This is a genomic window from Mycoplasma sp. 13536 (assembly GCF_055523495.1).
The window spans coordinates 230,687-288,357 of record NZ_JBVFVC010000001.1 but is presented as its reverse complement, the minus strand read 5'-3'; the positions used below and the strand labels follow the sequence as shown (position 1 = coordinate 288,357).

Genomic DNA, 57,671 nt, shown 5'->3' with positions numbered 1-57,671 from the left:
ACTAAAAAAATAGCGAGAAACTATATATAGATTGTTGCTATTTTTCTTCTTTAAAATTCAATAACCTATCTCTATAATATTCATATTGTTTATGTCTAAGATTTATTTCAGCTGGTAAGCCTTTAGTTAAATCATTTGTTAAGTCGGAGAAATTATCTAGGATTTCAACTATTTTGTTTTGGAGTTGAAGGGGAGGGATAGGAATAATAAGATTATTGACAACTTCCATCGATAAGGATGGAATAGTTGTTCCATATTTTGCTTCCATTAACTTATCTTGATTATTCTTAATTACATAATATAAATATTTATAATTAAGAATATCACTACATTCTTGGATTACATATAAATGTGCACCTGCTCAAAACTTTGAGTTTTGTCATTGGACAAAGCCAGCTGATCCACCTTGAGCTATAGTGATTTTATTTTCATTAAAATTATATTCATGTCAATAACCAGTAGGATTTACACCGCCATTTATAACTGGATATCCACTTGTAACTAATTTGTCCTTGTTAAGTTGCTTACCTTTAACACACTTAGCCACATCACTAAGTTTTTGATACTTAACCCCATACCCAAAACTAACTAGTTCAAACCCAAAGACATATTCAAAGAGTTTGGTTAATCCCTGATTATCTTCTCTCTCTCTCTCTCTCAATATCATTAATATTAAATGATAATAAGAGATCTCTGTAATATTCATATTGTTTTTGTCTTAAAGATATTTCAGAAGGTAAGCCAATTTTGAGATCATGACAAATTTGCTCAAAGTTGTCTAATACTTCTGCAATGCGGTTTTGGACTGGAAGAGGTGGAAGGGGAATTTGAATGCTGGCCATGACATTTGTCATGAGCTTTGCATTTGCGTTCACTCCTTTTCTAACGTATTTCTTTGTAATTATTTGAAGTACATAAGCTATAAACTTTAGGTTATTGTTATGAGATAGTGGAGTTAGTAATCCACAAATATTTGTGATACTAAATTTACCAGTGCGATAAAATACAGTTCCAGCATACCCGTCAGTAGTCCAGGTAATATACTCTCCATCGTATTGGTACGTATTAATTTTACCAAGTTCACCGTTATTTTCGGTTTGCGATGAATACACTGGATACTCTCCTGGGTTATCTCTAATATAAGCTTTAGAGATAACGATTCCTCTACTTAGTTTAAATAATTGATCAATTCTTTTATACTCAATATTAACTTTTGAATCATCAAAAGTTAATAATTTATCCCTGTAATATTCATATTGTTGCTTACGGTATCTAAGTTCTGTGGTAAGTTCTGTGGTAAGTTCTGTGAAATTATCAAGAATTTTCACAATTTCATCCTGGAGCGCGCGGGGAGGGATTGGTATTTCAAAGTTTTGTAATATAGGTAATGTTATATTAGGTATTACTGAATTAATTGTAAATTTATAAACATAATCTCTTAAATATGTTTTTAAATAATGCATTAAGAATAAAGGATTAATATCTTTAAATCCTTGTAAAACATATGTTCGTTGATTAGCATTAAACTTACCTTTATAGTAATGCACATGAGCAAGCTGGCTGCCACTACCAGCAATTATTATTGCTTCGTCATCAAAGGCAAATTTGTCTATTTTATATGGAGTAATATTACATGTATAAAATGGATATAATCCATCTTCAACTTTTTCTTTTGTGTCTAATTTACCTGTTGTTATTGAACACAACTCTTTTAGAAGTCTATTTTCAACACCACCTGGACATAATTCTTTAATTAACTTTTCAATTTTATTCATAATGATTCCTTTAATATATAATAAATTAATTTTAACATAAATTAAATCGCGATATATGGTTAACTATAATATTTAATACCAAAAATAAGATTTATATAATTTTTGGTATTAAATATACGATATGTTTTATAATAATTTATATATAAAATTTTGGAGGAATAACAAAATGTCAAAAAAGAAAAAAAACTCATGATTTAAAAATAATAAAAAATCAATGTGGATTATAAATGGTTCAACAGCGATAGTCGGAGCAATCGGGGCAGCTGGATATTTTTTATACAACGAATTTATCAATAAAGATAATAAAAAACCTGAACAACCACAAAAACCACCAAGTGGTTCACAGGAAAACCCAGGCTCAGGATCAAGCAATTCAAACTCTACTACAAATGTAAATACACTAAATGATGAATTAAAATTAACTTCTTGAAATATAGCTAATTTTGGGAAATCATCAAATAAATTAGGATTTAGAGTTCAAGCAGTTGCAGAGTTAATTGCAAAAGAAAAAGTGGATTTTCTATCAGTACAAGAAGTTGGTTATGAAGATTGAGTTGCAGTTGAAAGAGTTATTGAAGTTCTAAAGGAAAAATATAATAAAACCTTATCTTTAGCTAAAAGTCCATTAGGCCTTTATTCAACAGAAAGGCCTAATTCAAAAGAATCTTATGCTATTTTATATAATCCAGATTTATATGAACCTTTAGACACTAAAGGTCATAATGCATTTTATGGTAAGGATGTTAAATATACTAGGCCATTATGATATTCGTATTGGAAGATAAAAAATATAGATACAAGGTTTTGAATTATTAATGGTCATTTAGATGCTCCTGGTAAATCTACTGCTAAAGGAGTTGAAGAAGAACTATCGCCGACAATTAAAGGAGTTAAATGATCAGGACAAGGTTCGCAAGAAGTAAATGAATTTTTAGACATTCATAATGCCTTTGAAAGTCTAAAAAACTTTTATTCAAGCAAACAATTAGAAGATCTAGTTATCTTTAATGGTGATACTAATATTAAAAAAGAAAATACTGTAAATAGTAATAATTATTACGTTAATTTAGGCTATAAAACTGGTTATAGTGATAATTCTCGCCCATTTGAATGACAAAATAGTTCAATGAGTGAAAAAGCGTATGCTAACCCATATGATAAGTTTATCGCATATGATCCTAAGAATGAATTTAAACAAGCTAGTGAACAAGATTTTAAATTTGACTTACTTAAAGCTTTCCAGAATCATTTAGATCGCCAAAAGTATCTTGAACTTTATAAAACAGATAAGAATTTAAGCACCACTCAAGGTATAACAGACGGTCAAATGTCATTCCGGATTTCAGATCATACATTTGTACATAGTTATATTAAGTTGAAAAAATCCGAACAGAGTTAATAATTTATAAAAAAAGCTCGAAAGGTTAAAACCGGACAGAAATCTTAACTTTTCTGTCGGGTTTTAATTCAACATAAACTGGGAAATTTTTTTTGGACGGTTTTAATTCAACAAAATGTTGTTTTAAATAATTTGCTTCATTAATAAACATGGACAGCAAAATTTAACATTTTAGTTATTTATAATTCCATAGCAAATTGCTGTGGAGTTTTTCAGTTTAAGTTTGATTGAATTCGGTCATTGTTGTACCAAATTACATATTCTCGTATCATATCATTAAGTTCATTAAATGTTATTTTTGAATAATCTAAATCATTTAATAATTCAGTTTTAATGATTCCAAACCAATATTCAATTTCTCGATTATCAAGAGAATTTCCCACTCTTGATAACGAAATAATCCCACCAAGATTTTTAACTTCTTTAATATATTGATGATGTGTATATTGAAAGCCATGATCTGAGTGAATGATAAAGTTTTTGTATTTGTATTGCTTTAATGAATTTAAATTGTCTAAAACTAGTTCTAGATTATTACTTTTTGATAATTTAAAACCAACAATTTGTTTAGTTTTATGAGACAAAATTGCAGACAAATAAACGTGTGATTCTAACACATCTTTTGGCGCTTTTATATATGAAACATCAGTTGCATAAATATTTCGATTGTTTTGATCATTATAATCACGATTTACGAAGTTATCAATCTGAGTAGATAGATTTTTAATTTCTTTTCGTTTTGATTTTTGTCTAAGCTTACATTTTAGGCCTAAAAGGTTCATATATCTCCCTAATGAACGTTCGTTTATATCTATTTTGTATTTTTTAGATATGTAAACACTTAGTTTTAACCTTCCATATCTTGACTTTGTTTCTGCGAACGATTTTTCGATTACATCACTATATTTAGGGAGTTTTTGTGCAATTTTAATATTTTGAGTTTTAGAAATTGTTTGTCTAGAAATGCCAAAAACTTCTGCAAGCTTAACATAACTTATACTAAAACTTTTAGATTCAATAACTTTCTTACTTTTAGGTAATTCGTTGGTAATTTCATAATATCTTTTAGCTATTTGTAACAAATCATCACGATCAAAAATATCTCAATTTGGTTCTCTTTTCGTCTTAGGTTTGCCGCTTCCTTTTTTACGGCTTTCACCTTTCTTTGTCTGCAATAAGTCTTCCATACCTAAATTATAATACTTAATTATTTTATTAATTCTAACTTTTACACTATTTCTTTGTAAGTTTTTTGTTTCTGGTGATATTTGGTAAATAGCTTGGAAAGCACCTGGGAAACCTGATTTTTGATATTCTTCATATATTTTTGCAAATTCTTCTTTCTTTAAATGTCTTGACATAATTTATCCTTTCAAAAAAATTCTTCGTTGGTACCAACGAATGGTAACAGAAAAGCTAACATTTACATGTTAACTTTTCTGTCCGGCTTTATAATTTGAAAATCTTTTTAATTGCTCATTTAAATCTCTCAGTGTTGCAGTATTTTTACTTCTATTTTCTTAATTATGTTTATAACATTTTATACTACTCTATCCATTGCTATTATCTAGCAATCTTAAACTATATTATAAATATATAAATAGCGGTATTTTATATATTAAAGTATATAATTTAATAAGTAAAATATGGAGGAAGTTTGGACACACCAATTTTAAAAATTAAAGGACCATACGAACGAGATAGCAGTGATAAAAGTAATAGCTTCTTTAAATTAGTATTTAATGAATATTCAGATACAATCATTATCAGTGTAACAACTGTAATAATTATATTAGTAATTAGTCTTATTTTAATTAAATATTATTCTATTAAAAAAAGTAAATTACCATTTGCACATATTTTTAATATTTTGAACAAAAACACTATGCAATTTTTTGTTCAAAAAAGAATTAAACTTAATGAAAACTATTTTGATAATCTTGAGTTAGTACTAATTAAGTATAATAAATTTATTAATGAAGTTTATTTAGAAAAAAAAGAAAAAGTTGCTTTTGTAAGTGTTTTAATTATATTATGCATAGTAATTTTAACTGCTTTTAGTGCACTTTTTTTCACAGAAATATCTACTCAGTTTTATATAGTAAGGTTAATTTCATATTTACCATTGTTGGCATTTTGATAATAAATGCTTTTATTCAACTTAAAATGAGTGATAATAAGTTTTTTATTGAATCTAATTATTATAAGGAACTGATAACCTTGTGGAAAGAAGTTAATGATAGATTGCCTGGAGATAGAGAATTTGGCTTAATTTATAACCATTGCACAAATGACTTTAAAGATAAAAGTATAAAGCTAGTAATGAACCAAGGCAACAAGAAATTAAAACTAAGGTTTAATACTAATTATCAAGCCTGTGATAAAAGCATCTTCAAAACAAAGGAAGATTGAAATTACTTTTTAAATATTCTTCCTTGGAATTTAATTAATGATAGAAAGGAATGAAATTATGAAATTTAAAAATGCTTTTATTTCTAATTTAGATGTAGTTCAATTAGCTAATGTAGCATCTATTTCTCATTCTAATATTATGCCAAATAAAGAGCATTTTAATGATTTAGATCTAAATAAAGACCCAAAACAAATAAAGATATTCAAAGATATCATGAGAATAATTTTTGAAACTACACAAAGCCAAAATAATGTAAAAAATCTATTATCGACAAAAATTGATGAAAAAACAAATAATTTAAAATTAAACTTTATAACTAAGTTATTGATAATATTGCTGCAAAAAACCCTGATTTAAATTTGAAATCTTTTTTTAGCGATACTGATTTACTTAATAAATATAATTCAAAACTTTTAAAATATACTAAAAGTAGTATTATAAAGAATACTATCAAGAAACCTAAAGAAAATAAAACTCCAAAACAACTTTTAACTTCTTATAATACATATATAAATGAAGACCCAGGCACTTCAAAAGTTCTTAATCAATTATTTGAACAATTTCAAAAAACAAATCAAGAATCAAGTAAATTATATGGCGAACTTTTAGAAGCTGAAGAAATTGCAAGCAAATACCAAATTGCAATAGTATCTTTAAATGCAGCATCTGTGTTTTTTGACATTATTGGATTTGTCCATAAAGGAATAGGTTTATTATCCATTCCAACAGGAATAGTATCTAATATACTTAGCCATATAAAAGATGGGTTTAATACAAAAATTGAATTACTCAGAAAGTCTTTAAATTTAGCTGTGCATTTATATCAAACCAACCCAAATGGAAGTAATATTGACAAAATTAAAATAATTATAGATTTGATAAATACTTTTATACCGGAAATTAAGACAAACTCAATGTTTTGAAATAAAGCACTTGCCTCAGTAAGCGAAAAATGAAGTATATTTGGTTTTTTCTATGATTTACATAGTCTAATTGAATCAGGGGTTCAATTAGATAAAGAACTAAAATCCTTAGTACGAACTAGAGAATTAGTTACAAATCTTAAAAATATTTATGAACAAAACAAAAATAGATGAACTGAGTTTCAAAAACTAAATAAGATAGTTGTTATTTCTGAAACTAGGCAGACTGGTCCATATAGTAATGGTGGTACTGGTGCACCAACATATTCTTTAAACGTTTAATTGATGGTAAAATCTTTAGCAGGAAAGAAATGTTAGAAATGAGCAAGTTTGAACTTGCTAGTTATAATCTCATTAAAGTTAAAAGAACAGTAACAAAAAATAATAAAACATATACATACGAATATCTAAGATCTAAAAATAGTAATAAAACACTCGAGGATAATTTAGGGTAAAATAATGATTTTTAATTTAATTTATATTACATCTGGTTTATTACTTAGTATTTGAATTATACTAATGGTATTTACTTATCTTTATGAGAAAATAAAAACTAAAAACTTTATTTTTAGTGCATATTTATACTATGTTCAAAAATCGAAAATTAATTTCTTTTTAGAATGGCATTCACTAAAAGTTCACGACTGATACTTTGATGCCTTGGAAAGAATTTTCAAATCTTATAATTTTGAATATAAGAAAATTATAAGATCAACATTATATTTAAAAATATGTTGCCTTATTTTAGGTGCTATGCTCTTAATTATAGCTAGAACCTTTATTAAAGCGTCAGTTTTAGATCAAAGACCACACAAAACTATTTTTCTTATATTATCCATTTCAGCAGTAGTATTTGTTAAATTTTTTTATGTTCTTAAAACTATTATACAAAAGAGTAAATATGATACTATTGCTGGTTTAAACATTGATAAAATTAATCAATGAAGAGAATTAAATAGCAAACTTGATGACCAATATTTAATTACTATCAACCAAACTAAACAACTTTATCGTAATTTAAATATTAAAAGAAATAAAATATTTATAACTGAAATAAAAAAACCTTGATACTTTTTTAAAGTTAATTTTAATTATTCAAATGTAGCACAAGATTTTTTTTCAACTAAAGAAGAATTTATATATTTTATGATGCTCTTGCCTTATGATTTTATAAAAGTCAATTTCAAAAATATTAATTTTAAAGAGTTAATAAATATTTAATAATTTAGTTCTGCACTTAAGAAAAAGTTAACATAAAAATGTTAACTTTTTCTTTTGACTTTATTTTCAGACTTATTGCTTAAATTTATTTAAAATTATAAATAATTTTTTGCAAATTTTGTCGTATACCACTGTGATACTTTATCCTTAAAGTTAGCAGCAGACTCTTCAATACGTCTTTCGATGACATTATATTCTGCTGTATGGTTTTTCTTAATTAAGAATACTTCTCAAATATGAGATGGCTCGGGATCATAAGTTAAGGGCACAAATCACACTGGTTCAGGTTTTTTATATGAATATATTGTATTAATTGTTACTTGACCATTTTCATAAATTGGAATTATAAATCCACCGTCGGGAGTCTTAACATTATCTGATCGCCTTTTTATAAAAATGTCATTAGTTTTCGAAACTTTATATGCATCTTGGTTATTTAAATATAATTCTTCAAATAGTTTTTTAATCTTATTACTATCACTATATTCTTCAGATTTATTAAGTTCTTTAAACCTTTCTATAATATAAGTATCAAAATCATCTTTAGTAGTTATTCGAATAAAATCTGATGCATGTCATTTTTCTTGCTCAATATCATCTAAATAAGGTTGATAAACACTGAAAAAGGTTATATTAAATGTGTCGATACCTTTTTGTTTGTATTGCTCTTTAATTGTTTCTTGGTCTTCTTCTAACCATTCCTTAGGTGCAAAAACTCCTGATTTTGTAAATGGTTCATATATTTGATAAATAACTTCGTACATTTCTTTAACTTGATTTTCGTAATATTCGTCTGGCTTATCTAGAACAATTTGTGGCGGAATAGGTTCGTTTCTAACAGGTTGGCTATCATTGCATGAAAATATAGTTATAGGCAATACTAAAGAAATAAGACTAATTAGCAATTTTCTAATTGTTTTAATCATTTTTAATCACGTGAGTAATTGCTATTAAATCATATACAGAATTACTAAAGTCATATTTCTCATACTTTTTAATGCGATATCTATATGTCCCTGAAGAAGTTGCTTTATATTCTAATAACTCATCATTGCTTACTGCAGACTGAATAATCTTTACAACAACTCATTTTCCACTTGATTCCTTTTTTTCTAAATATAAGTCATAATCAGAAAATCAATTATTGTTTTGGCGTTTTATTGCCTCAGATTGAGTCAAACGAATCTCAGATTTATGAGTTAAGTCTCACATTTTACCCTCGGCAATAGTTTTTTGTTTTTCTAGTTCTTGGCTTCTTTTACGTGATGGAGAAAAGAAATTTAAAAATGAATTTCACCAACTTGTATTTTCTTTATACTTTGGCCTAACTTCATATTGATTTAAAAGACCAGCATTAAACATTCAAGAACTAGATATTTTTATCGTTTGATTCTTTTTTAAATTTATTTCTTTACTTGAAAATACAAAAACACTATCATTAGTAGGATGAATTTTTAATGTTGAATAATTATTTGCAGCTTCTAACATTGTATTAAAGTCCGGCGTTCCAGCTCCAAATTTTTGTTCATAACCACTTGACTTGTAGGTTAAATTATCGTGCTTTGGACTAACTGCAGAAGCTGATAGAATAGACTTAACAACTGGAATCCTAAATTCACTGTTTTTAATATCTGATTTATATTTGAATAAATTTGAAATTAAACCAGTTACAACTGGTGCAGCATAACTAGTTCCATGTGAATAATTATTATTGTTATAAACTGGATCATAAAAATAAGCAGGTGCTACAACTAAAGGCTTTGAAATATTTTTAAATTCAGGCAATAATCTATAATTAGAGTAATCAGCAACTATATTTTTTCTTAGGTCTCTTTCAGAAGCAGAATCGTCCAGTGCCCCTACAACAACTGAATTAAATGATAATTTATTCTCACTAATTAAGTGGCCATCATGAGTCCCATCATTCCCAGCTGCAATTACATTTATTACTCCATATTTTCTAGATATATAGTCTAAGAAATATGTATTTTCATTATATCCATTAAAGTAATCTTCCACTTTCACTTGCTTGCCTTTTTCGTCTTCGTAGAACATTGCAAGTCCATAACTATGATTTATTAGTCTAATTCCATCTTCTTTCACCATTTTTTCAATGGTAGACATTCAATAGCTATCATTGCCGGTGACTGTATATAAATATACTTTAGAAGACCTGTCAATTCCGTATTGTCCGGCTGCAATCATAGATACCATGGTTGAATGAGTTTTCCACCTAGGCCTTGGTTCTCTATCTAATTCATTTATTTCAATTCCACTTTTAAAATATTGTTGATATTTAGTATGGAAAGGATAGGCTCAAGATTCCACTATACCTATTTTATTAATATTGGAATTATTTAAATGATTAGTAGCATTAACAATATTTGCGTTTTTGTTAACAATTTGTTTATATTTTTCAAAATTATAATCATACTGTGAACTAGAGGGATTGTAGCTATAGCCCATTTTCTCAAAATCTTGCATGACACGCACTTTGCTATTTAGATCTTTATTCTCAAAAACAATTAATTTATAAATTTCAGTTCAGTCTTTTATGTTATTAACAAAATTTTCTCTATCATTTTCATTTTTAAAATAAAACCATACAATAGGCATTGTTGTAAGTTTTTTAAAAGATTGATATTTTAAATCCTTTAAACTGGGAAATTTTTTTCGGACGGTTTTACCTTCCCCAACCATACCATTTGGCTAAGCCAAACGGAATGCTTTGGGAAGGTTTTTTTTATCTTATTCTTTTATAATTATATCAGTTTATAAATTCTTTGATTTTTTGTGATAATTCAATAAAAGTAAGTCTTTTACAGGTTTGATCAAAATTTGGGAAAATTTCACTTTTAAGAATTGAAAAGAAATACTCAATTTCACGATTGTCAAGACTATTACCAATTCTTGACATTGATATTTTACCTTTTAGTGATTTTATTTTTTTAGTATATTCAAGCGAAGAATAAGCAGATCCATGGTCAGAATGTAAAATAAAATTATTTTTGAATTTTGTATTGGTGATATTATTCAAAATTAGTTCAGTATCATTTCTAAGTGATAATTCATAGGTCACAAACTTAGTTTTATGATCAATAATTGCAGATAAATAAATATGATTCTGTTCAATATCTTTTGGTGCTGGTATATAGGTCACGTCTGTTGCATATATATTATTGTTGCTTGAATTATAATCTCTTTTTACTAAATCAGGTACTTTAACACTAGTATTTTTAGATTCTTTAGTTTTATGTTTTTGTCTAACAAATGTTTTCAAATTCAGTTTTTTCATATAATTTCCTAGGGTTCTAGGATTTATTTGAATATTATATTCTTGGAAAATATATTTAGCAAGTCTCCTTCGTCCATACCTTTCTTTATTTTCGACAAAACTTTGAAAAATTATTTCTTTGTGTTTAACCTTTAGTTCTTTAGTCTTGTTGTTATCTTTCAATTTCTCGTAATATGTAGATCTTGAAACACATATCATTTTAGATTTTTTAGTATGTGAAAGATTCTTGATTTTCTTTATCTTTGAGATATCTGCATCAATATTATTTTCATTAAAAATTCGATAGTAGTATTTTATAACTGCATCTTTTTCATCATCTTTAAGAGTATCAATTCATGTATAATCGAGAACATTCTTTTTCTTTCTCCCAACACCTTTATCTTTCTTAGGTGATTTACAACTTTGTGATTCTATGTTCATATTTAAATTATACAGTTTTCTTTTCTTTAACATATTTCTCATTGATTCTTTATTTCAGTATACTTTTCTGATATCAAAACATAAATTTTCAAATTCTGCCTTGGTTATTCCCAGGTTCAAATATTTATCGTATAAGTCAAAAATTTTGACCCATTCCTTAGTCTTTAAATGTCTCATAACTACCTCTCTTTCTTTATATTAAAAATATTCGGATTTTGTCCGAATATTTTTTCCCTGTCTACCTTTGCATTAACTTTTTTTATAAAATCGTTATTAAAGTTGTTTAAAAATTCTTCGTTTTCAGTTTCAAAACCTGGGTTTAATAATAATTTAAGTTCAAAATTATTATTAATTGGAATGTTTTCAAATTGACCACTATTGTGTAGTACAGTTGTCATAAATTGATTTCTAATTTCAAATTTATTATTATTTATATTTTCATATCATATTAAATTTTGTTTTGCGTGTTTAAAGTGAGATGGTACAGCAAAATAGGTTGCTAGAGTACCAGTACTCAATAAAGTTAAAAAGAGTGTTTTGGGTTTATTTTTCATATGGATTTCTTTAATTAAAATAGCTTTGATTTATTTGATGTATTTATTATAACAAATTATAAGAAAGTTTATTGTAATTTTTTATTAAGATTTACTCATGTAGTATAGTATATTTAAATGATTCGTAACGAGTTGAATAAATAAATTTAAAATATTAATATATATTAGCAATAATAACATTATTCGTAAAAAGTTATTATATTTGAAACTACAAGATTTTCTAGTTTTTGCTTCAGATATATATATATATATATATATAATTTGAATTATGAAGAAAAAATGATATTTAATGCTTACTGGTGTGTCCATTACATTACCAATTGCATTAGTAAGTTGTGGCAAAACTGAGGAACCAACACAACCAAGTAAACCGTTGCCAATTATTAGTCCAAATCCTAGGGATGCTGAGATAACAAATCCTGATAAATTAACAGAAGTGGGCCATGATGAGGAAATTTCACCCCAAGATACTAAAACGCAGCAAACACAGCCTCAAAAATCTGCAAATTCTAATGAGTTAGAAAAAGAAATAAATATTTATAAACATAATAATCGTGAGGTTTTAAGCACACAGTTTCAAAATATTTCATCACTGGATGAAATTAAAGTAAAAATAGCTATTAATGAGTATTATATGTTAAGCATTGAAGCCCAAACTCAGTTAGCGCAGGTAAAAACTTTGTTGGATGAATTACAAAAACAAATATATAAATTAGCAGGAGATGCAATTGAAAAAGAAATTACTAAATATAAAAATGATAATCAGAGTATTTTCGCAGGTTTAATTAATAATGGGTGAAATAATGATTTTATTAATATATGGAACCTAACTGCTGTAAAATATGCTCTAAATTCATATAATAATTTGAGCATTAATGCAAAAACCAAATTAACTCAAGAAAAAATCCTGCTTAATCAACTTCTATTAAAAATAGAAAACTTAATACAAGACGAAATAAACAAGTATAAAAATAGATATGTTAATATTTTAAATAAAACCATAGAAAATATTACCTTAAACGATTCGCGGGAAGTAGCCGAAGCAATAAGTAAGCATAGAGGTCTTCATAGTGTTGTAAAAGAGAAATTGCAAACAGAATTTGAACATTTAGAGAAATTACAAGAAGAAATATGGAATTTAGAAAGTGTAGAATACTACAAAGAACAACACAAAGTTATTTTATCCAAAGATGTAAACAATATTACTTTAGATGACGAAACAAAATGAAAAGAAGCTTATGATGATTATGATCGTTCAAATGACAGTGTAAAAGCTAAATTGGAAACTGAAAATAATCATTTGCAAGACTTAAAAAGGAAAATGAACATTTTATTAGAAGAGTTTGTTGAAACTGCATCAACTAGATATAAAAATGATTATAGTGCTATCTTAGTTAAAGATGTAAATACCATCACCATTCATGATGAATCTGATCTTGTCAATACAATTAATTCATATTATAAATTACGTGAAGAAGTACAATTAAAATTAGAAACTGAGTTTAACCATTTAGATAATTTATGAATTAAGTTTTGAAGAATAAAAGATGAAAATAATTCTAATCCAGATACTGAATATAAAAAAGGTGAGCACAAGAATATAGATGCTTTAAATGCTTATATTAATGGAGGATATTCATGAGAACTACTAAGCGCTACTTATGCTAAATACTCTAGATTGCTGGATAAACCAGAATTATTAAAAAAATATGTTGATTTAACAGCTTATAATAATTGAGATAAATTGTGGTATGATTCAAGATTGATTGCATTAAAAATCCCAAGGTCTACTTCAGAATTAAAGATTCCTTTTGGTAAAATGATTCTTTTAATGCATATAGATGTTAATAGAATGATAAGGATTAGTGCTAATATAAAAAAATATTGATCCGAAGGTTACAAACCTAGCAATATTCACTCAGCTCTATGAGTAAATGAAAAAGGTGAATTAGAATCATATGTTTTTACTCCCCCAATTAATAATAGTGACAAAGCAGAAGACAAAACATTATTTGATTTTATTCGAGAAATAAATGCTAATGAGGCAAAAGCAAATTTTTATCAATTAAAAGAGCTAAAAGAGATTTTTTGAGATTTTCAATAACTTATTAGAAAATATTGAAGTTATTTAACTAAAACTAAAATATTTGGAAATCCAAATATTTTTTATTCTGTACAATGTTTAAAACTAATCATTATAAAAACTATTTACATTTTTGTGTATATAATGATTGCAAAAAACCACCTAGGAAAAATATTCCTAGGTGGTTTAATTATCTATAATCATTAATTCCTGGTGTAAAAACTTCAATTTCGTATCCATCTCATGAGGTTATTTTATCAATCACTACAATATGAGTAGTTGCATGGTGGTCAAAAGCATGTGCAACTGTTTTGTCAAGTGATTCATATTTATATTTAAAATGAAAACTTAACTTCTTATCATTGCCTTTAATAGCTTCAAGCCACATGCCAGATTCTTTTGCTACTCTAAAGGTATCAGTGGTAGTATGATCTAGACCATTAATAATTAAAATGGATTTTTGATTGAAATCTATGTCTTTGAATTTATCTTTTACTTCGTTATGTTCTTGTGGAAATTCATGGATATTATTTATTAATTGGAAGATTCTATCTCTATTTTTAACTATATTATATTCTCTCCAATTTTCAACTATTTTATCTAATGATCAACGTCTTTCTGTTGATCATAAAAGAGCTTCAAGCTCAGATATTTTTTCATGATTAGGGGATTGCAACACTTCTATACGTGCAAGGAGTTCTTTATTTTTTTCTTTAAATGTGTCATCCATTAAGTTGTAATGTATTAGATCAAAATATTCAATAGATTTTTTATCTCAAAGTCTCTCTTTAAAGCCTAGGAATGTATGGGGTTGATGTTTTCTAATAACTTTAGTTGAACCATCACCAAGTAAAGTTTCAGAATAATATGATTCATATGCAGCATTGTCATCAGTCTCTTTGGGTTTATTATAATATGGATCATTATTGTCTCTGATACACGAAGTTGTTATTAAGGGTAAAAGGGTTATTATAGAACAAGATAAAGTATAAAATACCTTTTTAAATTTACTTTTCATGTGGATCATCTCCTTAAAATATTATATAAAAATTAGTTGTAATACTTTTTGAATTTATTATTGTATCAATCGATATACTCTTGTGCATTTTGTTCAAAGGATTTTTCTATTGTTGGATAAAAGGTCTTTTCTATTATTTCTTTATTTTTGGGAAGGCTAAACACGGCCCACTTCACAGATGTATCAGAAACCCCTGGCTTTGCAGGTGGACCGTGTGGATCCATTACATAATTAATTGTAATGGTATTATCATCAATAAAAAATATTATTCCCACTTCCCACCAACCATCAAGCGAAGTATCAATATAAATATTTTTTGTATCTAAAACTTTGTATACATCTTGATTTTTTAGATAAAAACTTTCAAAGGATTCTTTTATATCTTCGTCTGTTATGTTGATTCCAGGATAATTATGTATTTCCTTAAATCTTTTGATTATAAGATTTTCAAAATCTTGTCTTGTAGAAATTTCTATAAGATCTAAACCTTTTTTATTTTTATAATCTTTGAAAAAACTTTCATTAAAAACTTTTTGGACTTGGGTGGTTTCCCTTACTTCTTTAAATGTTTTAGTATCTCATTTTTCCGGAATAAAGGACTTAAATGTTATGTGCTCCGTTGTAACTCTTTTAAGATGAAAACCTATTTCTCTAATTTTATCATCCAAGGCTTCCCTTTTTTCCTGTGGTGTTAATGGTCTTTCTGGCTCTTGTGGTTTTGTATTTTCAGAACATGAATATAGTGCTAGCGGAATTAAAGAACACGCAACCAAAGTTAAAAATCTTTTAATTTTCATTATCTCTCACAACGTGCGTAACAGCAATTAAATCATGAACTGAATTAGAGAATGAATTTTTGGTATATTTATAAATTCTATATCTAAATGTTCCGGACTCAGGAGCTATATATTCTAACAATTCATCATTGCTGAATGAAGAGGTCACTTGTTGGACTTGCACTCACTTACCATTTTCATCCTTCCTTTCAAGATATAAATCATAATCTGTAAATCAACTGTTGTCTTGAATCCTTAACATCTCAGTTTTAGTTATATGTCTTTCATTCCTATGAGTTAAATCTCAAAGTGCTGCCTGGGCTAATATGTTTTTCTTTTCTTCTTCTTGTGCTTGTCTTCTAGCTGGAGAGAAGAAATTTGCTATTGAATTTCACCAACTTGTATCGGGTGTGTATACTGGTCTTTTTTCATTTGAATCTAAAACGCCAGCATTAAAAGTTCACGAACTAGATACTTTTATTATTTGATTTTTTTCTAGGTTTATTTCTTTACTTGAAAATACATAACCAGTATCTTGTGTTGGTTTAATTCTTACAATTCTATGGTTGTTTGCGGCTTCTAACATTTTTTGGAAATCTGCTGTACCAGCACCATATTTGACAGCATAACCACTTTTTTTGTATTCTAAATCCTTGACCTTTGGAGTTACTGCAGAAGCTGATAAAACGGATTTAACAATAGGTACAATTACATCGCTATACCTTATATTTTCTTTATATTTTAATAAATTAGATATAAGTCCAGTTATCAGTGGTGCGGCAAAACTTGTACCTGCTGTATATTTATTTATATTATATACTGGATCATATAACAACCCTGGTGCAACAACTAAAGGTTTAGCTAAATTTTTGTATTCTTCTCTTAATTTATAATTAGATGTAGCTCTAATAGTATTACTTGGTATGTCGTATTTAGATGATCATGTATTTAGTTCTCCCACAACTACTGAGTTAAATGATAGTTTTTCATTTGAAATTAAGTGCCTATTGTCTTCCCCTTCATTTCCAGCTGAAATAACATTAATTATGCCATATCTTCGTGATATATAATCAAGGAAGTAAGAGTCTTCATTATAACTGTAAAAATAATGAGGATTTATGTATTCTTTTTTTGTTTTCTTGTCTATTTTTTTTAGCCAAGGACCATAACTATGGTTTATAATTTTAACACCTCATATTGCTAATTTTTCGATAGTTTTAGTCCAATAACTATCATAGCTTTTAAATGTTTCCAGAAATATTTTAGAATGTTTGTCGACACCGTACATTCCACCTATTACCATAGAAACTAATGTTGAATGTGAACTATTTTCCTTTTCGTCTTTTGGTTTTGAGCTAAAATCATTAACTCTTATATTGTTATTGAAATATTCAAGATACCTTTTATCAATTGGATTTTCTCATGATTCTATAACACCAATATTAATATTTATTACTGGGTGGTTATAGTATTCAAAATTAAATAAAGGCATGTTAACGATCTGTCTGTTATTATCTAAGGTTTTTCTAAATTCATCAAGTCCTCGAACATAATCAGATATTCCATACGGATTTGAATAAGGATTTTTACCATTTGTTGATTCAAGATCTGAAATATTATCATTTTTAAAAAGAATAAATTTATGAATTTCTTGCCAATTCCTTATAAAACCAACAAATTTTTCTCTATCATTTTCATTATCAAAATAAAATCATACAATAGGTATCATTTCACTTATTACAAATGATTTATATTTTAATTGATTACTTTCAACTTTTTTTACAAAATTATTATTATATACTTTAATTTCTTTTTCGTCCGTAACACCATTTCCTGGGTTTAACAATAATTTAAGTTCAAAATCGTTGTTAAGAAATACTTCCTCATTTTCCGCATTGGCGCTTTGGATATGAAAGGCTTTTTGCTCCCTAATTTCGAATTTTTTCCCTGAAAATTTATCATATCATGCATTAACTTTTTGGATAAAACCAAAATTATTCAAAGAAACTCAGGTTCCAAGACCTATAGCGACCCATCCTAATGTAAATATAATATTTTTAAATTTTTTCTTGCTCATATATGACTCCTTTTTCTTTTGTATATTTGTATAAATATATAAAAAGTGCAAAAATAACCACCATAATATTTGAATGTTTTGAATATCTATTTTCAAAGAACTATGGTTTGTTAATTTTGCACATAATAATTATATCATATTTGAAAAATTGTTCCTGATTATTGTATTTAAAACTTAATTTTGGTTTACTTGTTTTAAAAATCAAGCTAGATCATAATTACCAGGATCATATAAATGAGCTTTGAGAATTTGTGATGATAAAGATCTATAGTTTTGCAAAGAAAGAGGATTCTTATTTTCATAATTAACACCAAAAAGATTATATTCACGAGTGTCATAACTATAAAATACTGCAAATTGACCGTCTCCCATATATCCGCCAGTACCAGCTGTATGAATACCAAAATAGTTAAGTTTTCCATTATTTATAATTCATACAGGACTTCCTGATGCACCACCACCTGTAAAGATATGTGAATAGTAGTTACGCCAGCCTGTAGCATAGCGGTTATCATCAATTCATAATGGTCTTCGAATAATAGATCCAGCAGTTTTCTTAGTAGGAAAACCTAGTGTTGTAGCCTCCCAAATCATTGGAACTGAAGGAATTCTAAATTTAGAAGGAACATCTAGACCAATATTAGATTGGCTCATAAGTTTATTTGTTCTTAAAACTAGGTCCATATGCCCATTACTTAGTGCTTCACTCATTTTTTCATTTAAATCCATTACTGAGATAAGCATATCATTATTTCCTTCTTTACTACCATCTTTAGATACTTGATTCGAGGAAAGTCATAAAGGTTTAACACTAACATTTGGATATTTATGAGTTATAGAATAATGTTTTTGTCTTTCTAAGTCACTTCCAATTAATTGAAAAGGAAGGTAATATGTGTTTCCTGCATGTTTATGCAGGAATGAGTCATCAATAACATCATTTCAATTACTTGCTTCTTGTTTTGCAATATGCATGTTTGTCAAATAGTAAAATGTAGCATTATTTGGATCATTATTTGTTTTGGATAAAAAGCCGCCAGTACCTAAATTACCCCCCCCTGTATCTACTATTGTTCTTAAATATGCATTTTCCACAACATCTCAGTTCCTTCACTCTTCAAGGCGCATGTATTCAGCATCCATTTTGTATCCTTCATGTAATTTGAAGGATACATTTTGGTTTGGTTGATAGACATCACGGTTAGCTAAATATTCTCAATCTGAGAAAATGGTAATAGGTTGGTTGAATTGATTATATTCCATGTTATTATAATCAAAGCGGTTTTGGTTAACTTTAAAATCTTCTAATTCTTCATCATTTGTATATTGTATTGTTGCGCTTACAGCAGCAGGTAATATTAAAAATGCCCGATGTTTTTCAAAAGTGTCCTGAAAACCAATTTGAGATTCAGGTTCATCAATAATGATTTTATGTGAATTATCTTCGATATAGATTTTGAATTCAATACCAGTTGTTTCATTTCAGGTTAGACTTACTATATATTTAAAGGTATCTTCTGTATTAGTTTTAGCTTCTTTAATATATTTAATAGTTTTAGAAGCAATTAATTCATCTAAATTAATGTTAATGGCAATGGCATTTTCTGTATTACGAATCCGCTGATTTCTTTGATCATCATTAATTAAAGAATTAGCATGTATATTAAATTTAATATTTCTATTTCTAGCATTTGGTTTTAATAATGTTTGTTCAAGATATTTTCGTTTAAAAGTTCATGATGCAATATTAGTACGAGTATTGATATCTCATAATAAATCATCTCACATTGGTTCAATTACACGATCACGAGTAATTGAATTTAGAGAATCTTGAATTGTTCTTAAATTTGAATTTCTTCATGTAAAACTTTCGTATAAATTATTTGTTTGACTTAATGCAAATCCTTTTATTTTGTATCACGTATTACCTTGAATTCATTTATTGCTTTTATCTTGGACCTTAAAGCTGATGTATGCTTGGTCACCAGAAATACGTTTTATAGAATTTATTTTAAATATTGAAGCTGGTAAAGAGAAGTTTTTGTATTGAATTTCATTATTTTCATTAACTTTCAATTTGATTACTTGTTCAAGGCCATTTAAATCTCTTGCTCATTCATCTGCTGTTTTAGTTTTTAAGGTTTCATAATTAATATTTAAATCACTTAGTTTTATATTATTAACCATGATCTCTGGGTAGTGGTGTTGTTGGTAATCGTTAACTAAATTAATTAAGGTATATTCTTTTTCATTAGTATATCTAATTGATTGATCAGTTTTCTTAATTCATCCAAGTTTAAATGACATACCACGCTTACCAACACGCTTTACATCATATCAAACTGGGAAATAATCTCCTCGTAATGTGCTTATATTTGTTGCATTAACCTCTATATCTTTATCATAATATTTGTTATCTAATGGAACATATGCTTTATCATCGTGATTTACACCTTTATTATTAGAACCTGTGTTATTTATTAACATTAAATATTCCATGTTAATAAATGCTTTTTGGTCAATTAAATCTTGAACATTGATAAGTCTAAAATCAGGTTCTACTTTAGTTGATGAAGTAAGCCTTGGAGTAAAGTTTGATTCATTAACAGAGTTAATTAAATTAATAATATTTTGATCTGGGGCTGTTGCATCTTTAAAGTCTTCTGCAGTAAAGATTTCGCCTTTAGGCTTTAAGTCAAAGAAGTTAAGTAATTTGAAATTGTTAATTTTAATAGAATTTTTATAAATATCTTGATTATTTTCGCTTGGCACTTCAACTCCATCTTTTTTGTATCATAGAATTAATTGTGCTGTTCCATTTCAATCATCAATATTAATAACATCTTTAATAAATAATTCATATTTACCAAATTTAGGCAAAATATATGAATCATTGAATGCTCTAATTGCATCAGAAGCAAGGTATATTTCATGAGTTGTTTTGGTATTTGGTTTAAATTTTAAAGAATTGAAAAATGTTGCTGAAGTTCCTTCAAGGATTTTAAAGATCTTTGCTTTATGTATTTCATCAAGATAATTTTGGTATGATCCTTGATTATTTCAAAAGTCTACTTTATGCAGTGTTGGCCGTTTTATTTCTCTTATTATTTGGTTATTAAATAAAATTCTTAACGTTACATATAATTGTCCATTTCTATATTCAAAATCATTAAGAAATTGATAAGTAAAGAATTTGGAAATTTTTCTTGATTTAGGTTTAAAGTATGAAAGTTTATCTTCAAAACTTAAATTCAAAAAATCACTTTCTTTTAATTCATTTAAACTCTCATAATTTACATTAAAATTCTCATCAATGTGTCAAAGGTTAATTTTGTCAATGTATTGAGTAACATCTCTAGCGAATGTTTTGGAGAAATTATAAGTGTAGTTTATGCCTGGATTAGGTTTTAATATTACTTTAACTTGCATATTTAAAGTATTTCAATTTCTTGGGTCTAATTCTAGGTTTGTAATTTGATAATCAATATATTCATTATCATGCACATCAAAGAATAACTTTGTATTTTCAAAAGTATATGATGCTGAATATGAATATTTTTCGAGGTCATATTTTTTACCTAATTCATCATATTCAAATTTTAGTCTCTCACCTGCATCATCTTTGAAGTAGTCTAGTAGTGTTTTGGAATCTTGCTCCTTGTTTTGTTTTAGATTAGTATTAAGAGTTTGATAAGTTTGTAATAAAGTTTCAAAAGATTCGATATTTGATTGCATTGAAACTAGCGAGATTTTATCTAATAAGCCACCTGTAAATAATTTATTATATTTGGATTTTTCTTTGTAATAATCTAAAACTAGTTTTTGTGAACCTTGGCATTCATTTTTAATATATGTTTCAATGCTCGTTAGTTTATTATTAACTTGTTCAAAGATTTGCAGGAATTTAGTAAATTCTTCGTTAAAGGTATTTAATGATTTAAAACTATAAGTATTAAGTAAATCTTTTAAATTATCTTTGTTATTTTGTGTTAACTGTGCTTCTTCTATTGTTTGAATTAAAGAATTTCTTAGTTTAACAACTTGGCTTGTTTCAAGGTGATTTAGTTTTGTTTTTAATTGATAAATACCCTCTAAGTTATAAATATTTTGGATCTCAGATATTAATGACTGTTTATCCAGTGGTGAAATATTTGAAGATTCAACAGTTTTAAATAACCCATTTTTAGCATTCCTTACATCATGCGCTATTAGATTATTTTCAATAATGTAATTAGTTAATGAAGTAAAGTTATTTTCGAATTCATTATTATAGGAAGATATGTTATTTATTGACAGGTTTTCCTCAAGAAATATTTTAACTTTATTTAATTGTGCAATTAAAGGTTTGTTATTTAAACTAAATGCAAATGTAAACAACTTATTTAGTTTTGTAATATTATTATCAATTTGTTTAATCAACTCCAAAGGATTCTTAACTTCTTTATTTAAATTAAATAATTTATAAATTGCAGAATTTAAAAAGTCTTTAACAACTTTATTATTAAGATTAAGTTTCTTTGCTTCGTTTACGAACATATCTAATTCTTTGTTTTTCTCAATCACTAATTCATTGTATGCTTGAATATCAGAATGAGTTTGTTTAATTTCTTCTAGTAATTGAGGAGTTAAATTATTTAAGTTTAATGAGGTTGTATTAATAATCTTGTCATATTTTTGAAGTTTTGTTTTAATTGAATTAAAGTTTTCATTGTTAATACCAATATCTGAATAAAGACTTTCAATATTAGCATCTAAGATATTTAGATACTCAGTTGCAAAATTTATTAGAATATCAGATTTATTAGCTGAAATAGGTTCTTTTGTTTGTGTAATATTATTTTGTAATATATTTAACTGTTTTCTATTTTGATTATTGAAAAAACTAATTATCTTTTGATAATTAGGATCTTTTTCTTTATCTTCTTTTTCAAGTCTTTGAGCACTATTACAACTCATTATTATAACTGGTAGCAACGTTACTAAAGGGATCATTAAAACTAACTGTTTCTTTTTATGCATAAAACCTCACATTTATTTATTGTAATTATTTTACAATAAATAAAGAAAAACCTGTATTTTATACAGGTAAGTAAAATATTATATGTAGTTTATTTTAAATAGTTTTCCTCTAAATACTTCGCTAACCCAGATTCAGCACAAGTTAGCGGTAATACTTCATCTGCTATTTCTTTTAATTCATCTGTTGAATTAGCCATAGCAATCAATTTACCAACTTTGTTTTTAGTTGAAGCATCATTTCCGCTATCACCAAAGTGGATGGCATTTTGAGGATCTATTCCCTTTAGTTTGCAATAGGCTACTTCTGCATCACCTTTAGAAACATTGATTTTGGTAATTTCTAAAATATTATTTGAACCACTAAGAGTAACTTCTAATTTGCCTTTATATTTTTGGCCTCATTCAAGAGCAAGTTTTCTGATTTTTGATTTTGAAATTGACCAAACTAGTGCCTTGAAGATCTCAAAATCATTTTTATATTCTGAATATTGTTTAGCTTGTTCCTTACCAAAGCCCATTCAAAATTTATAAAAATTATTTTTAACAAATGCATGTTCTTTTGAAGAATTAAAAACAACAAAACATTTGTTCTTTTTAATATCATCAAAGAGTTCTTGGGCTACTTCTTGTTCGACCGGAAAACTAGCAATAACTTTACCATCTTCAACAATTTTTGCCCCATTTCAAGCTATATAACTATTATTACCAAGCAGTGATACAATGCTTTGTGTCTTTTGATTTACACCTCTTCCAGTTGAAACAACAACTGGGAGTTGTTTTTGCAACTTATTTATTACATTAATTGTATATTCAGTAGGCATTCGTTCTCAGAATTTAACACCTGGTCCGTCTAATGTTGTTCCGTCTAAATCAATAAAAATTATTTCAGGTTTGTTCATGTTAATATTATATATTAAAAAAGATCTTTAAAAGTTATTTAAAGATCTTTTTGTAAATATTTTTTGATAAATTGTCCTATGGCACCGGTATTATGATCACCAATTACTTCTTTAGCGACTGCTTTAGCATCTAAAGTAGCATTACCCATTGCAAGACCATAACCTACGTTTTGGATCATTGTCACATCATTTCCGCTATCTCCAAATGCTACAATATTTTGAATATCCACATTTAATGAATTTGCTAAATATTTTAAGGTATTTCATTTTGACACATTAATTCCGTTGATATCTGAATAAATTGAATTTGTTAAATATACTTCGCAACCACTTTCTTTTAAAGCAGCGGTTAATTGATTAGTAACATCTGCTGCTTTATGAATATTGTTACGCAAAGCAATTTGCGTAATTATTGTACCTGGTTTATAAATATTGTCTCAAACTTCTTGTTTTGTTGAAGGAGCATAATATGTATCACTTTGTACGTGAGTTTTTGTGGCTCATTCACTCATATATTCATCATGAATTAAAGTTTGATTTTTATCTATTGTATCAACACGCAATAAGATTGATTTAGTTTCAATAAAAATATTATAAATAATTTCCATAACTTCCGGTTTAATACTTTGAATTATTTCGTTTTTTCCGGTTTTTGGGTCATGAATCATAGCGCCATTCGAGCAAATAAGAAAATCAATTGAAGACAAATCATTATTTTTAAAAAGTGGCATTATATTTGACAAGCCACGCCCAGTAGCCACAACATTATAGTGACCTTGTTTTTTAACTAACTTTAAAGCTTCAATAGTTTCTGAGTGAACATAATTTTGTTTTGTTAATAATGTTCCATCTAAATCAAATGCAAATATTTTTTTCATTATTTAATTACCTCTAAGCCATTCATATATGGTACTAAAACTTTAGGAATTGTAATAGATCCATCGTGGTTTTGATAGATTTCTAAAATAGCTGCAATAAGACGGTCAACAGCCATGGCTGAACCATTCATTGTGTGAGCATATTCATTTTGCCCCTGATCATTTTTAAAACGAATCATAGCACGGCGAGCCTGAAAATCTCCCATATAACTCACACTTGAAACCTCACGATATTTTTGTTCAGAAGGTAACCATAGTTCTAAATCAATTGTTGTTCTTGCTGAAAAACCAAGATCACCAGTACATAATTGTAATAAACGGTGTGGTATTTCTAGTTTTGTTAATACATCTTGTGCATCTAAGACCATTTGTTCAAACTCACTATTAGCAGTTTGTGAATTAGTTACTTTAACTAATTCAACTTTTTTAAATTGGTGTTGGCGTAAAATTCCTTTGGTATCTCGTCCTGAACTTCCTGCTTCTGATCTAAAACATTCAGTATAAGCTGTTGCTTTAAATGGTTTTGATAAATCTACCACCTCATTGTTATAAATGTTTGTTAAAGTTACTTCTGCTGTTGGTATTAAATATTGTGAATTGTCTAATTTATATAAATCTTCTTCAAATTTGGGTAATTGACCAGTACCAAATAAAATATTATGATTAACTATAACTGGTGTTGTAAATTCTTGGTACCCTTTAGTTTCGTGTAAATCTAGCATAAAATTAATTAATGCGCGCACTAATTTAGCCCCTTGGTTTTTATAAATAACATACCTTGAACCTGATAATTTTACAGCTCTTTCAATATCAATAATATCAAGTTTTTTAGCAATTTCGTAGTGTGGCAATGTACCAGAAACCAATCCCCTCCCTAACGTTGGATATTCTTTTAAAACTATATTGTTTGTTTCGTCTTCACCAACAGGAACAGATTCAAAAGGTAGATTTGGAATCTGTGCTAAAAGAGATTGTATCTCATTATTTAAATCATCAGATTTTTTAGTTAAGGATACTTCTTGAATTTTTACATCATCAATTTGCTCTTTTAATTCAGATAGTTTATCAGGTTGATTTTTATATTGTCCAAATAACTTTGATAATTTAGTTAATTCACTTTTTTTATTTTGCGCTTGGAACATAAGATTTCCACGGCTTTGTGCTTTATTTAGTAAATCATCAAATATTGCAAGGTCAAAGTTTCTGCTTTGCAAACTTGCTTTAACTTTCTCAGGATTTTTTAAAATATTTTTTAAATCTAGCATTTTTCTCGCTTTCTCTTTTAATTATAATAAATAATGTATAATTTAGTTACAAAATTTCAACGAAGGAGAAAAAATGCTAAAAATTTTATTATTAGATGGTGCACTTAATACAAGTGAAACATCATATTCAACTGCAACAATGAATCATATTGAATCATTATTTGCAAATGATAAATATTCTGTCAAAAGAATTGATTTAAATCAAACTGAATTTGCTAAGACAATGTTAACTGAACAAAACTTTAAAACATATTGAAATGATATAGAAAGCGATAAATGGATTAAAGAACTTAAGGAAACTGACTTATTAGTCATCTCAATGTCTATGATTAATTTTGCACCAACTAACACAGTTAAAAACTTTATTGATGCTATTGCAGTTGCTGGTAAAACATTTACATATGAAGGTGCAACATCAGCAATGCCAATTGGATTATTAAACAAACTTAATGTATTAGTAGTTGCTTCACAGGGCGCAGGCTATGGAACATATACATGAGGTGATCATATTAAATGATTAAAAGGAACTTTTGGATTTTTAGGAGCAAAATGTGTTAATTCATTTGATATCTTAGGAACCAAAGTTACAAGTATTGCTGGTCAAAGTCCACAAGAATATGTTGAATCAGTTAAAGGACAACTTGAACATTTAGTTACAGAAATTAAAAGTAAATTATAAAAATCAAAAAACAAACCACCAGGTTTGTTTTTTGTCTAAAAAGGGTTAAAATGTCGTCTTTTATAGTCGTAAAAAATACTTGACATAAAAAATATTTTTATTGTATAATATAAACACGCTTATATTACGTATATATCAATTTATTTTAATTTATAAGGAGGCAAAATGAGCAAAAGAACTTACCAACCTAATAAACGTAAACATGCAAAAGTTCATGGATTTAGAGCTAGAATGAAGTCTGTTAATGGTAGAAAAGTATTAGCTAGTCGTAGAGCTAAAGGTAGAAAAAGACTTACAGTTTCAGATAACAAATAATATTGTTAAATTATGAAAAAGAAATTCCGACTCAGCAAAAATTGAGATTTTGAAAAAATAATTAATTCTAAAAAATATATTTCCAATGATACATTAATTATTTATTATCAAAAATCAACTGAATGTAAAATTGGTATTACCATCCCAAAAAAATTTGAGGGTTCTGTTGGTCGTAATTTTTATAAACGGCAATTAAAGTCGATCTTAAGAGAACTAAACGTTTTTGACCTTAAGTATCATATAATAATTATTGCTCGTAAAAAGTTTTGCGAAATTAGCTACAATGATAAAAAGGTAGCTACACAAATACTTTTTAAAAAATTAAGGAATTATGAAAAAAACACCGCAATTTAGTTATTTTTCTAATTTAGAAAATGATCCACAAAAAAGAAGAAGTGAATTAACAAAGAAAATTTGAAAAATTGTCAAAATCATTCTTTACTTATTTGCTTTTTCTATTACTATAACAGGCTGCGTGCAGTCCTTTGTTTTAAAAACTTCATCAAATGTAGGTAATAGTATCGAGTTTTACCGCCGTCCTGAAGATATTGCACCAAAACTTAATACTTTTAAACCTAAAAATGTAAATAACACTTCAACTTACACCGATGCTAATGGTGAAACTGTTAAAGATAAAAGTATAAACTTAAGTTTGGATGTCTTACAACAAGATGCTGATGTCAACGTATTGGTTGATAATAAAGATACTTTAAAAAACCTTAGTAAACAAACTATTGACAACAAAGGTGTTTATGGAAAACACGGAATTTTCATGACTAGTATTGGAGCTGAAGGTATTAAAAGTGAAGATTTAACAAAACTAGGTTATTCAAAAATAGATAATGAATCTAATATTATTCAGAAAGATAATAAGAGTTTATTCAGAAGTGAAAGTGAACTTAAATATCAATATTTACACGATCCTAGTTTAGATGAAAATCAAATTTTAATTTTTAGTTACCTTCCTGATCAAAATTCCCCATTTTTAGCCTTAAAGCAAAAAGAAATTAAAACTACAAATTCTGCTGGTTCTGAAGTAACTAGAAGATATAATGAAGTAGATGAAAATGGGAAAGTTGCAGTTTCATTTATTTCAGGATTACAGAAAGTAGATTATGTTTCAAAAGAAGCATTAGACTCTATTACTGGCGCAACTGATCAAACAAGGAGTTTACTTAACCGTGCATTTGCAAGAGATGTTTTACAATTCTTCTATGCATATACATTTGGGAAAGATAGTAAATTATTACAAAGATTAAACACTGTAGCTCAACAAGAATATAAACAAACCTTTAATTCATTTAATGACTATTATAGATTCTTAGTATCTAGAATCGAAAATAAAGATACAAAAATACAAAATAATAATGAAGAGCTATTTAAAATAACCCAAGAAGAGTATGCAATTATAAATGCTTACCATGAAATAATTTATGCTTGATTAATGCAATTTGGTATTGTTCCAACACGTGTTTCAGGGAATGCATATAAAGCGAGAGTTTCTGAATTAATTACTTCATCTACTAATAAATATGACGAAAATACATATGCGATAGAAGAATTCATTGCAGAATATAATAAGAATGCTCCGCAAGGCGAAGCTAAATTGCAAACTAATATTTTATTAGGCGGTGATTATCCTGTTCAGCCTATTTATACATGAGGCCAAGCATGAACATATGGTCCATTTTATGGTTTATTAGTCTATCCTTTATCTGTTGTTGTTCAATCATTAAGACAAGCAATGCCGGATATGGATGGTTGGTCATCAATCATTGCTATTTTAATTGCAGTTATCTTTACTCGTTTACTTGTGCTAGCTCTTTCATTTAAATCAACAATCATGCAATCAGTACAAGAAGGGTTAAGAAATAAAAAAGCAGCTATTGAAGCTAAATACATGGGATTTGAAAATAATAAGGCCATGAAGATGAAAAAAAGTCAAGAGCTTCAAGCTTTATATAGCAAATATAATATTAATCCACTTGATCAATTTGCTAACATCTTCCTGTCAATGCCAGTATTCCTCGCGATGTGGCGGGTAATTCAAGCTATTCCAGAACTTAAAGAAACATTCTGGCTTGGAATTAACTTCTCATCTGTATCATGACAAAAAGTAACTAGCGGTAACTTTGTGTATATATGGATTTTAGTTGCTGCAATTGTGGTTCAATTAATTTCACAACTTATACCTCAATGGTTGAACCGGAAGAAAAATAAGATTTCAATGACTATTACGGAAAAACAAGCCTTGAAAAAATCAGAAAAAACCCAAAAGTATATGATGATTATTTTTACGGGTATTACAGTCTTGTTTAGTGCCGGAGTTCAAGTTTACTGGTTATTTGGTGGTTTATGACAAATAGGACAAGCATTAACACTTCATAAACTAAAACAAACCAAATGATTTAAACAAAAGTATAGTAAGAAATTAGCCAAGTAACAACCCAAAATATAAACTAAAAGTATTCATTTTTGGATACTTTTTTTGTTTTTCAATTAAAAACACAACAATATTTTTACTGGAAATAACAGTATAAAGGGCTCAAGGGTTAAATTATTTTTCTTGTATATTTGGTATAATTACTTTGGTAAAGCTTCAATTTAACTTTACCAAAAGGAGCTGAAATTATGAAAAAAAGTTTTAAAAAGGCTTTTGCTTTGTTACCTACTTCATTAGTAGCACTGCCTATTATTGGATTAAGTGCTAATACAAATCAAAGTAATAATACTGCATATTTTGATAAAACTGTTACAGAAAATGGTAAAAAATACCATGTAGTAAATGTTAGTTTTGCATTAAAAGATAATGAAATAAATGACCTTAAATCAATGTATTCATTTATTAGTTTTACATTAGAGCACCCTAATATAAGTGGTGGAGATAATGTAATGTATTTAGGATACACAAATAAAGTTGAAGAAGTTACAACTAGTTTTAAAGCAACTGGTGCTAGGCTTGAAAATGGAAAATTTAATGAAGCTACAAAGACATATTCACTAGATGTTAAATTTGCGGGCGATTATGCTTGAACAGCAGCAAACTTTAAATTTGAAATTGGTCTTGGTGGTAGAGAAATTGCTATTAAACCAACAAGCCGCCATGTTGTAAAACAAACTGCTTTAGAAAAAATGAGCCATGAAGAATTACTAAAATTAGCAGCAAGTGTAGAAACTTATAAACCAGAGATTAAAAAGCCTTTTGAATCTGCAGTAAAAGATTTTGCTTTTATCCCATTAGATGAGAAAAAAGTAAATGCTAGAAATGCTTCATCAAACATACATATTAATGCTGTAACTGGTAAACCTTTTGTAACATTACAAGCTACAAAAGAATACTTAGATATTCTTCCTCATTCGCAACACTTAGGATTAGTTCCTAATTTACCTTTATACCAGGTAGTTATACCAAATAACCATAATTTTTCAGAAGATCCAAGTAGAAAACTTTACTTAAATATGACAATTCAACAAGAAGGGCAAAGCACTGGAAATGTTTCATATGTAATTGAAAAAAATAAAGCATCTCTTATTTCAAACCTTGGATCAAATAAGAGTGATATAAGTTTATATACTAGTACATATAAATCAGATGATGAATTAGGTTACATAACTTTCCAACTATTATTAGGAAAAAGATGAGACCCTTCAAAAACAAGAATTGTTATGTCATTTACAGGGTATAGAAATGGATCATATTTTGATGTTGCTGGTAAAAATAGAAAAACTGGTGATGTTACACTTACCAAATGACAAGAAAATGAAATTTGGAGAAGAGGAACTTGAAATAAATATGTTTCATTTGACAAAAGTGTTGTAAGTAGTACAGGTAGATCAACCAATCAAAATGATCATAATGGCAAAGAGGTAACAATCGAACTATCACACCCAGATACCCCAAAAACTACTATGAAATATAAAATCAATAATGATAAATTAGAACCAGTTAATGTAGTTGCAAACCAAGTTAAATTTAAGGCTTATGTTAAAAATGGTATGAAATTAGTTAATGGTGATAAACTAGGATTTTACGTTGAATTTAGTAGTCTATTTGATCCTACTAAAGCAATCATTAAAGTAACTTATAATAATAAAACACAAGAAGTTAAAATGCCAAATTTCTGGGGTTGATTTGGGGATGACCCTAGGGATACTAAATAAATTAAAATATTCGCATTAATTGCGAATATTTTTGCTTTTATAATATCTTTTATTTTGTCTGAAAAAAGTAAAAAGTTTTCTCAAAAAAAATATATAATTTTTTTGAGAAAACTGATATTCAACTATCAATAATTTAGGAATATTATTAATATTTGTTTTACAAATTAGTTTTCTTAATAATTATAAATATAAGAAAGGATGTGTTATGAAACAAAATAAACTAAAAAAGTTAATTTTACGGCCTATTTTTAGTCTACTAAGCTTTGGATTTATTTTGTCAACCCCTTTTTATAGTGGTAGTTTCAAAACTTCTTATTTATCTTCAAATATTAAAATTGACAAATTTGAGTTTAGAGATCAACTAATGTTTTCTAATTCATTTGGGACGGGGAATACAAATGAATTAAGGTATATTGATAATAAATTTGAATTGAAAATTTTGTTAAATCTTGATATGGAAACCGAGGATGAAAATATTATAACGAGGTTTAATAATGATTTCATCACAAAAATTAATAAAAAGAATCTCAAATACTTATCAACTATAAAAAGTTCAACTATGCCTACAGTATGGTTGTATTTTGAAAGTGAAAAAGATAGGCAAATATTATTAAATCATATAAAGAACTGGAAGGAAGTTTTCAAGTTAATAATATATAAAAATGAATATGCTTCATACAGAGTTAATAACGATATGTACGAGTGGATTTTAAATCCAACCCCAAATGAAAAACAGTATATGCATAAATATATACAAAATCAGAATAATGTTGAAAAATACATTGCAAGTGTAGAAAAAAATTTAGATATTGTTAATAGTCTAGGTTACGACAGAGTAACTGCACATGATAGTAAAATTGGGATTATGGAAATTTATCATCATGATTTTGATTATACTTATAAGGGTTTTTTTGGCGAAAACCTTTATTTAAAAGAATCACAAGCTAGAGTAATACATAATGGTCCTAAAGAACATTCTACAACTGTGTCTCTGATTGCTGGTGGTAAGCATGGAGTTGATAAAACTTCAAAAATATACCTCTCAACCTTTAGTACTGATGGTGAATGAAATGAGTATTTAGAAAAGATGGTGAAAATTGATGGCGTTAAAATAATCAACCATAGTTATTCATTTAAAACACCTGACTACAACGAGAATTCTTATTTCTTAGATTACCTTGCCCGTAAGTATGGAGTAATTCATGTTATGGCAGTTGGAAATATTGATTTAGATAAAGAAAAAGAAAGCAAAAAAATATTGGCTATAGGGGATAATTTATTGGCTTTAAATTCTGTTTTAGTAGGTTCTTTGAAAGAGAATGCTTCAAAAAACACCCTTAAAACTAACAGAATTGCAACATATTCAAATTATAGGCTAAAACAAGAATATGATGACCTTGCAAAACCACTAGTAGTTGCACCAGCTGAATTTTACGAAATTGCATATGATAAAAATGGATATGGTGTTGGTACTAGTTATTCATCGCCACTGGTAGCAGGTTTAATATCTAATTTATTAAAAGCAAACCCAAAAATAAATAATTCTGAATTTAGAGTTCCACTAGTAAAAGCTATTTTATCAGCTTCTGCGATTACTCCAAAATTAAATGGTTTATCATATAAAAATAATGGTTATGAGAAAAAATATGGCGCAGGTACAGTAGATTTTAAAGGCATGCTTCAAGCAGCAAAGAATTATTATGTTGCAAAAGTAGATCCTACTAGTCGTAATAGAAATGTTTTAACCAGTAGTCCTATAACTCTTCAAAAAGGTCAGAATATAAAAATTTCAAGTTCGTGAACATTTAATGCGGGATTACTAAAAACAAAAGAAGAGAAACCAAAGTACACCCCTAACACAAATTGGTGAAATTCATTTATAAACTTTTTTAATAGTGCTCGAAAAGATGCTCAGGAAAGATCGGAACGCGAAAGGGTTAAAAAAGAAACAATTGATTGAAATTCAACACATAAAAGTGAGTGGCAATTAAATTTAGATACAGTTTTAAAAGATAAAGCCAATAAATGGTTCACAGATTATAATTTAGTACTTCAAAAACTAGATAGTCGTGGTAATTGACAAAATATTATAGTTAAAAGAGTAATAAATACTAATGATGAGATCATTAATTATAATGTTTTAACTAATGGAACATATAGATACTTAGTGCAAAAAAGAACTTACTCTGAATCAACTAATTTAGCAGCTGATTTAATAGCAGTAACACACCTGGTAAGAAATGAAAATTATTAAAAAATTAGTTTTATCATCCATTTTATTAATGCCTCTACAAGTATTTTCTTGCTCACAGAAAGAAATTGATTACCCACCTAATTATATTTTAGATCCTAAAGAAGATGAAAAACCTTGGAACGAAAAAACTTGGACACTTAACGAGAATGACATTACCAGTATAGTTACTAAAAAAATAAACGAAGAAGAACACAAAAAAATATCCAAAGAACTAGCCAAGGAAGAAGCAAACTATGTAACTGAAAGTGCTTTTCTGCCTCCAAAAACAACTAGAATTAAAAGTAATAGTGAAAAATCTTCATCAACACGTATTGAGAATAAAATAAATAGCAAATTTTTTATAGACAATGATTTTATTAGTCCACAATTTATAAAAATCAGCACTAAAGAAAATTTTAACAACTATATTATTAGCAATGCTAAAGAAGTACCAAGTTTTGAAAATTTCCAAGATGAACTTGAGATAAAAGAACTTTTTGAGAAACTTTATTTAAAAAACAAAGATGTTTTTAATATTCTTCAAAAATTTGATATTTATATTTTTCCATATACCGAAGAACATAACTTAATAAAAATGGAATTTAACAACATGTTTTTTGTATTTCAAATTCGTGATATTAATAAAGAACCAGTATGGACTAGTGGATGAGGTGGGCCTGTTGTTTGAAAAGTAATTTTACTACCAAAGGATATAACTGTAACAAAGCGAATATATAATAGCTTTGAGGATATAAAAAAGTGATACAATGATGTTTATCTCCCTAATAAGAAAACATAATATTTTTAAAACCTAATCTATTTAAATCAGATTAGGTTTTTTTGATTTTGTAGTTTGATTATTCCTCTACAGGTTTAAAAAATTTTTTTATTGTTTAGAATTATGATAAGCAGTTAAACTAGATAAAGTGGTGCTTCTCTTTTACTAGTTACAAAATGACTTACTATTTCCTGTTTAACACCATTTTCATTAAATAAAGTATTTTTTGAGTATTTGATATTTAATTATTGTGAAAAAGATAGGTTCGTATATTTACCAACATTAATTAACACTTTAAATTATGTTATAATTTATATATAGAATTTTTAATGTTATTTAAACAATTAAATATATTTTTAGATAAATTTAATAAGGAGATTTTTATACTAACGAATTTAAAATCATTCTTTCGACTTTTTATAAGTTTTTCTGGGTTATCTGCTTTCTTTGTTCCTAAAACTTTAAAACAAATTGTTATAAAAGATTGATATGATAATTTAAGTACTAATAAGTTTGAGATTCGTGGACAAGGTACAACATCTGCTTTAACTGAAGATAATGAAGAAGCAAATATACCAATTAATAATAATTATGAGCTTAAATTATTATTAAATCCTGGTTTTGAAACAGAAAATGAAGATTTAATAGCTAGGTTTAATTATAACTTTATAAATAAAGTTAAAATAAATGATGTGACATTTAAATCATTTGAAACTAGCGAAATATTCCCAATGGTCTGGTTCTACTTTGAAAGTGAAAAGCATCGGGAAAGTTTTGTTAATTCAATAAAAAGTTGAAATGAAATTGAGAAATTTATTATTTTTGAGAATAAAGTTAATAAATTTGAAGTAAATCAACTTGATCCACCACGTGAATTTCTAGATCCAATACCATATGAATTAATGCCTCCTAACTTTGACCCAACAATTTATAAAAATAAAAATTATGAAAGTTATATTGATTTTGACTTGCAAAAATTTATTGACTCATCAAATAAAAATGCATCGATAGTTAATGTAACTAATTATTTGAATAATAGTTATATTAATAAAATTGGTGTGTTAGAAGTTTGAGCTTACCCATTTGATCAGAAATATAAAAAGTATTTTAAAAATGGGATAGAAATAAATGACCTTGAAAACAATGTCAATAAACCAAAAAACTCACATTCAACTATGGTGTCAATGATAGTTGGTGGCCAGCACGGTATTGATAAAACTTCCAAAGTATATTTATATACTAGTAATTTTACCGATGGTCATTGAAATAAAACAATTCAAAAAATGGTTAAGGAAGATGGTATACGTTTAATAAACCATAGCTATGGTACTAAAATGACTATTTGAAATGGATCTGAATATGTTGATAATCCAAAATACTTTTTAGGATACAGTGAAAACTCATATTTTTTAGACTATATATCACGTAAATATGGTGTGATAAATATCTTTTCCGCAGGAAATAATGGTACTAATAGCAGGCACTTAATATCAGACGACAAATTATCTTTTAATTCTATAATTGTAGGTGCATTAGAAAATAATGCTAACAAGAAAAATTTAAGATCTAATAAAGTTGCAGATTATTCTAATTATCAATTATTAGATGAATTTAGCAATATATCTAAACCTTTAGTTGTTTCACCAGCATATTTTTATAACCCAGTTTATAACACTAATAATTATAGCAAAGGAACTAGTTATGCTGCGCCAGTTGTTACAGGATTACTTTCTAATTTAATGAAATATAATGAAAAAATTAGAAATAGTAAATATAGGGTTCCAATTGTAAAAGCAATTTTATCTGCATCAGCTGTTAGTCCTAAACTAACTGGATTAAGCTATAAAACAAGTGGTTATGAGCAAAAATTTGGAGCTGGAACACCAGATTTTAAAGCAATGCTTGAAGCAGCTAATAATTACCAAGTTAAAACAATTAGTCCAACTGAAGCAAGTCAAATTGTTTTAAGAAGCGATGAACTTAAATTACGTAAAAATCAAACTATTAAAATTTCTAGTTCATGGATGTTTAATGCTGGTATTTTAAAATCTTTAGATTCTCCACTTAATTCATATTATTCATTACAAAATAACAGCTATTGAGAAAATAAATTAAATCGTTTTAGTATTTCAAAAATAGTAACAAACGAAACTCCTTATACGCCTTGAAATAACCCATATTCGACTTTACCGGATACTCATAATGATTATTTATGACTTAAACAAGAAGAAGCAAAGAAACGTCAATATGATAGATGGTTTACTGATTATGATTTAACCTTACAAAAGAAAGATGAGACTGGAGCTTGAGTTACAGTCAAAGGCGTTTATACTGTTTTAACTAATGATGAGTTAATAGAACATAAGATTACCGAATCGGGAAGTTACAGATATATAGTTACTAAAGTATCGAAAAATTCTTTTGCAAATTCTGTTGATGATATTGTTGCACTAACACATGTGGTACGAAATGAAGATTATTAAGAAAATTTTGTTATGTAGCCCAATTTTAACACCTTTATTCACATTTGCATGTAATGCAAAGAAACAAGGTACAATTAAAGAGACTACGAAACCAATAGAAATAAAGGAAGTCAAAGATGAACCAGTACCTAAACAAGATCCAAATTTAAATCAAAATATTGTGGAAGATAAAAAAAAGAATAATACAAAGCGAAATATTGATAAACCAACATTAAATGATAAGATAGAAAAACCAAAAGAACCAACCGAAGAAGAACTCATTAATGAAATAAAAGAAATATACAAAGTTATTTATCCAGTATATAAAAAGTTTACTAAAATTGCAGTCTTTGCCCCTAAAGAATGATTACGAGAAGACGAACTATATTTAAAAAATGAATACCATTTAAAATATTTAGATACTTTTAATGAGAATTTTTTAGATAAATCATTGCAACCAAAAAGCCCTCAGAATTTTTTAGCTCAAGATTCATATATAATAACTTCGAAAGAGGAATTTGACACTTATATTGTCAACAGATTTAAAGAATTAAATCCTTTTAATGAGTTTTTTGATGATCAAAAAATTAAAAAACTTTTTGAAGAATTATATTTAGAAAATAAAGATGCTTATAATATTTTAGATAACTATAATATAGTTATAACTACTGTAAGCCCTTATAAATATTTACAAGGTGCTGGCTATATAATACCAATATACCAAAACAATAAAACATATATAACTTCAATTAGTGGTCATGAACTAATCCCTGAATCAGTTTGACATATGGACGCACTTGAAATGGAACCGATAAAATGGGAAGTTTTCTTAGTTAATAAAAATCATGTTATAGAATATAAAACAATATGAAGAAAAGAAGATGAAACACTTCTTTCATTTAAGGATAAATTTGTTAAATGACATGAAGAAGTATTTAAAAAACAATATCCATAATTTATATTTTAAGGAAAAATGCTTGGAGCCACCCAAGCATTTTTTATATGGATTATTCTCTGCACTATAGATAAAGAATTTGACTTCGACAAAGGTATGGACTAAATTAGCTGTTACTTTTATTTTTTCTCTTTTTAGGCATCTGATTTAAAGCATGATTTTCATTAGACTGTTCCCGTTGTAAGAATATCATTTCCTCAAATGTAATATAAATTTTAGGGCCTATTTGAACTAACTCTATCCCTTGTTAACTCATCAAATTTTCATATATTTAGCTTCATCTGGTTTAAATTCAATAGAAAAGCTGTAATGTTGTTTGAGACCCTAATTATATTTCGATCTTTTGAATTTTGGAATGTAATTGAAGTTTATAGCGAACTCCCTAAGTTTTGCCAATTAATTTGGTCCAACTTATGGACCTCACTATAAAAAACTGCCGTGCTTTCTGTTTTCTCATACATTTTTTTATATAAAAATTATGTTAAAATTAAAACGCAATTATTTTGTTAATATTTCGCATGTGACTTTTCCAAAAAACACATTCCAAAAAAAATAAAAAATATTTTGACTTTTATTTTTTTGTGTTATACTATTATCAGTGGTTAAAGCAAGAGGGATCACCTGATACCATTCCGAACTCAGTAGTTAAGCCTCTTTACGCCGACGATAGCCTAAAGGTGAAAATAGGAAGCCGCTGTTTTTTATATTTTTTTTCATTCTTCAATGTATGGAAATTGCTTTCCAGCAACTTCGATAACTGAATAATAATCTGGATTAACATTTATAACTTTTTTTATTTTTGTTAATCCTTCATTTGAATCAAAATATAAAAGAATTAATAAATCAGGATTTGGTGAATATAACTTATTAATTAATTTAAATAAGTTATATTCAATTTTTTTGTTATACTTTGTGTTAACAACCAGGTTATAATTAGATTTGGTTGTTTTTATTAATAAATTTAAATAAATTTTTTCATTATTTAAGGCAATATACGGCATGGTGTTTTCAGCCGCATAACTGCGGTTTCCAATTAAAACATTATTTTCTAGAAATAATAGTGTAGTTAAGGTTTCTAGATTTATAACTACTTCATATGGCTGTGAAGTACTTTGGTTTAAAGCCAAACTATTAATAGTTTTAGAAAAAAGCGAGTAAACAAATTTATGTTTTTTAGCTAATAAATCAAAGGCACCAAGAGTGTCTAAAAAATTTCTTGTTTTCATGTTTATAATTATAATTATAAACGTGCACTTTTATAATTATTTTTTGTTATAATTTATAAAAAAAGTGGCTTAATAATAAAATGCCAAATTTTAAGATAGGAGAACAAATGGCAAAAAGACAAAGATCATTTTTTGAACGTTTATCAGAGTTAAATGATAATTTTGATGAAAAAAATAAAAAATTAAGCAGAAAGACAAAACGTAATTGAATCAATTATACAATTTTGGGTTCTTTAGCAACTATGATTATAACTGGTATTACAGTTCCCTTAGTTATCAATACTACTAAAGTAAATTATATTGAACCAAAAAAAGATAGTGAGAATGCTTTTGTTTTTAATAATAATTTAAATATTTCAATTGGTGATTTAACAAAAAAATTACAAACAAACGACACAGACTATTCAAAACAATTTGATGATACTTATAAAAAAGTTATTTTCTACATGTATGAAAAGGAAGTTTTAGCTTCAAAACAATACCAAGAAATTGTTAATAGTTCACTTAGCAATAATGAAAATGCAAATTTATCAATTGAACTTAGTTCACTAGACAAAATTAAAGAAAATCAGAAAAAGAAAATTAACGATCTTAAAAATAATTTAAAAACAACGTATGGATATTCAACATGAGAAAATGTTTACAAAGAAAGATTATTAACTGATGAGTATGGAAAGAGTACTAGTGAAGAAGATGCAATCGAATATTTAACATTTAAAGAAATTGAATCAACTGCGCTTAGATCTTCCGAAGTAGAAGTAAAAACCGTAAGTTTAGATTTTATTAATAAAACAGCTAAGAAAACAATTTATAAAATTGATGCTAATGGAAATCCTGTAAAAGACGCAAATAACCAAGCAGTTGTTTTATTTAACCAAGGTGATAAAGTATTTCCACACTTTAAAGAAGGTGTAAATTACTTTATTCAACCCAGCAATCCAACTCAAGCGACACTTTTTCAAACTAAATCATATATTACTGATTTAATCCCTGCTGATAATGTAATTAGAAATTACTTTAATAATAACAATGTTTTAATTCCAACTTCAGTTTTATTACCTGGCGTTGTTAATTCTGATTCTAGATTTGGTTTTAGTTTAACAGATACAACTGCTCGTCAAAAATATATTAATAATCTGAAATATTCAGTTTTAAAGGACGGTAATTCTAATATAAAAGTAAGTCAAAATATTGATTTATTACTTAATTTTAAAAAACCAAGTGAATATGGACTTTATACTAACAAAGACCAAACACTAGATGCTTTTAAAGAAGAAACTTCAAGATATAAAACGTATTTAAGTGCATTAACACTAACTTCAGATAGTTCTTTAGGTTTCTTAGGAACTTCAAGTATGAGCGACTTAATCAATAATAATATTGATCTTTCATTTGGCACAATTGCAAATAATTTACTTAAAAACTCAAATAATTTTAAAGAAATTGATTTAAAACAAGTATTTAGTATGCCTAGTGGTTTTAACCCTAATGTTGAACAAGAAATTGCTAATTTGATTAAAGAAGCACAGGATTTAGCAACAAATGCAAGTGAAGGTAATCAAAATGATAGGTTCAACTTAATTTCTAATAAATTGGAAGAAGCAAACTTATTAATTGATCGTTACTTTGCACAATTAACTAGTGAACAATTTAATGATGTTATTAAAACAAAATATAGTGATGTTTTTGCTATTAAAGTTAATAGCAATACATATAATTCTTTAGTTTATAAAATTAAAGATAAACAAGAACAATCTTTAATTTTAACTCCTGGGGGAATAGCAATCTTTACAAATGAGCATCTTGATACAATTGAGAAGTTTAAAGAATATATTACTAATGATTTAGTTAATATTGCTGGCGGAAATGCTTCATACTTCAAATTTGATGAAAAATTAAACGCATACAAATCAAAAGAATTATTAGTATTGGATAAATTAAATGACCTTGAATTTGTAAGTTGGTTATTAACACAGAAAAATCATGATAATAACATATATACCAATGAATTGATTAGTAAATTGAAAGATGAAGTATCATCAGTTAGAAATGGTCTTAAATTAAAAAATGAATTAACTTTATATGAAAAAATTGATACATATATTAAAGACAAAGTTAATTCACTTACAAATCTTAACTTTAAAAATGTAGATGGAGTAGTTAGAGTTGCTTATTTAGGATCTGACAAAGCATCAGTAGAACTAAATAACTCTAAAAATGCTTTTGAGTTAGCTGAACAAGAATTTCAAAAGTATTTTGAGAAAGGAAATAACTAATGAAAGCACTTAAAAAATTATTAACTTTTTCAACTCTTGGATTTATTCCTGTTGTAGCTGTAGCTTGTGGGCGGGATGTTAATACTGATAAAAAAATAGCTCAAGATAAATTATTTTCAGGTGAGAATGTTAAAGATGTTGTGCAATCCTTATGGCTGGATAACACCTTAAAATCTTTATATAGTGTTTCAGAATCTGAAAATATTAATAATCCTAAATATAAAGAAGATGCCTTCCAAGCTTATAAAACATTTTTAAAAAATCAATTCCAAAAGGATACTAAATATCTTCCAAAACAAATTAGTGATTTATTATCTAAAGGTTTAATTAATCAAACTCAATATGATGATTTAAAAAGTTTGCTTAATACATATTATCCAAATATAACAATGGAACAATTCTTGATTCTTTATAATATTAAAGAATCAAAGGTTAAATTAACTGTTGAACAAAATTTATTAGTTAATAAATATCTAACAATTTCTAAAAAAGAAGATTTAGAAAAAGTGTATGCAAGCCAGTATCAATCAAGAAAAGATGATTATGATCTAAATAACTTTATTTTAATTGATTATTTAGTAAATAAAAGACTTACCCAAACTTGAACACATTCAAGTACTAGTGAAAATGATTTATTTACTTCATCTGTAAAAACAATCAATAAAATTGCCGATTATACTGCTATATCTCTTAAATCATTTGATGCAAAAGAAGTAGCTAATGATGATGTTTTATTTTCTAATAGGGAATATGAACGTAAAATTGGCGGTTATAAAGGATTAGAGGCTTCTTCATTAAATTTTAATCTTGAATTAAATGCATTAAAGAATAATACAACTGAAACACTAGCTAACGGATTTTATGATTATTCGAAAAAAACCTTAATTAAAGTTAATGATGATGAAACATTAGTTGAAGCTTTACCAATTACTAGTGGTAGCAACTCTATTTTAGTAACCTATGTTAGTTGGTTATTGCCTCTAGGCAAGGATTATGAAATTGAAAATCCTAAGCAAGAAGAACGTAGCGAAAAACCAACGATTAATGTTAAAAAATTAACCTTAGAAGGCACCTATTTAATTAAAGATTTAATTAAATTAACTACCGCATTATATGATTATGATAATAATTTATTTGAACAAGCTGTAGATGCTTTTGTTAAGCTTGGAAATAAAATTAAATTAACAGTTGAAGATGAAAATCTTAAAAAAGCCATTCAAGGATTAAAATATGCAGAATAAGAGTATTTTTACTCAAATTATTGAAAGAAAAATACCTGCGAATATTGTTTATGAGGATGAAAGAATAATTGCTTTTTATGATATTAATCCTGTGCAACCAGGTCACTTTCTAGTTGTTCCTAAAGCAACTGATGAGAATATTTTAAAAAATAATGAAGAAGATTATGTATATCTAATGTTAATGGCTCGTAAATTAGCTAATAACTATATTCAAAAATACAATTGCTCAGGCTTTAAATTACAAGTAAATACTGGAAAAAGTGCTGGGCAAGTCGTTTTCCATACCCATGTGCATATTATTCCCTATAAATAACAAAACCAACTTTTAATAAGCTGGGTTTGTTAAAAAGTATATTGTACTAAATTAAAGAAATAAGTTAATATTTTCATGTGAACTTTACTACTTTGCTTTAAAATATTATTTATGTATTAAATATTAAAATTTAAATTAAAATAATTCAAACAAAATATAAGAATTAATTAAAATAGCAACAACAATTAGTTTGTTGCTATTTTACTTCTTTAAAATTCAACAATCTATCCCTATAATATTCATATTGTTTTTGTCTTAAAGCTATTTCAGCTGGTAAGCCCTTAGTTAAATCGTTTGTTAAGTCAGAGAAATTATCTAGGATCTCAACAATTTTGTTTTGGAGTTGAAGAGGTGGGATAGGAATCAAAACATTTTCCATTAATTTTTTTGAAACATTAAACCTAGTTACACCTGACGAAGTTTTGATTAATTGCTTACGTAGGTTTGTAGATCTAAATAAATGTTTGAGAAAATTTGGATTAAACAATTCTTTATTATTTAATCTAAAGATAAAACAAAAACTATTTAAATAATAATCTCCAATTGGTTCTTGCGTTACAACTGAAGACATAGCTACTTCATCTTTGATTTCACTAGAACCAGTAAAGATCACATCTAAGTATTCTAATTTTCTTTGCTTATCATTTGGCAGTATTTTTACCTTATTATTTAAATCAAAATTTACAGCTGGATTTTTAAAAACATTCATATATGTTATAAAATTAGCATTACCATTTTTAAAGTCGTCTTTGGTTTTACCTGTTAGTCCACCATAAAATTTACCTAATTCTTTAAGTGTTTTAGATTTAATTAAAGAATTTCAAAACATATTCCCGAAGACATATTCAAATAATTTGGCTAATCCTGGATTATTCTCTCTCTCTCTCTCAATATTATTAATATTAAATGATAATAAGAGATCTCTATAATATTCATATTGTTTTTGTCTTAAAGATATTTCAGAAGGTAACCCAATTTTGAGGTTATGGCAAATTTGCTCAAAGTTGTCCAATACTTCTGCAATGCGGTTTTGAACCGGAAGGGGAGGGATGGGAATTTTAATTTGTCCAATTGCTTTAGCATTAAATTGAGGCTGTGTGCCAATTGAGACAATTTTTTTGGCTTGATTTCAATATAAATTAGATTTAGAAAAATGTCAATAATATTTATTACTAATTATTGTATTATCTAAATCTATTTTTATTAAATAAGATGCAAATACTGCAGGTTCATCAGAATCAAAATATAAAGTTTTACCATATGAACCTGTTCGAGAAACTAATAAAGCACCTTTCTGTAATATATATTTTTCTAGTCCGGCTTCACTAGGGATATACTTTTTGTTATCCATTATTAAACTACCATCTTCAGATATATCAGTAATTCTGATATATCTGAAATCACCCGCATCTTTAGATGATGCTGTATAGCCATATGTAAATTTAGCAATTTGATCTAATGTAATTTCCTTTATTGAATCATCAAAAGTTAATAATTTATCTCTGTAATACTCATATTGTTGCTTACGGTATTTAAGTTCTGTGGTAAGTTCTGTGAAATTATCAAGAATTTTAACAATTTCATCTTGGATCGCGCGGGGCGGTGTTGGTATTTCAAAGTTTTGTAATATAGGTAATGTTATATATGGTATTGCAGAATTTTTTATCTGTTTATTTGAAATGTATTGTTTAAAGTAAGTTAATAAGTAATACTTTATAAATTTAGGAGATATTTCATTAAAATTAAATAAAACATATGTTCTTTGTTCGGCATTAAACTTACCGTCATAATATTTTATATTTCCAACATTTGCACCATTACCACTAATGATAATTGCCTCAGTATCAAAAGCATATTTATCAATTTTAAACGTTTGCATGTTACATGTAAAAAATGGATATTGGCCATTTTCATTTTTCTGGCCAGTTTTCAATTTACCTGTTGTTATTGAGCACAACTCTTTTAGTAGTCTATATTCAACACCACCTGGACACAATTCTTTAATTAACTTCTCAATTTTATTCATAATGATTCCTTAAATATATATTAATGGCAGCGGCAGAAAAAGGGGTGGTATAGCTAAACACTATACTCTGTATAAAAATTATAACACAATCATAATTTTTTTTAAACTCTAAAATTTACAAAAATTAAGCAAAAAAAGAAGTGTATGCACTTTTAAGCTTTTTTTGCTTAATCAAGTTTAATACTTTGTATTAAACTACACGTACGCGTGCGTGCACACTTTAAAGTGTCAAAAAACACCGCATGAATTTCTAACGAAAATGCTTTTTTTAGTTTCTTTACCATATACATAGTATATGGTATTTTATTATTTTTTCCGTATGCACTTTTCACTACACTTTATAAAAACTGTATTGAAAATAGTATACACTTTTACATACACACAAAATCTTATATATATTACATAGTAATATATATAAAAAGTTTTAAAAATAGCATACTTTACTGTATGTATTTTGTATACACTAATAAAAATCAAAACTAAAATTCTTATTTTTTAGTCTGATAAAATTTTTACAATTGTTTCAACTAAATAAGCTAAATCTTTTGAAAATAGGGGTTTTTATAAAGTGATTTATATAACTTTCTGCTCTTCCACCATTATAATTTTTTCTCAAAAATGTATTAAAAATGTACTCTTCATTTTCAGAAAAAGTCTTTAAAAATCCTCTTAGTTCTTTTATTTTTTTAATAAAAATTTTGTGAATTTTTAGATAATTTATTAAACTTTTTAATACTCTTTTAAACTCTTGAAAATTCATTTTTTCTAAAAAATTGTTCATTATTTTATATAAATTTTCTACTTGAAAATGTTTTGAAAATTCGCAATTTTTCTTATTTTTTGTTTTATTAAAACCAAAAATATTAAATAAATTTCTTTTAAAATGGTATAAATCATAATACCTTTTTACCCCTAATTTTTTTGAAATAGTGTTAATAAATCTTGCTCCGTCACCACTAATTATTACTTTATTTTTATCAAAATATTTACCAAAAAACTCCTTTATTTTATTGCAAATAAAGTCTAAATTTTTATATTCTTCCTTAAAAACTAAACTATGTTTATTGTTATTTTTATCGACTAAAAAAACATTTCTTATACATCTTTTTACTTTTTTACGACCCAAATTTTCTTTAAAATAGGTATCATCAATATGAATTTCAATCCTGTTTTTTATGTCTAATTTATTAAAATTATTATTAAATTCATAAGATAAATTACCCATTTTTAAATGATAATCTAACACATATTTTGGTATTAATTTTTGATTATTTTTCTTCCTTCTAGTTCAAATTTGTTTATTAAATTGGTTGTAAATATCTTTGTAATAATATTTATTTTTACCAATTCTTTTTGTTTCTTCATTATGATAATAAGTAAAACTTTTACCAGTACTTTTATCAGTATATACTCCCAATTTATATTCAAAAACATCACCATTTATTATTATTTTCCGCCTTTTTATTTTCTTTACTTTTCAGTTCTTAAATTCAGTTTTTTCTAATCTAATTTTGGATCTAAAAATATATTCTTCATCATTTCAATTTTTAATCATTTTTTGATTATCTATTTCAACTCAATTTTCAAATTTGCTCATATAAAAATTTTATAAAAAATAGCACTCTTTAGTGCTAAGTTCTACCTTGTAAAGGATTTCACTTTTTCTCGCTGATACTCCAAAATATCTTCATATCATTCTTCGAAAACTTTTTTAAATTTTTCTATTTTATTTACATTCTTAGAATTTCTAATAGATAAAATTTCATGAGCTAAATCTTCATCTTTTTTTTCTTTAAGAACCCATTTTTCTTTTAAAGCTGAATCTAATTTTTCTTTTTAAGTCATCTCTATCTCAAACCATATCACTCCTTAATTATAAATTTTTATTTATAATTAAATTATAAAGTTTTTGTAGAATATTAAAAGAAATTAATTATGTTTTTTATACAATTGCTTTATAATTCTAATGTAACATCTTGCGTGCGTGCTCATTATGCGTATATGTATGTGTGCCCCCGCACACGCACACACAATCTCAGATAATTAACTTAAGAGATGAAAAATGAAAAAGAAATTTGAAATTAGGAGAACATATGGATAAAGGATTAGGTGCATTCATTGATTTTTTAAAGCAAATTACCAAATCTAATCAGAACGGTAATAAAGGATCTGAATTTGAAAATTTTATAAGAAGCAAATTAGATACATGCGGTTTTAAAGAAGCAAGTTTTAATGAAAAATCTTATATGTACATGAATAAAAACATTTTTAAAATTGAAAAAGAAGAGTTTGATAATTTAAAAAGAAATTTGAAAGAGAAAGTTTTAAATAAGAATAATATACAAGTTATTAAAAATCCCTTTAAAGATTATAAAAATAATGATATATATATATATATATATATCAACCATTTGGTAAACAAAATTTCCCTGATTTTTTAATCATAACTGATAATTTTGTTTTCCCTTTAGAAGTTAAATTTTCTACAAAAAATAAAAATTCTAATTTGCCAAAATGGAATAGCAATATACCAAAAGCAAATTCTATTTATGTTTATGCAAACACAGAAAAACATAGTCCAATAATATTTTTAGGAAATGATTTTGTAGGCAATGATACACGAATAATCTTAAACGATCATTTTGAACAATTCGATGAAAAGGAAAAAATTGATAGTTTGCTTGCAAGTCTAAAGCAAAATGATAAATCATTCAATCCATTTGGTTTATATCCTAAGATTAGAACTGATTTTATTTTTGGTAATGATGATAGTCTTGATATTTTTGAATTTTCTAAAAAAATGAAATGAAAAGAACATGTATTCGATTTCTTAGAAGGATTAAAAAAAACATGAAAAATAATAAATTAGACCAGTTTTATACAAACCCAAAAGTCACTGACTACTTAGTAAAAAAAATTCATAATATGTTTAATTTAGAACAATATGAAATATTTGAACCTGCCGCAGGAACTGGTAATTTTATTGATTCCTTGTATAAAATTGGCTTAAATGTCAATGAAAAGTGCCATGCTTTTGATATAGAACCAAAAAATAATAATTTCATAAAAAAAGCAGATTTTTTAAATTTAAAAATAAATAAATATATTGCAAACAAGAACAATAACTTAGTAATTACAAATCCTCCCTTTGGAAAAAGAGGTAATTTAGCAATTGAATTTATTAATAAGTCTCTTGAGTTTGCTGATATCGTGTGCATGATACTTCCTAATACCTTTAATAGATATTTGGTTCAAAAAAGAATTAAAGAAAGTGCAAAAATAATATATAGCGAATACTTGCCTGAAAACTCATTTATCGTAAAAGATAGGGAATATTCAGTAAAATGTTCATTCCAAATTTGAACAAATAAAAATGTACAAACTTGATTGAGTGATAAGAGGCTAAGAAATAATAATTTTCAAAAAATAAAAGGATTAGAGCTTTTTATACACAACAACACAAAAGAAACCCTTAAATATTTTGATAAAGAATTTTATAATTGAAATTTCGCAATAGTTAGACAGGGATATTATGATTATTCTAAAAAAATAACAAATCCTAATGAACTAAAAAGAAATAGGCAATATATATTTATAAAAACTAAAACCCTTATTTATTAAAATTAATTGAAGAAATAGATTTTGAAACCTTAGCTAATAAAAATACTGTTGTTAAAGATTTTTCTAATACTGATCTAATTAGTGAAATTTATAAATTACATATAAACAAAATTTTGAAATTTTAAATTTCATTCTTTGTTAAAAAATAATTTAAAAAATAAATATAATTTTCCTTTTTTTATAGTATAATACTTATACAGGTTTTGATAAAACACTGTGAACTGTATTGGTAGAACATAATGTTTAAGCGCTATGTGTTAGCGCCAACAATATAGGGGGACTGCCTTAGGCAGTCTTTTTCTACCTTTTTGATCTTAAAAAAAGGGATGGAGACAATGCATTTATACATATACTGTGATGAATCGGGGGTTTTGATAAAAAGCACAACAATTTTTATGTAATGTCAGGTTACATATTTTTAAGTCAAGGCGAAACATCAATAGCAGCGGCAAAATATAGTTCAGTTGAAAAAAATATAAGAAAAATAAAGAGAATTCCTAAGGAACAAGAGATAAAAGCTAGTTTCTTAAGAAAGGATTTCAAGAGTAAAAGGCGTTTATTGAATTCTCTCAATGATTACACGAGATTTGCTATTATAATAAAACTACAAGAAGTTATTGAAAAAATATATGATCATAAAAAAGATAAGCAAAGATTTCAAGACTATGCCTTTTCAAGAGGGATAAAAGAGATTTTATTAAAATTAAAAAATAATGAAATCTTAAATTTAGATGAAATTGAAAACATTACAGTGAATTTTGATAATAGGCCTATTGCAAGTAGTGGTAAATATGATTTAAAAACTTCTCTACTAAAAGAATTGCGTGACGGAAAGTTTAATATTAATTGAGATTGATTTATTCCTGGTATTTTAAAAAATCTTAAAAAAATCAAATTAAATTATTTAAATTCTGAAAATAATTATTTAATTAGGGCTAGTGATATAGTGGCTAATTCAGTATGACACAAAGCACTATCAGAACCATCTCTTAAAGACTTGAAAGATAATAAAGCACTTTATATCATTAAATTACCATAAAAACATTTGAAAGATATTTTTTCTAGATATAAAATAAAGTATGACAATAAATTTTTATAAAAAAATAACAATCGTAAATTTAAAAAGTGATTGTTATTTTTTATATTAAATTTTTCAAATTAAAATATCTAATGCTCTATTTATAAAATATATTATTTAATAAGTTATTATCAATTGATAAAAATGGAAAAACTTATATAGAATATAGCTACGATTTTATTTCAATGTAAATTATTTAACCCTTTGTTTATTCATAAATTTAGGAAGTTTTACACCTAATTTTCAACCTCATTTTTTAGCTAAAATTTTAGCTACAAAAATTAATGAAATCAAAGATGCTATAATTCCTAAACCTAAAAAACTATATCCTACTATTCTTTTTGTTTGTTTAACTTTTTCTTCATCAGCTTTGTTTGTCACGGGCTTATTACTTTTGTTATTTTCTATATCTTTTTGAATTGTTTTTTCTATATCTTCTTCATTAACTTTTGGATTGTCATTAATATTAGTTATTGTTTCTGGATTTCTTTCGATTGGTAATCCTGATTCATTAATTTCTAGATCTTTATTAATGTTAGTTATTGTTTTTGGTTTTTTATCGATTGGTAATCCTGATTCATTAAACTCATTACTTTTTGACCTTGAATAGTAATTAGCTATACCACCATATCCATAATTAAATGATTTTTGTTTGATCGGTAAGATTATAAAACTCTTATAAAAAACTACGTTTTCTAAAAGTTTATCATTTAGACTTTCTAAAATAGTTTCTTTATGTTTATTTAACTTATTTATTTCTTCTATTTTAGTTGGTATAAATGGTATTAATAAAGATTTCTCCTTATCAATAAATTTGTTGTTTTCTATTCATTCTTTTGCTTCTTTTATTTTTAATTTGAGTGATTCACTTTTAAGTTCCGTGTTTTCGAAATCAATTAATAAATCTAATCAATAAATAAAGCTATTATTTCCAAATATTAAGTAATCTTGATATTCTCTTAAGTTAATCTCATTCGCTGTTTCATTAATGAATTTAATTGCTTTGTCTTTAACATTAAAAAGCCTATCTTCATTTAAAGATTTTTGTTTACTTAGTAATAAGCTTGTTAAATCATTTAAATTAACAATATCATTCTTTCCTACATTTCTAAACACAATCTCTTTATTATTTAAAATATTGGCATTTTTACCAATTAAATTTAAATAAACATCACTATTATTATTTTTCAATTTAGCTATGACAGTATCTAAATTGCTTATTTCTATATCTTTATTTAAATTGATTTTTATCGGAGATTTAACATTATATTCTTTTAAATAATCTACTATTACTTTAATAATAGCTTCTTTTATTTTAGTTTCATAAACTCTGTCTACTAATTCTTCATCAACTCCAGCCTCAATTTCAAGTTCTTTTCTAACTTCTTTTTTGGCCACATTGATAACGTTATTGAAATTAAGCCCATTAAATATGTCTTTAATATCTATTGGAGGATAAATAATTTGATTTGCATGATTATCATACTCAAATCTTAAATTAGAATTTCTATATTTACCTATTCCTCTAATATTAATATTTTTTGTTAAATAGTCTTCTTGACCTTCTTGTTCAATTTCGACCTTTCCGGCCTCTTCTATAAATAATTCAGTACTTCTTGAACTTGTAAATTCTTCTATATAATAATCCTTATCATAAATAAGTGGTTTCATTTTGTTTGAATTAGTATATTTATCAATTTCTTTAATAACAAAGGATTTTACTTTTTCTATAATTAAATCTTTTTGTTCTTTAACTAAACCATTTAATGATAGCTTTTTTCAATTACTTGTATTTCCAAAAATATTATGGCTTAAAGCTTCGTTATAATCCTTTATAGCATATAAATTACTATTAATAAATTCTAAATAATATTTCCTAATATCATCATAATTTAAATTAGTTGCTGTTTCTCTAAATAATCCTTTATTATCAATGAGATATGTTAAAAATGAATTTGCTAATAAATTATTTTTAATATCTCAAAAATTAAAAATAAAATCAGATAAATCGACTTTTGAGTCAAGACCTTGAAAATTAATTTTAATATTTCTGTTTTTAATTTCCTCTAAGAAATAACTATTTGGTTTGTTGTCTTTATCCACTAGTATAAGTTGTATGTTGCTTATATTACTTTCGGAGTTCGCTATAATAACATATATCCCTTCATTAGACATATAAGAAGCCTGGCTTTGGCCTTTTAATGCATCTATCTCATTAATTTCAGGTACTTCAAGATTATTATATGTTTCACCTTCTTTTGATAATAATTTAATAACAAAATAATTTTCAACTTTATCATAATTATTAGCGAATAAATTCCTTAAAGCTCCTTTACCTAAAACACTAGCTTCTGCTATAACTCCATATTTAAAATTAATATCTAATTTAGGATATAGAAAATGCATTCTTTCTAATACTGTATCTGAAAAAAGAGAATTATCAATATAAACAATTTCTTTTTTTGTTCCAGTATTTGCATCAATATAAGGATCATATTTTGGATTTGGAATAGGATTACCATCTTTATCTTTAATAGCCCCAATTTCATTATAAAGATATTTACTGATTAAATCTTTATGATCTTTATTATTTTCAGGATCTCATGCATAAAATTTAATTTTTTGATTTAAATCAAAAGAATTAATTACTAGCACGATTTTATATGTATTTTCTATAATGGTGTTGTTTGAACCTTTTTGATATTTTACAACTTCAATGAGATATTCATTTTTCTTGTGTGAGTTTTCGTCATTCACATCATTTTCATCATTTTCATCAAATTTAATTCTCTGATTATCATTTATATCACTTCTATTATCTAGCATATTGTAACTAAAACGTCTATTTAAAACATCAACACGTCTTTTATTTACAAATACAATTTCTGTTTCTTCTAAATCCGCTTCATATTTCAAAGTAACCGGAGCATTTACAGAAAATTTACCTCCATAGTTTTTAGTATGATCAGCATTCTCTATTCTTACTAATTTGTCCAAAACTAATTGATTATGACTATTTCTTTCGTTTTTTAAATTTAATAAATTAAAATTCTTATTAATTACATAACTTGTATTAAATTGTAATTTTTGAGAAATATTTAAACTACCACTAGTTCTTTTAAATAAATCAGAACTCTCTGTTTTTATTTTAACGTCACTATTTAATAAAACTCCTGAATCACTAAAATAACTTTGTAGCATTGAAAGCATTATAAAAGGTATATTTTTTGAATAGTTTGTATTATCAAAAAAAGTAAATTTATTCCTATTTAAATCACTAATTACATTATTTGTAAGTCTAGTTTTATAACTAATTCCATTGTACTTAATATCATTAATTCTTACGCTTAAATTAATATTTTTTTTATTGTTTAAAACAATATTATAAACATATTCAAAACTAATTTCTAACCCTTTATAATTTAATTTAAAATTTTTATTTTGTATTAGTTCATCTAATTTTTCTTTGTTAGTTTTGCTGCCCACGAATATTGTTTTATCAATATTATCATCTAGATTTGAATCTTTACCCGAATCCGAAACTAAAATAATATCATTGTTAGAGTTTATTCAACTTTTAAATATCCTATAATCATGATCAACATTATTAAAATTAGCTAATACATATATTAAAAATTTAAATTGTTCCTTAGGTATTCCATAAATTTTATTAAATGAAATATTTGTAGTAGTGTTTTCTGTAATATTAATTGTTTGTCATCTTTTGTCATGTGTATTAAAGTTAAAAGAATTAGTATCTTCATTTTGATCTATTATTTCTAAATAATTTATATTAAAGTTCACAGTTTTTTCAACATCACTAAAACTAAAATTTTGGTTTAAATAATTATTAGCTTGAGAATTAAAATATAATAAGTTTTTATGATAAACAACACCGTTATTATATTTAATCATTTCATTTTGAGTTTGGTTTGATAAGGTAGAACCAAAAAATAAATCTCTATTTAAATGATTATTTGCTAAATATATTTTATTATTTGTTTTATCAACATAAAAGTTTTGTGCAACTTCTCTTTCTGTTCAATAAACATTTTCAACTCTTCCTGCAACTGGGTAATAAGAATTTGAAATAATTCTTCTTGTTCCTATAACTCCATTTGGAGCTTCTTTGTATTTTCAATTATTGATATTTGCAAAATGCTCTAAGGTTCTTATATTAGTATTTTTTGATAATACATAATTCTCAAATTCTCTTAAATTAAATGTATATCTTGTTTCATATCAAGTACTGTTATAACTTCGTTCAATTGGTCTTACACTTTGAATAAAGCTACTAAATTGTGTTTTAACTTGATTATTACTATTTGTAAACCTACTTAAATCATATTCTTTATATCTGTCCTTGAAATAATAATAATTACTTGCTGGCGAATAATAATGGTGTGGTTTTGTTCAAATTCGAGAATAATTTATTAAACCATTTTTAGATATATCGCTTCCGTTAATTCTTTTATTTGTAGATTTGTTTGATAAATTAAAAAATCTTACATCATCTAATGAAGTATGATTTATATAGCCTTGCTTATATCCTTGTGGTCAAAAAACACCTGGATTTGATGAACTAAAAGCAATAGAATTACTATAATTTTTAGTGTAATTTAAGTTATCTAAAAAGTTTAAACTTTGACCAGCATTTACTATATTATTAAATTGCTTTATATTGCCATTACTATCAAATAAGTTATAATAGCTTATTTTTCAAGTATTTCAATTATTCTCGATATGTTTGTTAGAATTTTTTTGTTTATTTACAGTTACATTTGAAACAGATAAAAAAGGTAAAGATAAAATAGAGACATTACTTGCCCCTATTAGTATATTTTTAAATATTTTTCTCTTTTTCATCCTCTACCTCACTATAAATATCATCAATTATATTTTCATCATTTTCAAATTCTGTTTGATGATATCTTCCAAATGTTTCTTGGTATTTTTTATTTGCTTTTGCAATTTTTTTCATTAAAGCTTCATTATCTTTTTCTAATAAGTCTTTAATATCTTTGAAATATTTGTTCTCTTTTAATAAACTTCCTGAAATTTCTACTAAATCTTTCTCAACATCAAATTCACGAGCGACTAAATTTATTAGTAGATCTAATTTTTTATTAATAATATTTTGTTCTAATTTAATATCTAAAATAGTATTATCTATATCTTGCTTAAAAGGTGCCATTGAAGCAAATATTGCTTTTCTTAAATAATAAAATAAATCATCTTTTGTTTTTCGAAAGGCATCTTTTTTAGAAGTATTATTAACTTCTTTCATAATGATATTTCTTATTTCACCATAAGCAGTTTTTTTGTTATTTTCCATTTCCAATTTTCATTGTAAATACTTAGTAATATCATTTCTATCTGTTATACGAGTTTGTATTACTAAACCTTCATTTAAAGCTTTATCTGAAATTTTTTCTAATTTTGTTTTTCTTGCCATTAATATCCCTTCTTAAAAAATAATTCTTTTTCATATTCTGAATAATATAGTCTTAGCTTTAATCTAGTATTATTATCAACTGTTTTTTGGAAAAGTCACTTGCGAGATATTAACAAAATAATTGCGTTTTAATTTTAACATAAATTTTACATAAAAAATGTATGCGAAAACAGAAAACACGGCAGTGTTTTCTCGTCGGTTTTGCTTACTTTTGCCAAAAGTAAGGCCCCTTTGATTGCAATCAAAGGCGGGGGATTAAAAAAGTTTTTAGGTTATCTTATATTGCCTTACAACTTGCCGATAGTTATTTATTTTATCCATCATATAATCAATTTCTTGCTGAGAGTATTTATCTAGACTTTTTCCTTTGGGAATGTAATACCTAATTAAGCGGTGCATATTTTCTATTGAACCTTTTTGTCATGAACTATATGGTTGGCATTTAAATAGTCTTTCAGTTGGAATAACCTGGTGCAATAAGACATTTTCACTACCATTATCAACTGTTAAAGTTTTAATGTCTAAGTTATGTTTCTTGATTAGCTTTAGAAGAGTTTGTTTTATAGCTTTGGAGTTGCGTTTTGAGAGCATAGCATAAGACATTCTGGTTTGCCGTTCAATTATGGTTACAATACAATATGTATCATTGATTGTACCAATAACGGTGTCTAATTCAAAATGGCCGTGTTCAGAGCGATCATTAATATAAGCTGGACGTTTCGAAATTTCTGTAGCATATTTTAATGTTTTAGGTTTGGTTTGTTTCTTCTTCCTTATGCCATATTTTCCTTCAGATTTTTTAACAATGTGGTCAAATTCAAGGAAATAAGGGTATTTTTTGATTATTTTATAAATTGTACTAGGTGAAGGAGCGAATTCATCAGGTGATAATTTTTTAAAAGAATTCACAAGATAGGTAACTGATTTCTTAACTTCTTTTTGCTGCAAATTCTTTTTATTTCTATTTTTATTGTATGTATTAAGCTCACTATACCAATATTTTCTGTAGGCCTTTCATTTCTCTTTAATTGTATCACTTACAAAAAAGAGTCGCGAAAACGAATACCCTGATAAATGTTCATATAGTTTGGTAAAATTAAGGGTTTTAACCCGCATTACTCTTTTTGAACACTTCGGACAAACATAGCGATTTTGTTTATCTAAACTAAGTGGTCTGCGATTTGTAATAATTTGGATTTTGCTTTTTATACTTCGAATGTCTCTATCAAAAATCTTGGCTACTTCTTGGATTGAGAAGCCTTCAGAAAGTTCTTGTAAAATATTATAAAGTTGTTCTAGATCGATTTGATCTGATCGTAATTTTCGTTGTGTCCCAAGAGCTCCTTGCATTTTCAAAATAGTGTTGTAATTCTCTTCGATTTTAAAGTGTTGATATTTATTTTCTTTTCGATATTTGTCAAAAACACAAATATATTTTTCTAAATTTTTCATATAATTTTAAAGTCTCCTTTCATTTTTTTAAAATTTATTAATACAACTATTTTATTACAAGGTAGACAAAAACAATGTCACATGCAAAAAACTTGCATGTGACATTTCCAATTAATATATTATTATCAACACTTAATAAAACTTTTCCTTTTTGTTTTTGAGCTAAATACATTATTTCATTTTTTAATAGTTGAGATGAATTTTTATATAAAAGTTGTACTGCTTCAATATCAGCATCTTTTAAACCAAAAAATACAGAATAATTACAATTTTGAATAATTCTTGAAGCACTTTCAACTACTAATGGGCTTGTTTTATAATCGCTAGGATTTTGCGTTGTATGTATTGTAGAACCATCAAATTTCCGAATCGTTTTAGTAATTTGAGTAATGTAATCAAGAGTTGTCTGGTTATTTGCGTCAATATAGATATGTTCTTCGTCAATAGTTAAAATAGTTCTAGTAATCAATTTATCTATTTCTTCAGCTGATAAGAGTTTTAAATTATTTTCAGTCATATACTTCAATTTATTTTTTTCATTTTGAATAAAATTATCATAAATAATTTCATTACATATATTTAAAACAATTAAAATACCTAATCTTGCCGAAATAGTGTCACTTGTATCGACAAGGTTTTTCATATTAAAAACAATTAAATCATTTTCAAGTTTTAAATTAGTTATTCCATTAAATAAATTTTGATATCTCCCGTTATCTTCGAAGTTAAACATAAATAATTCAACAAATCTATTTAAAAGTTCTTCTTTTCTTTTTACATCATATAAGGCTTTACAATTATATTTCTTCATATATGTTATAAAATCTGAGATTGTTTTTCATTCTTCATCTTTAATTTCTTTGATATTTTTAAGATTATAAATACCATTTTCTTCATAAAAATCTTTTAAAAGTTTTTGTAAAAAGCTTCATTCCATTTGCGGTAAATTTCACATAATATTAAAAAACTTTTCTAAGAATGATAAATGAGCATTTATCAATAATTTAATATCTACATTTTCAATATCGTCTTTAATAGCATTTCTTATTTGCAGTATATTAAAAGTTGTATTTATACCCGAACCCATATCAACAATTGAACCTTTAAATTTTGATGCAAAAGATGAATACTCGTCTTGTGGATCAATAATAATTGCTTTATTATTAATCGCTAAATTTGAAGCAATAATTTTTTGAACTAATGTTGATTTACCCATTCCACTTGTCCCTAAAATTATCATATTGTGATTAGATCTATTTAAATGCTTTAAATCAAATATATCTAAGCTAATAGGATTTAAATTCTCTGTAATTCCTAACAATAAATTTTTATTATCATTTAATGTTTCTGTTATAAATGGATAACCACCAGCTAAATTTAATGAA

General features: G+C 26.2%; 45 protein-coding genes and 1 rRNA gene (1 of these 46 cut by a window edge). 25 read left to right on the top strand and 21 right to left on the bottom strand.

All coding sequences use genetic code 4. The features are described 5' to 3' along the window. Positions 1-37: 37 nt before the first annotated feature. Together AC0B4N_RS01160 and AC0B4N_RS01155 are read right to left on the bottom strand one after the other, a co-directional pair. On the bottom strand, positions 38-667 hold the full coding sequence (locus tag AC0B4N_RS01160) for a restriction endonuclease subunit S (protein ID WP_465102083.1): 630 nt from the start codon (positions 665-667) through the stop codon (positions 38-40). Next, entirely contained in the window at positions 636-1,775 is a 1,140-nt protein-coding gene (locus AC0B4N_RS01155) for a restriction endonuclease subunit S (protein WP_465102082.1), read from the bottom strand. The genes AC0B4N_RS01160 and AC0B4N_RS01155 overlap by 32 nt, the downstream gene beginning before the upstream one ends. 166 nt (positions 1,776-1,941) lie before the next feature. Between AC0B4N_RS01155 and AC0B4N_RS01150 the strand changes: the two genes are divergently transcribed. Next, a complete protein-coding gene (locus AC0B4N_RS01150) occupies positions 1,942-3,174 on the top strand; it encodes an MnuA family membrane nuclease (RefSeq protein ID WP_465102081.1) in 1,233 nt (410 codons plus the stop codon). A gap of 179 nt (positions 3,175-3,353) precedes the next feature. Here AC0B4N_RS01150 and AC0B4N_RS01145 read toward each other — a convergent pair whose 3' ends face one another. Continuing rightward, complete coding sequence (locus tag AC0B4N_RS01145) at positions 3,354-4,535, bottom strand: IS3 family transposase (RefSeq protein WP_465102080.1); 1,182 nt, start codon at positions 4,533-4,535, stop codon at positions 3,354-3,356. Positions 4,536-4,831: 296 nt separating this feature from the next. Here AC0B4N_RS01145 and AC0B4N_RS01140 point away from each other — a divergent pair, with 296 nt between their 5' ends. From AC0B4N_RS01140 to AC0B4N_RS01115, 6 genes are read left to right on the top strand one after another with little or no spacing between them, the layout of a single operon-like run. Continuing rightward, positions 4,832-5,317, top strand: a complete 486-nt coding sequence (locus tag AC0B4N_RS01140) for a hypothetical protein (protein ID WP_465102079.1) — start codon at positions 4,832-4,834, stop codon at positions 5,315-5,317. Positions 5,318-5,340: 23 nt separating this feature from the next. After that, positions 5,341-5,655: a hypothetical protein gene (locus AC0B4N_RS01135; protein ID WP_465102078.1), complete on the top strand. Its 315-nt coding sequence runs from the start codon at positions 5,341-5,343 to the stop codon at positions 5,653-5,655. Next, the gene (locus AC0B4N_RS01130; protein ID WP_465102077.1) at positions 5,645-5,944 is read left to right on the top strand and encodes a hypothetical protein; all 300 of its coding nucleotides are present in this window, start codon (positions 5,645-5,647) and stop codon (positions 5,942-5,944) included. Before AC0B4N_RS01135 ends, AC0B4N_RS01130 begins: the two co-directional genes overlap by 11 nt. A 2-nt stretch (positions 5,945-5,946) precedes the next feature. Further along, positions 5,947-6,792 (top strand): hypothetical protein, encoded by an 846-nt coding sequence (locus tag AC0B4N_RS01125; RefSeq protein WP_465102076.1) that lies wholly within the window; start codon positions 5,947-5,949, stop codon positions 6,790-6,792. 38 nt (positions 6,793-6,830) lie between these two features. After that, positions 6,831-6,965: a hypothetical protein gene (locus tag AC0B4N_RS01120; protein WP_465102075.1), complete on the top strand. Its 135-nt coding sequence runs from the start codon at positions 6,831-6,833 to the stop codon at positions 6,963-6,965. Positions 6,966-6,969: 4 nt separating this feature from the next. After that, complete coding sequence (locus AC0B4N_RS01115; RefSeq protein WP_465102074.1) at positions 6,970-7,731, top strand: hypothetical protein; 762 nt, start codon at positions 6,970-6,972, stop codon at positions 7,729-7,731. A 95-nt stretch (positions 7,732-7,826) separates the two neighbouring features. On the opposite strand, the gene AC0B4N_RS01110 is transcribed toward AC0B4N_RS01115, so the two are convergent. The 4 genes from AC0B4N_RS01110 to AC0B4N_RS01095 all read right to left on the bottom strand — a co-directional run bounded on the left by AC0B4N_RS01110 (position 7,827) and on the right by AC0B4N_RS01095 (position 12,000). Next, on the bottom strand, positions 7,827-8,657 hold the full coding sequence (locus AC0B4N_RS01110; protein ID WP_465102073.1) for a hypothetical protein: 831 nt from the start codon (positions 8,655-8,657) through the stop codon (positions 7,827-7,829). Then, positions 8,650-10,347: a S8 family serine peptidase gene (locus tag AC0B4N_RS01105; RefSeq protein WP_465102072.1), complete on the bottom strand. Its 1,698-nt coding sequence runs from the start codon at positions 10,345-10,347 to the stop codon at positions 8,650-8,652. The genes AC0B4N_RS01110 and AC0B4N_RS01105 overlap by 8 nt, the downstream gene beginning before the upstream one ends. 127 nt (positions 10,348-10,474) lie before the next feature. Then, complete coding sequence (locus tag AC0B4N_RS01100; protein WP_465102071.1) at positions 10,475-11,623, bottom strand: IS3 family transposase; 1,149 nt, start codon at positions 11,621-11,623, stop codon at positions 10,475-10,477. Between the two features lie 2 nt (positions 11,624-11,625). After that, the gene (locus AC0B4N_RS01095) at positions 11,626-12,000 is read right to left on the bottom strand and encodes a hypothetical protein (protein ID WP_465102070.1); all 375 of its coding nucleotides are present in this window, start codon (positions 11,998-12,000) and stop codon (positions 11,626-11,628) included. A gap of 268 nt (positions 12,001-12,268) precedes the next feature. Between AC0B4N_RS01095 and AC0B4N_RS01090 the strand changes: the two genes are divergently transcribed. Beyond that, complete coding sequence (locus AC0B4N_RS01090) at positions 12,269-14,104, top strand: hypothetical protein (protein WP_465102069.1); 1,836 nt, start codon at positions 12,269-12,271, stop codon at positions 14,102-14,104. Between the two features lie 169 nt (positions 14,105-14,273). Here the strand turns inward: AC0B4N_RS01090 and AC0B4N_RS01085 are convergent, their stop codons facing one another. From AC0B4N_RS01085 to serS, 7 genes are all read right to left on the bottom strand, one after another. Next, entirely contained in the window at positions 14,274-15,101 is an 828-nt protein-coding gene (locus AC0B4N_RS01085; RefSeq protein ID WP_465102068.1) for a hypothetical protein, read from the bottom strand. 32 nt (positions 15,102-15,133) lie between these two features. Further along, positions 15,134-15,898 (bottom strand): hypothetical protein, encoded by a 765-nt coding sequence (locus AC0B4N_RS01080; RefSeq protein ID WP_465101182.1) that lies wholly within the window; start codon positions 15,896-15,898, stop codon positions 15,134-15,136. Beyond that, a complete protein-coding gene (locus AC0B4N_RS01075; RefSeq protein ID WP_465102067.1) occupies positions 15,888-17,954 on the bottom strand; it encodes a S8 family serine peptidase in 2,067 nt (688 codons plus the stop codon). The genes AC0B4N_RS01080 and AC0B4N_RS01075 overlap by 11 nt, the downstream gene beginning before the upstream one ends. Before the next feature lie 174 nt (positions 17,955-18,128). Beyond that, on the bottom strand, positions 18,129-22,973 hold the full coding sequence (locus tag AC0B4N_RS01070; RefSeq protein ID WP_465102066.1) for an MGA_1079 family surface serine endopeptidase: 4,845 nt from the start codon (positions 22,971-22,973) through the stop codon (positions 18,129-18,131). Positions 22,974-23,062: 89 nt separating this feature from the next. Next, positions 23,063-23,872 (bottom strand): HAD-IIB family hydrolase, encoded by an 810-nt coding sequence (locus tag AC0B4N_RS01065; RefSeq protein ID WP_465102065.1) that lies wholly within the window; start codon positions 23,870-23,872, stop codon positions 23,063-23,065. Between the two features lie 38 nt (positions 23,873-23,910). After that, positions 23,911-24,750, bottom strand: coding sequence for a Cof-type HAD-IIB family hydrolase (locus AC0B4N_RS01060; protein WP_465102064.1), 840 nt, complete (start codon positions 24,748-24,750; stop codon positions 23,911-23,913). After that, complete coding sequence (serS, locus tag AC0B4N_RS01055; protein ID WP_465102063.1) at positions 24,750-26,015, bottom strand: serine--tRNA ligase; 1,266 nt, start codon at positions 26,013-26,015, stop codon at positions 24,750-24,752. Before serS ends, AC0B4N_RS01060 begins: the two co-directional genes overlap by 1 nt. A 73-nt stretch (positions 26,016-26,088) precedes the next feature. Here serS and AC0B4N_RS01050 point away from each other — a divergent pair, with 73 nt between their 5' ends. The 10 genes from AC0B4N_RS01050 (at position 26,089) to rrf (ending at position 38,298) form a co-directional block, all read left to right on the top strand. Beyond that, a complete protein-coding gene (locus AC0B4N_RS01050; RefSeq protein WP_465102062.1) occupies positions 26,089-26,694 on the top strand; it encodes an FMN-dependent NADH-azoreductase in 606 nt (201 codons plus the stop codon). Between the two features lie 165 nt (positions 26,695-26,859). Beyond that, positions 26,860-27,009: a 50S ribosomal protein L34 gene (rpmH, locus tag AC0B4N_RS01045; RefSeq protein ID WP_465101868.1), complete on the top strand. Its 150-nt coding sequence runs from the start codon at positions 26,860-26,862 to the stop codon at positions 27,007-27,009. A gap of 12 nt (positions 27,010-27,021) precedes the next feature. Beyond that, the gene (gene rnpA / locus AC0B4N_RS01040; protein WP_465102061.1) at positions 27,022-27,363 is read left to right on the top strand and encodes a ribonuclease P protein component; all 342 of its coding nucleotides are present in this window, start codon (positions 27,022-27,024) and stop codon (positions 27,361-27,363) included. Then, positions 27,341-29,452: a membrane protein insertase YidC gene (gene yidC / locus AC0B4N_RS01035; protein ID WP_465102060.1), complete on the top strand. Its 2,112-nt coding sequence runs from the start codon at positions 27,341-27,343 to the stop codon at positions 29,450-29,452. Before rnpA ends, yidC begins: the two co-directional genes overlap by 23 nt. A gap of 188 nt (positions 29,453-29,640) precedes the next feature. Then, on the top strand, positions 29,641-31,170 hold the full coding sequence (locus AC0B4N_RS01030; RefSeq protein WP_465102059.1) for a hypothetical protein: 1,530 nt from the start codon (positions 29,641-29,643) through the stop codon (positions 31,168-31,170). A gap of 205 nt (positions 31,171-31,375) precedes the next feature. After that, positions 31,376-33,424: a S8 family serine peptidase gene (locus AC0B4N_RS01025; RefSeq protein WP_465102058.1), complete on the top strand. Its 2,049-nt coding sequence runs from the start codon at positions 31,376-31,378 to the stop codon at positions 33,422-33,424. Continuing rightward, a complete protein-coding gene (locus AC0B4N_RS01020) occupies positions 33,411-34,202 on the top strand; it encodes a hypothetical protein (protein WP_465102057.1) in 792 nt (263 codons plus the stop codon). The genes AC0B4N_RS01025 and AC0B4N_RS01020 overlap by 14 nt, the downstream gene beginning before the upstream one ends. A 308-nt stretch (positions 34,203-34,510) precedes the next feature. Continuing rightward, positions 34,511-36,664, top strand: coding sequence for a S8 family serine peptidase (locus AC0B4N_RS01015; RefSeq protein WP_465102056.1), 2,154 nt, complete (start codon positions 34,511-34,513; stop codon positions 36,662-36,664). Further along, positions 36,651-37,598 (top strand): hypothetical protein, encoded by a 948-nt coding sequence (locus AC0B4N_RS01010; RefSeq protein WP_465102055.1) that lies wholly within the window; start codon positions 36,651-36,653, stop codon positions 37,596-37,598. The genes AC0B4N_RS01015 and AC0B4N_RS01010 overlap by 14 nt, the downstream gene beginning before the upstream one ends. Positions 37,599-38,192: 594 nt before the next feature. Beyond that, positions 38,193-38,298 (top strand): 5S ribosomal RNA (gene rrf, locus AC0B4N_RS01005). Between the two features lies 1 nt (position 38,299). Here rrf and AC0B4N_RS01000 read toward each other — a convergent pair. Then, complete coding sequence (locus AC0B4N_RS01000) at positions 38,300-38,824, bottom strand: hypothetical protein (protein WP_465102054.1); 525 nt, start codon at positions 38,822-38,824, stop codon at positions 38,300-38,302. Positions 38,825-38,931: 107 nt separating this feature from the next. On the opposite strand from AC0B4N_RS01000, the gene AC0B4N_RS00995 reads away from it, so the two are divergent. From AC0B4N_RS00995 to hinT, 3 genes are read left to right on the top strand one after another with little or no spacing between them, the layout of a single operon-like run. After that, positions 38,932-41,100, top strand: a complete 2,169-nt coding sequence (locus AC0B4N_RS00995) for a HinT-interacting membrane complex protein P80 (protein ID WP_465102053.1) — start codon at positions 38,932-38,934, stop codon at positions 41,098-41,100. After that, on the top strand, positions 41,100-42,341 hold the full coding sequence (locus tag AC0B4N_RS00990) for a HinT-interacting membrane complex lipoprotein P60 (protein ID WP_465102052.1): 1,242 nt from the start codon (positions 41,100-41,102) through the stop codon (positions 42,339-42,341). The genes AC0B4N_RS00995 and AC0B4N_RS00990 overlap by 1 nt, the downstream gene beginning before the upstream one ends. Continuing rightward, entirely contained in the window at positions 42,331-42,654 is a 324-nt protein-coding gene (gene hinT, locus AC0B4N_RS00985; RefSeq protein WP_465102051.1) for a histidine triad protein HinT, read from the top strand. The genes AC0B4N_RS00990 and hinT overlap by 11 nt, the downstream gene beginning before the upstream one ends. A 196-nt stretch (positions 42,655-42,850) precedes the next feature. Here the strand turns inward: hinT and AC0B4N_RS00980 are convergent, their stop codons facing one another. Both AC0B4N_RS00980 and AC0B4N_RS00975 read right to left on the bottom strand, forming a co-directional pair. Next, positions 42,851-44,680: a restriction endonuclease subunit S gene (locus tag AC0B4N_RS00980; protein ID WP_465102050.1), complete on the bottom strand. Its 1,830-nt coding sequence runs from the start codon at positions 44,678-44,680 to the stop codon at positions 42,851-42,853. A 463-nt stretch (positions 44,681-45,143) separates the two neighbouring features. Further along, positions 45,144-46,277 (bottom strand): Mbov_0401 family ICE element transposase-like protein, encoded by a 1,134-nt coding sequence (locus tag AC0B4N_RS00975; RefSeq protein ID WP_465102049.1) that lies wholly within the window; start codon positions 46,275-46,277, stop codon positions 45,144-45,146. Positions 46,278-46,773: 496 nt separating this feature from the next. On the opposite strand from AC0B4N_RS00975, the gene AC0B4N_RS00970 reads away from it, so the two are divergent. From AC0B4N_RS00970 to AC0B4N_RS00955, 4 genes are all read left to right on the top strand, one after another. Further along, on the top strand, positions 46,774-47,121 hold the full coding sequence (locus AC0B4N_RS00970; protein ID WP_465102048.1) for a hypothetical protein: 348 nt from the start codon (positions 46,774-46,776) through the stop codon (positions 47,119-47,121). 65 nt (positions 47,122-47,186) lie between these two features. Then, positions 47,187-47,549 (top strand): hypothetical protein, encoded by a 363-nt coding sequence (locus tag AC0B4N_RS00965; RefSeq protein WP_465102047.1) that lies wholly within the window; start codon positions 47,187-47,189, stop codon positions 47,547-47,549. Then, on the top strand, positions 47,531-48,301 hold the full coding sequence (locus tag AC0B4N_RS00960) for a hypothetical protein (RefSeq protein ID WP_465102046.1): 771 nt from the start codon (positions 47,531-47,533) through the stop codon (positions 48,299-48,301). The genes AC0B4N_RS00965 and AC0B4N_RS00960 overlap by 19 nt, the downstream gene beginning before the upstream one ends. A gap of 343 nt (positions 48,302-48,644) precedes the next feature. Further along, on the top strand, positions 48,645-49,340 hold the full coding sequence (locus tag AC0B4N_RS00955; protein ID WP_465102563.1) for a DUF3800 domain-containing protein: 696 nt from the start codon (positions 48,645-48,647) through the stop codon (positions 49,338-49,340). A gap of 231 nt (positions 49,341-49,571) precedes the next feature. On the opposite strand, the gene AC0B4N_RS00950 is transcribed toward AC0B4N_RS00955, so the two are convergent. The 4 genes from AC0B4N_RS00950 to AC0B4N_RS00935 all read right to left on the bottom strand — a co-directional run. Continuing rightward, positions 49,572-54,245, bottom strand: a complete 4,674-nt coding sequence (locus tag AC0B4N_RS00950) for an Mbov_0399 family ICE element protein (RefSeq protein ID WP_465102045.1) — start codon at positions 54,243-54,245, stop codon at positions 49,572-49,574. Next, positions 54,223-54,834 carry an Mbov_0398 family ICE element protein gene (locus AC0B4N_RS00945; protein WP_465102044.1) on the bottom strand — a complete coding sequence of 204 codons (612 nt, stop codon included), beginning with the start codon at positions 54,832-54,834 and terminating at the stop codon, positions 54,223-54,225. The genes AC0B4N_RS00950 and AC0B4N_RS00945 overlap by 23 nt, the downstream gene beginning before the upstream one ends. Positions 54,835-55,101: 267 nt before the next feature. Next, positions 55,102-56,286 (bottom strand): IS30 family transposase, encoded by a 1,185-nt coding sequence (locus AC0B4N_RS00940; protein ID WP_465101889.1) that lies wholly within the window; start codon positions 56,284-56,286, stop codon positions 55,102-55,104. 46 nt (positions 56,287-56,332) lie between these two features. Continuing rightward, on the bottom strand, positions 56,333-57,671 hold the 3' portion of the coding sequence (locus AC0B4N_RS00935) for an Mbov_0397 family ICE element conjugal transfer ATPase (RefSeq protein ID WP_465102562.1). It continues 1,028 nt past the right edge of the window; 1,339 of the gene's 2,367 nt are visible here — the last part of the coding sequence; its start codon lies off the right edge, out of view; the stop codon is at positions 56,333-56,335.